A 56,425-nucleotide genomic window follows, 5' to 3' on the forward strand; every position below is an offset into this window, starting at 1 on the left:
TCCTGCCGATCACCTCAACCTGTCACCCATGTCGTCGGTTTGTTCTGTCACCTATGTAGCCGGTTTGGACCACCCCCGCCCCCTCCCCGCAAGGGGGAGGGGAGACGAGACCGCCGCGCCGTCCCCGCAGAACGCGGCGACCGAGCAAAGCGTAGGCGCCTAAAAACGTCGGTGCGTACACGTCGCAATCTGTCAGCGTGCTTTGCCGACTGAGTGGCGGGACACCCGACAACTGAGTTGGTCGAGTCGCACCTACCGCGACGACGCCACCCGGTACGCCATCCGTGTATGGCTCGGACAATACGGCAGGCCCTCGATCGGTTTCGATCCGCAGAAGCAGAAATCGTCCGCGCCCGGCGTCGAGATCGGCCAGCGGCAGCGTTCCTTGGAGAGTTCGAACAGCGAGCAGCCGTTCTCGACGGGGCCGGCGGGCGGCTCCTCGATCACGATCGGCGGCGGATCGCTGGGGACCGCGCGCAGGATGCGGCGGCGCAGTTTCGGCGCGGGGCGGCGGGTGCCGTCGCGGGCGTTGTCGCGGACCATGCGCCTGGTGTCGCCGCCATTGTCGCGCGTCAGGGCGAGGCGGGAGATCTTGCCGATCACGGCATTGCGGCTGACGCCGAGTTCGGCGGCGATCTCGCGGCAGGTCAGCCCGGCTTCAAAGTGCTGCTTCAGGGCCCGGAGGCGTTCCTCGGTCCAGGTGGGTTGGGTCTGTCGTTCGGCGGGCATTGTTGTCGCTTCCAAGTTTGATCCGTCCTGGATCGTCCTGGCCGACGGTCGTCCGAAACTGTGCCGCTGATGTCCCTGTTTAAGCCCGTCCGTTGTCGCGAATCGACAGCAGCCCGTCCTTGATGGCGAGCCGGATGCCTTCTTCGATCAACGTTCTGCAGACACCCGGAACGCTGGTGCCGTGGGTGCCCTGTTTCACGAGCTTTTCGAGATAGCCAATGGTGGCCAGGGCCAGGGTTACGGGGATGCGGTCAGTCTCGGCTTTTTCCGTCGCCATGCCTAAAAGCTAGTCCGTAACCGGTGTACAGAAAAGTAACTTTTTAGACTCTATTAGGAATCCAATAGGTTGTACAGCCACTTGGGGATAAGTGGTTAAGATATTGAATTTTATATAAATATGACGAATCGGCGAGGTCGCGCTGGTGACTCTCGGCGCTTTCAGCGAGTCCGGGCCCGGAATGGTACGGTGCACGAGCGGGTGGAGGGGATTCGCACTGCAACTGGCGGGACTCCTCCGATGGCTCGTCCAACGACAAGAGAACGTCGCTTGTGATGGTTCCCGTCGCGCCGCGTTCCCGGCCCGCGCTGCGGCGCGGGTGTCCCGAACAGAAATTTCTACAATTCAGAAAATAGCGCTTTCGCTTTTCCGAAAATCATGCTCTACTGTCGCCATCCCGTCTCACTCGGAAGGGGCGTTGCGCGCGATCGTCACGACACGCGGGGCGGGGAGCGATGGCCGCGAGCGAGCCGCAGCGTGTCCTTCAAGGGATGCGTGGACGAACGGTTCGGCGCGGACGTGAAGTCGCAGCGTGCTGGCACCCCGATGCTGGTGTCCCGCGCAATGCGCAAGCATTGTCGCGAATGGTGGCCAACAAGCCCGGCGCACCAGGCAGACTGCGTATAAGCGTGAAGACCATCGCGCAGGGAAGGCCGGGCGTTGTCCGGCTGCACCTGTGGTACCTGCCGCCTGCATTTTTTCTCGCAGGCGGGCCGCAGGCGTCAGCCGACGCCTGGCCTTCCCTGCGCCCTCCGAACTTCGTGAGGGTGAGATGAACGGCATGACTCGGCGCGAGCGGCGCGCGAGGATGAAAACGCGTGTCTGTTGGGATAAGCGAGGGCGCGTCACATTCGGTCGTCATCCCCGCGCAGGCGGGGATCCAGCACGCCGCGGCCTATCGAAGGACCCACAATAGCCGCGGAGTCCTGGGTCGCCCGGTCAAGCCGGGCGACACAATGGAGCGAGCCGCGCGAGCGCGGGCCACGACGACCTCACCCGTGCACGACCGACTTCGCGATCATGCAATGAATGCCCTTGGAGCCGTTGACCGTCTGCGTCACGCGCAGATCCGCCGCGAGGCTGCACAGCGTATACGCGTCCTCGCGCGACAGATTGCGCTTCTCGCCGAGCAGCACGATCATGTCGCGCAGCGCCTTCACCACGCACTGGTCGAGATCGGGGTCCATCGCCATCGTCATGTAGTGCGTCGGCGTCTCGGCGCGCGGATAGTCGAAGCTGAGGTCCTTGCGCACGGTCAGACGGAAGCGCCCCTGCAGCGCGGTTTCGATCGCGGTGACGCAGACCTCGCCGTCGCCCTGCGCGCCATGACCGTCGCCGCAGGAGAACAGCGCGCCCGGCACGAACACCGGCAGATACAGCTTGGCGCCGGCGCCGAGCTCCTTGTTGTCGAGATTGCCGCCCATCGCGCGCGGGATCAGCGTGGTGATGCGGCCCCAGGCCGGCGGCGGGGCCGTGCCCATCACGCCGAAGAACGGCGCAAGCGGCAGCTCGAGGCCCCAGGGCAGCTTGCCGACCATCCGCTCCTTGTCGAGCGGGATGTTCATCAGCCGGGTCTCGTGGAAATCGTCGGGCAGGGTGCCGGCCAGCGGGCGGATGAAATTATAGCCCCAGTTCTGGCGCAGCTGCACGTCGAGGATGTCGACCTCCAGCACGTCGCCGACCTCGGCGCCACGCACCGCGACGGGGCCTGTCAGGATGTGGCCCGGCACCATCCGCTCGGACCGGGCGTGGACGTCGAACAATTCCGGCGGCACGTGAAACTTGCTGGTGTCCGGCACCACGTCCGGTCCGCCGCTGATCGAATCGATCGTGACCTCGTCGCCGCTGTCGACCGTGAGCACCGGCTTCAGCCGGGATTCGAAGAAGCCCCAATGGCAGGTCTCGGGGCTGGCGTGCAGGTGATGATGGGCCATGATGCTCTCATTGTTGCCGGATCTCGCCCGAGCTTAGCGCATCCGATCGCGTTCGCGGAGAGATGGCGACGCATGGCGGCTGTCGTGTATGAGGGCGGCCATACGATCTCACCCCGCGCCGGAGCCCGGAATGTTCTTCGTCCTGTCCAAGACGCTCGGCCTGCTGGCGCTGCCGACCAATTTCATGATCGCGCTCGGCCTCATCGGCATCGTCCTGATGCCGACGCGGTTCGCCGTGCTCGGCCGCAGGCTCGTGGTCTCGGCGATGCTGCTGCTGGCCATCGTCGGCCTGACGCCGCTCGGCAGCCTGATGTTGTATCCGCTGGAGAGCCGGTTTCCGAAATGGGATCCGGCCAAGGGCGCCCCCGACGGCATCATCGTGCTCGGCGGTCCGGTCGATTCCGATCTCTCGGTCATCTACGGCATGCCGGTAACCGTGGCGGGCGCCGACCGGGTGATCCAGGCGGCCGTGCTGGCGCGGCGCTATCCGAATGCGCGCGTGCTGTTCACCGGCGGCAGCGCCAACCTGATCGCGACCGAGGCGAAGGAGGCCGATGTCGGCGCCGAGATCCTGGAGAGCCTCGGCGTGCCCAAGGAGCGGCTGCTGCTGGAGCGGCAGTCGCGCAACACCTACGAGAATGCGATCTTCTCCAAGGCGATGATCTCGCCCAAGCCGGGCGAGCGCTGGCTGCTGGTGACCTCGGCCTATCACATGCCGCGCTCGGTTGGGCTGTTCCGGAAAGCGGGCTTTCCGGTCGAGCCCTATCCGGTGGATTGGCGCGTCGGCCGCGTGCTCGATGTCGACGGCGTCTCGCTGCTCGGCCTGCGCCGTGCCGACATCGCCGTGCGCGAATGGGTCGGCCTCTTGGCCTACCGCCTGCGCGGCCGCACCGACGAGCTGTTTCCCGGACCGACCTAAGCGGTCGTCCTCTTCAGGCCGGCCGCCTTCGCCGCCAGCTCGCCGCGCACGCGCGCGACCACCGGCTCGAAGCGGCAGCTGGCGTCCTGGCGGAACAGCCGCGCGCTCGGATACCACGGGCTGTCGTCGCGATCCCTCAGCCAGCGCCAGTCGGCGACGTGCGGCAGCATGATCCAGGTCGGCCGTCCGAGCGTGGCGGCGAGATGCGCGGCGCTGGTGCAGACCGTCACGATGACATCGAGACAGGACATCAGGGCGGCCGTCTCGGCGAAGTCGGTGAGATCGGCGGTGACGTCACGGATGCGGTCCTGTTGTGCGAGCAGCGCCTTGTCCGCCGGCCGCAGCTCCTTCTGCAGGCTGATGAAGTCAGCCTCGATCTCCAGCAGCGGCAGCAGCGTCGACAGCGGCATCGAGCGGTTGGCATCGTTGGCCTGGTGCGGATTGCCCGACCAGACGAGGCCGACGCGCAGCCGGGCGTGCGACCCGAGCCGCTGCTCCCAGGCCGCCACGCGATCGGCCGGGGGAGGCGGCAGATAGCTGGGCGGCGGAATGGTCTCCAGCGTGGTGCCGAAGGCGAGCGGCAGGCTCATGACCGGGCAATGCATGTCGAAGGCCGGCCGCTGCAGGTCCGGCGCGAAGGCGAGGCACTGCGAGACACCCTCTATGCCGCTCATCAGCCGCCGCATCGGCTCGCGCACCACGAGGATCACCTTGGCGCCGCGGGCTGCGACCATCGGCAGATAGCGCGCGAACTGGATATTGTCGCCGAAGCCTTCATCCTCCTCGATCAGGAGAGTCTTGCCCGAAATATCCTCTTTCCCCAGCCATTTCGGCTGCGCGAAGCGCGGATAGTCCGGCGAGAAGTCCGGCATGGCCCAGCGCGCTTCGCGGCGGGCCCAGCCAGCTGCGTAGTCACCGCATTGCAGCTCGATATGGGCGAGATGCCAGGCCGCCTTCGCATTGTCGGGCTCGGCCGCCAGGATCTCGCGATACACGGCGGCGGCGTCCTCGAAGCGCAGCGCATGCGAGAGCGCGAAGCCCTTGTTGAGCAGCACGTCGGCGAAGCCGGGCCGCAGCTCCAGCGCCCGATCGAACCAGGCCAGCGCCTGGTCATGGCGGCGGAGGCAGACCAGCGCATCGCCGAGATTGTTGCTGGCGAGCGGATCGGCCGGTGCGAGCATTTGGGCGCGCTCGCAATCCGCCAGATAGTCATCGTAGCGCTTGAGTTCCCGAAGCGAGCGGGCGCGCATCTGCAGCGCCGGCAGGTCGCTCGGCTGCTTGTTCAGGCAGACGGTAAAGGCTTGCACCGCCTCGTCATGGCGCCCCTGCTGTTGCAGCAACAGTCCGCTCTGCCACGCCGCGTCACGATGGCTGGGATCGATCGTGAGCGCGTGCTGATAGCTCAGCAGCGCCTCGGCGCCGCGATTCTGCGCCAGCAGAACGCCGCCCATGTGCTTCCACAATTCGGCATCATCGGGCTTGAGCTGGATCGCCTTGTCGAACACCGCGAGCGCGTCGTCGAGCCGGCCCATCTGTTTCAACGTGAAGCCGAGGCTGGTGAGATAGTCGATCTTCGGCGTCTGCCGGATGGCGCGCGAGAACCACGCCACGGCGTGGTCGTGCTGCCCGCTTTGCAGCGCGATGATGCCCATCAGCGCGAGGCTGTCGGCATGGTTCGGGTCGGCCGTCAAAGCCTGCTCGCAGCACATCTGCGCGTCGAGCAGCCGCCCGCCGCCGAGATGGTGCAGTCCGGCCTCATAAAGCGCCGCCGGCGACAGGACGGGCGTTGCGCCCGGGCCGGCCGTCGCGCCCATGGCGCCTTCCTTCCGGTCGCTGCGGCTCATCGCATGGTCCTGTCTGAGGAGAGGAAATTCATAAGTGATTCCTGGGGGATCGAGAAGGATCATGGTACGCGGGACGAGCCGGGGAGGCGGAAGGGCTGGCATCGCGGCTGGCGAGCGTCTAACAAGCGCCCCGAAGCTGAACCACGCACGGCAGCGACAGTCCGCGCGTCGAGGAGGGAACACCCCATGCGACAGCCTGATGCGGCCGACAGGCTGGACCTCGCGGCCATGGTCGCCGACCTCAACGCCCTGCTGCGGCTGAAGACGACCGTGATCGGCATCAAGATGTTCGCCCGCGTCGAGGAGATGGAGGCGGTGGAGAAGATCCGCCGGCCCAACGCGGTGCATACCACCGATCAGATCGTCAGCATGGCCGCACGGCTTGGCTGGACTGTCGGCATCACGGGCGAGGATCTCGTCGGCGCGCAATGCCGCGCCGTGATCGGACTCGGGCCGCAGGACGAGACATGGCTGAAGGGCGAGGGCTATGTCGGCGTCTGGCACGGGACCGCGGAGGATGCGCGCAAGCGGCAGGAGGCGCTCGACGTGGTGCCGTTCGGCCGCTACCAGGCCATGGCGGTGAGCCCGCTGGCGAGCGGCCGGCTCGATCCGCCGGATATCTGTCTCGTCTACGCGACCCCCGGCCAGATGATCATCCTGATCAACGGCCTGCAATATGTCGGCTACAAGAAGTTCGAATGGGGCGTCGTCGGCGAGACCGCCTGCGCCGACTCCTGGGGGCGGGCGCTGAAGACCGGCGAGCCGAGCCTGTCGCTGCCCTGCTTCGCCGAGCGCCGCTATGGCGGCGTGCCGGACGAGGAGATGCTGATGGCGTTCAAGCCCGCCGATCTCGCCAAGGCGATTGCCGGGATGAAGCAGCTCGCCAGGAACGGCCTGCGCTATCCGATCGCGCCGTATGGAATCCAGAACGATGTGCGTGCGGGCATGAGCGTGTCGTATGGGAAGAAGTAGAACCACATGCTCCGTCATTGCGAGCGCAGCGAAGCAATCCAGGGGCCGCGTTGGGACTCTGGATTGCTTCGTCGCTTCTCTCCTCGCAATGACGGAGCGTTCAAATTGAAGCTGATGTCCAGGGAACAAGAATGACGTCATCCAAATTCGACCTCGTCGTCTACGGCGCCACCGGCTTCACGGGCAAGCTCGTGGCCGAGTATCTTGCCACGCAATATCGCGGCGATGGCTCGCTGCGCTGGGCGATGGCCGGTCGCAGCCTGGACAAGCTCGCCGCCGTCCGCGACGAGATCGGCGCGCCGGCCGACACGCCGTTGATCGCTGCCGATGCGTCCAATCTCGAGTCACTGAAGGCAATGGTCGCGCAGACCAGGCTGGTGCTGACCACGGTCGGTCCCTATCAGCTCTACGGCAACGAACTCGTCGCTCTCTGCGCCGAGACCGGCACGGACTACGTGGATCTCTGCGGCGAGCCGGTGTGGATGCGGCAGATGATCGACAAGCATCAGGCGACCGCGGAAAAGAGCGGCGCCCGCATCGTGTTCTCCTGCGGCTTCGATTCCGTGCCGTTCGAGCTCGGCGTCTACTTCGTGCAGCAGCAGGCGAAGAAGGTGCTCGGCGCGCCGGCCGCCCGCGTCAAGGGCCGCGTCCGCGGCATGAGCGGCACCCTGTCGGGCGGCACCGCCGCCAGCGCCAAGGCGACGTTCGATGCGGTGGCCCAGGATCTCAGCCTGGTGTCGATCCTGAAGGATTTCTTTGCACTGACGCCGGGTTTCAAGGGCCCGAAGCAGCCGCCCGGCAACAAGCCGCTCTATGAGGAGGATCTGCAATCCTGGGCGGCGCCGTTCATGATGGCGCTGATCAACACCCGCAACGTTCACCGTTCCAACATGCTGATGGGTTTCCCCTACGGCCAGGACTTCATCTATGACGAGATGGTGCTGACCGGGGCGGGCGAGAAGGGCGAGGCCAACGCCAAGAAGGTGATGGCGGCGAATTCCGAGAAGACAGGTCCGAACGCGCCGAAGCCGGGCGAGGGCCCCTCCAAGGAGGAGCGCGACAACGGCTACTACAACCTGATGTTCGTCGCGATCGCGCCCGACGGGCGGCAGGCGCGCGCCACGGTCAAGGGCAACCGCGACCCCGGCTACGGCTCGACCTCGAAGATGATCAGCGAATGCGCCATCGGGCTGCTGCGCGACGGTACCAGCGTCAAGGGCGGCTTCTGGACCCCGGGTGCGGCGCTGCAGGACAGCCTGATCAAACGGCTGGTCGACAATGCCGGCCTGACGTTCACGGCGGAGGATTGATCGACAGCAAAGGCGAGCCGGTCCCTGCGGATCGGCTCGCGGCCTGGTGGGCGCGGGTGGCGGCGATCATGCCCCACATCGTGCCGAGCATCAGGAAGAAGTGCCGCCAGTGGTCGGTGTCGATGATGAAGCTCTCGCCGACGGTGCCGAGGAAGGCGGAGAACACAGCGATGTAGGTACGCTGCCACGGCACGCGTACGAAAAGATAGCGGAAGCCGAGAATGACGGTGGTGAACACCAGCGCGGGATAGCAGATGCCGGACAGCCAGCCGCCCGACATGAAGGCGTTCAGATAGGAATTGTGGGTGTCCTCGGGGAAGTAGTTGTGAAACTGCAGCGGCCCGATCCCGAACGGCAGGTCGAGCGCCATGTCGGCACCCAGGATGTGACGGCCGAAGCGTCCGAAACGGCCTTCGTCGTAGCTCTGGTCGAAGCTCGCCCGCTGCTTGAACATGTCGGCGATGGAGTCGATGGAGAGGAGAACGCCGACCAGGACGACGCCTGCCGCCGCGGCGGCCAGGGTCATGAGAATGATGCGGGACCGCTCGCTCCGCGTCTGGCTGGTGAGCACCATCATCACCAGCATGAAGGCCGCGGTGAGCACCAGGCCGCCCCAGGCGGCCCGCGAAAAGGCGAGCAGGATGGCGAGCGAGATGGCGCCGAACGCGAAGCTGGCGCGCAAGGTGGCCGCGAGGCGGGCCGTGACGACGTTCTGCAGCGCGAGCAGCGCCGGCAGGATGAGGAACGCGCCGAGCACGTTCGGGTCCTTGAACGTGCCGCGCGCGCGTCCATACAGGGTAAGGAGATCATAGCCGCCGGGCACGAGATGGAAGTAGCCGGCGACGCCGGCGAGGCCCGCGATCGCCCCGCCCATCACGAGGCCCCGGCGCAGCATGTCGAGCCGCGCCGCGGTGTCTTCGGCGGTCACCATCGCCAGCAGCATCGCCGTGACCGCCATATACCAGGACGTCGCGATCCAGGTCGCGATCTTGGAATCGTCGAGCAGCGGTACCGCGCTGATCGTGTAGCCGAGATTGACCAGGAACAGGAGCAGGAGGAGGGGCAGAAACACGGCGCGCAGCCTGATACCGGTCGCGATGAATACCGCGGCGGAGGCGAGCGTCACGAGTTCGTAGGGGCTCGGTTCGATGAAGACGATCGCGCCGGAGGCTCCGATCAGCCAGACGAGCGCGCGCTGCAGGGCCAGCACGCCCGCAGGGGCGGTCGGCCTCAACGCGAACTCTCCGGCGGACGCCGTGTACGCCATCACCAACTCACACTCATACGCGGTACGCGGCGGGACCAGCCAACTCCATGTACGAAGCGGGCGCACGCCCGCTCCGGATCCCCAAACTCAATAGGCGTTCTCGCTCTTGGTCATCAGCGCCAGCGGCGTCTTCAAGAGGATGTAGAGGTCGAACAGCACGGACCAGTTCTCGATGTAATAGAGGTCGAACTCGACGCGCTTCTGGATCTTCTCCTCGTTGTCGATTTCGCCGCGCCAGCCGTTGATCTGCGCCCATCCGGTGATCCCCGGCTTGACGCGGTGGCGGGCGAAGTAGCCGTCGACGGCCTCGTCGAACATCCGGTTCTGCAGCTTGCCTTGCACGGCATGCGGCCTCGGACCGACGAGCGACAGGTTGCCCTTGAACACGACGTTGAACAGCTGCGGCAGCTCGTCGAGGCTGGTCTTGCGGATGAAGCGGCCCACGCGGGTGACGCGCGGATCGTTCTTGGTGACCACCTTGGAGGCTGTGGGATCGGCCTGGTGATGATAGAGCGAGCGGAACTTGAAGACGTCGATGCGCTCATTGTTGAAGCCGAACCGCTTCTGCCGGAACAGCACCGGCCCGGGACTGTCGAGCTTGATCGCGAGCGCGACCAGCGCCATCACCGGCAGTGCGAGCAGCAGGATCAGGCCGCCGACGAGACGGTCGAACAGCCATTTCATCACCAGGTCCCAGTCGGTGATGGGAGCTTCGAAGACGTCGAGCGTCGGGACCGCGCCGAGATAGGAATAGGAACGCGGCCGGAAGCGCAACTTGTTGGTATGAGCGGACAGGCGGATGTCGACCGGCAGCACCCACAGCTTCTTCAGCATGTCCAGGATGCGAGTCTCCGCCGAGATCGGCAGCGCAAACAACACGAGATCGACGCGGGTACGGCGGGCAAATTCGACGATGTCGTCGACCTTGCCGAGCTTCGGCGCGCCGGCACAGGTCTCGAGCGAGCGGGAATCGTTGCGGTCGTCGAACACACCGAGGATCTCGATCTCGGAGTCGTCCTGAGCCTTCAAGGCACGAACCAGGCCTTCGCCGCTCTGGTCGGCGCCGACGATGATGGTACGGCGATCCAGCCGCCCCTGTTTGGCCCAGCTGCGGATCAGGCTGCGCAGCACCACGCGGCTTGCGATCAGCGCGCCCAGGCCGACGAAGAAGAAGGCCGCAAGCCACAGGCGCGAGACCTCGCTGCCGATCTTGGCGAAGAACGAGAGGCCGATGAACAGCAGGAAGACGAAGCAGTAGGAGGAGATCATCCGGGTCATCTGCCGCACCTGGGCGCGGAAGATCTGAACTTGGTAGATGTCGGCGGCCTGAAAACAGACCACCGCGCTCACCGCCAGCCCGATGATCGCGGCGAGATACTCCCAATGGAAGCCGCTGAGCGGAACCACATACCCGAAATAGACGGCGCTGCCGACAAAGCTCAGCAACGCGAAATCGGTGATCCGGACGATGCCGGCCAGCACGATCGGAGAATAGGCGCGAAGCACCTTCTGGTTGGCGACGGACAGCGCCGCCGGCGAAAGGCGGCGGCGACGTTCAACGGTTGGCTGTCCCGTAGCCGTCGTCGAGGCGGCCGTGGCCGCGGCAGCATCCAACATCGAGCGAGCGTTGATCGGTTCCACAGTCGTACAAGCCCGGATTATGTTTGTTAGTATTTTTGGTCATGTAAGCGCCAATGGCGCCGGAGGAAATTCCCCACCGGCGGGATTAGAGGGCAAATCGGAAGAAATTGTTAGCGTTGGTAAATGACGTCAGGTCTTGGTAAATGCTTCGCGGTAACTGTCGAGAACGCCCTCGACCATGGCCTTCTGCGAGAAGTGCTGGAAGACGCGCTCTCGCAACGCCTTGGCGCGCAATTGCACCGTCGCCGGATCTTCGATCGCGGCCTCGATCGCGTCCGCAAGCGCCGTGGCGTTGCCCGGCATGAAAAGCGACTCGTTGTTCGGTCCGAAGATCTCCGGGATCCCGCCGACCCGGGCCGCAATCATCGGAACGCCGGCGGCTCCGGCTTCGATCACCACATAGGGCATCGAGTCGCCGCGCGACGGAACCACGAGCAGGCGTCCCTTGGAAAAGCCGTCGCGGGCTTTCACGTGCCCGATGAAACGCACCACGGATGTGAGACCGAGCCGCTCGACCTGGGCCTTCAACCGCGCAGTCTCTTCGCCGTCCCCGCCCAGAGTCAGCGTCAACGGCCGGCCACGCGCGTGCAGTTGCGCAAGGGCGTCGATCAGCAGATCCGTTCCCTTGATGTGTCTGAATTCCCCGACATAGGAGAGATCGGTCTGGTCGTCCGCGGGCGTGACCGGATCGAACTCGCCGGCGGTGACGCCATTGAAAACGCAATGCACCAGCCCCTGGGGATGGCCGATCATGCGCTCATAGGTGTCGCGGGCAAAGATGCTCTCGAACAGGAACAGGTCGGTCCGGTTCATCAGCGCTCGTTCGAGCCGACCGTAGAGCGCGCCCTTGAGCGTGTTGCGCGGATAGTGCAGGGAGCCGCCATGCGGGGTGTAGATGCGGATGGTCCCGGACCGGCGCGGCAACATGCGCACGAAGGCGCCGGCCTTGGCGCCATGGCCGTGGAGAACGTCGGGGCTGAGGCTGCGCGCCAACCGGTGAAAATGACGGAGCGCAACGACGTCGGTCGGCCACGGCTCGCGGTGAATGGCGATGCGATGGACGCCGAGAGCCAGACGGGGAGCGATCTGTGCGAGCGCGGCGTCAGCGCGTTCGCCGCCGGTGAGGCTGTCAGCGATGATCCCGACTTGGTGCCCGCGATCGACCTGGCCGTTGGCGAGGTCGAGAATGTGCCGGAAAATGCCGCCGACCGGCGCTCTGACCGCGTGAAGAATCCTCAGAGGCTTGTCCGGCGAAGGCGCCATATCGCACTCGGCCGCATCGGCTGTTTGACCAAGCTGGTGCCAGGCGCTGCTGCGCGAACTGATCTGACGACTGGCGGAGTGAGGAAGCACGGGCGCCTCTCGTCGCTGACTCTTGGTGGCTGCTTATTCGATAAGGGAGTGATGGTTAACAAAGTCTGATGTCGGGGCCGTGCGCTGCGACATTGTGACGATCTGGCGCAAAGCGTCTCCTGATAGGATGGGATGGAGGCGGGTGATGATCCTCAGACTGTAGGCGTTCGGGATTAACCCGTCAGCAACCTTAATGGAGTGTAATTCTACCACGTAGGGTGGCGGCGTGGCGTTGGTCTCGCGGGAGTGGATGATGCGGTTGGCGTTCTGGCGTGCCGGCAAGAAGCAGCAGGTTGACGAAGCGTCGGCCCGTCCGGTCGTGAGCGTGCCGGCTTCGGCCGAGCCTGATGCGTCGGGCGATCTGGATATCAGACTGATCGGTCGCGCATTGGCGCGGAAGCGTGTTTTCATTGTCCTGCCGACGCTGCTCGCCTTGGGCCTCGCGGTCACGGCCGTCAACATGATCACGCCGCGCTACAAGTCCGAAGCGCGCATCCTGATCGATGGCCGCGAGAACGTGTTCGTGCGCCCGAACGGCGAGCGCACCGAGGAGCGGACGGCGCTGGATCCCGAGGCGGTCACCAGCCAGGTGCAACTGGTGCTGTCGCGCGATCTGGCTCGGGACATCATCCGCAAGAACAAGCTCGGCGAGCTGCCGGAGTTCGATTCCGTGCTGCGCGGCGTGTCGCCGCTGAAGTCGGTCGCCGCGATGATGGGGCTGGTCCGGGATCCGCTCGCGATGACGCCGGAAGAGCGCGTGATGGATGCCTATTACGAGCGTTTGACGGTCTATGCGGTGGATAAATCTCGCGTGCTCGTCGTCGAATTCCAGTCGCAGGATCCTGCGCTCGCCGCGCAGGTGGCCAACGCGATCGCGGACGGATATCTCGTCCTGCAGCAGAATGCCCGCCAGGCGCAGGCGAAATCGGCGAGCCAGTGGCTTGCCGGAGAGATCCAGAGCCTGCGCAAGAAGGTGGAGGAGGCGGAGTCCCGCGTCGAGGACTTCCGGTCCAAGTCGAACTCGTTCATGGGCACCAACAACACCTCGTTGTCCAACCAGCAGATGGGCGAGGTCAACACCCAGCTGAACAATGCCCGGGCGCTGAAGTCCGATGCCGAGACCAAGGCGCGGCTGATCCGGGAGATGCTGCAGAGCGGTCAGCCGATCGAAGCCTCCGAGGTGCTCAATTCCGAGCTGATGCGGCGGCTGTCCGAGCAGCGCGTGAACCTGCGCGCGCAGCTTGCCGAGCAGTCGTCGACGCTGCTCGACAACCACCCGCGCATCAAGGAGCTCAAGGCCCAACTGGCGGATCTCGATCGCCAGATTCGCGACGAGGCGGGGAAAATTTCGCGCTCGCTGGACAGCGACGCCCGCATCGCCGAGGGGCGGGTGCAGATGCTGACCCAGAGCCTCGATCAGGCGAAGAAGCAGGCGTCCTCCACCAACAGCCAGGATGTCCAGCTGCGGGCGCTGGAGCGGGATGCGAAGGCGCAGCGCGACCTCCTCGAATCGTATCTCGCCAAGTATCGCGAGGCCGACACCCGCGTGTCGCTCGACACGCCGCCGGCGGAGGGGCGGATCATTTCGCGGGCGGTGGTGTCCAACACGCCGGCCTATCCGAAGAAGCTGCCGATCGTGCTGATCGCGACGCTGGCGACCTTGATGCTGACCTCGGGTGTGGTGATCACCGGTGAGCTGCTGCGCCTGACCGCGCCGCGCACGGCGGCCAGCACGCAGATGACGACCGTGGTCCTCACCGCCGCGCCGATGGCCCGCGTCGAGCCGGTGATGGCCGCGCCGGCCGTTTCGGCGAGGCCCGCGCCGACCGTGGTCGAGTCCGTCGCGGTGGCGTCGCCTGCCATCGCTCAAGCTCCTCCTCCTGCACCCGTGTCCGAGGCGACGGCAGCCGCCGCAGCGTCGCCGATTCCGGCGCCGGCCGCTCCGCCGCCGCCCCTGGGCGAGCTCGAGCAGCTCGCTGCTGATCTCGTCGCCGCGGGCGAGGCGGCCCGCAAGGTCACCGTGCTCGGCACGGCTGGCGCCACGGGTGTCACCACCACCGCGCTGTCGCTCGCCCGCGCCATGGCCCAACAGGCCCGCGTGGTGCTCGTCGATCTCGCCGGCAGCCCGCAGCTGCTCGCCGGCCTCTCGGTCGACCCGGCGGCGCCGGGGCTGATCGAGCTGATGCTGGGCGAAGCGTCGTTCTCGTCCATCATCACCAAGGACCAGGCCTCGCGGCTGCACCTGGTCAATGCCGGCCGTCCCGGCGCCGACCGCAACCAGCTGCAATCGCCGCGGCTGTCGCTCGCGATCGACGCGCTGCTACGCGTCTACGACCACGTGCTGCTCGACGCCGGCAACGCCTCCGACCTGCCGGCCGAGCTGCTGACGACAGGCGCGCGCGCCGTCGTCGTGCCCGATCCGGCCATGCCTGCCGAGGCGCGCAGCCAGATGAGCGAGCAGCTGCGCGAGGTCGGCTTTGCCGCCGTCACCATGCTGAACGCGCCGGTCGACGGCGCCAACCGCAATCAGCCGGGCCGCCACGGCGTCGCCGCCTAGTCCTCGGCCTTGGCTTCGCCCTGCGGCGCGCCGCCGCGTCCCTGCATCGCGCCGCGCAGGCGCTGCGCGAGGCGGAACAGAGCAGGGCTGTGCTTGACGGCATGCTTGGCCCGCCCGAGCGCGGCCATGCTGCTGGCGGCCAGACGCCCGCGCGCGGTGAGCGGGACATAGCTGTCGAAGATCGGCTCGTCGTCCTTGCAGAACATCCGCTTGTAGTCGTCAGAGCCGATGCCGAGATCGAGCGCGCGGAAATCCTGCTGCGCGTAGTGATCGATGATCGAGCGCATCAGGATCAGCCCGGGGCTCCAGCGCGCGTTCTCCGACAGCGTGTAGGTGTTGAACATCATCGAGAAGCGTGCGCCGTCGGCGACGCCCGCGAACATCGCGATGATCTCGGCGTCGCAGCGCAGTGCGTGGATCTCGATCGCGCGATGGCCGCAGCCGAGCTGTGCCATGCAGGCGTTGCGAATGAAGGCCTCAATGCCGGGCTCGGCGAACACGTTCGGCAGTTTCTGCTCGGCCATGCGGACCGGCTTGATGCGGAAGAACCAGTCGAGCAGGTCGCCGATTTCGGCGTCGCTGCGCGCGATCATGTAGCGATAGCCGGGCAGCGCCTGCAGCTTCTTTTCCTTGCTCTTGAGGCGCTTGCGAAACGAGTTCGACAACAAGGCCGTCGGCGCCGCTCCCGGCGGCATCAGCAGCACGGGACAGTCGTTCACCGACGACTGATGTGGCCAGCTCGCGAGGGGATTGGCGAGGTTGCGCCAGTGTTTCGGCTGTTGCGTGAAGGCGAGGACGTCGGCGCAGCCGTGCTCGCGCAGGCTCGCCAGCATCATGTCGAGGTCGGCAGCGCTCGCGCGCGCGGCGAAGTCGCGCTCCAGGAGCGGCATGTTGAAGGTGCTGTGCTTGCCGCCCATGAAGGAGGCGACGCGAACCCCGAAGACCTGGCGCAGGGCGAGCGGCAGCAGCATCAGGGGGCGCTTCTCGGCATCGCGGGCGATGACGATGAAGGGCGTTGCACGCTCGTGGACGCCGACCTCACGTTGCCAGGCGGCCAGCAGGTCGAAGCGTTGATAGGGCGTTGCGAGGTTGTCGGGGACTTCGAGCGCGCGCCAGACCGGCTCGGCCTGAGCGAGATCGGAGATGACCTCGATCCGCGCAATGTCCGACATCGGCCGATGCGCCTGCGCCGTCCGGCTCTCGATCACGGCGGCCATGGTCATCGCGCAGCTCGCGTTGTCTTGGATGATATTTTGGAGTTTTGTTGCTTGGCGTCGGCCGACCCTCGCAAAGAAGTCTCAACAAAAGGTAATGGCAATGGTCGCGTCCCAAATCGGGAAAGACGGGCAGTAAACAAAGACGGGCAGCTAAGATCTGTTCAAATCGGCTTTCGGCACCCGATCTTAAGAGGGAATGTTCTTAAAAATCCGGTGGTGGCGAACATGACGCGATCGCGCCATGGTCTGTCAGCATCAGGTGGGCACGGACGGCTTCGTTTCAAGTCGGTTTTCGGAAAGGGGCGCGGGAATTGTCGTCGGACAACAGCTGGCTGCGGAGCGCCCGGCTCGAACTGGCCTATTTCAGCGGCCGCGCGCTGATCGCCTCGCGTGCCACGGGTGGGGCCGGCGCCATCCTGCGGTTCGAGCGCGTGCGGCCGCGCCGCAAGGGCGCGTTTCAACCGCTCAAGCAGATCGAGATCACGCCGGCCTTCCTCGACCAGGTGATCCGCGCGCTGAAGCGATGGGGCTATGACATCGTCTCGCTCGACGAGGCCTGTCATCGCTCGGTCCGGCTGCCTGAAAGTCGGCGCTTTGCCTGCCTGACGTTCGACGGCGCGTCGAAAGATATGATCACGCACGCCTATCCGGTGCTGGCCCGCCACGGTGTGCCGTTCGCGGTGTATGTGCCCACGGCTTTTCCCGATGGCCTCGGCGAGGCGTGGTGGCTGGCGCTCGAGGCGGTGATCGCGCGCGAGGCGCGCATCAATCTGGTTATCGATCATCGCGAGCAGCGCTTCTCCGTGTTCAAGGCGGCCGAGAAATACGAGCTGTTCGCCTATCTCTTCGGCTGGCTGCGCAAGCTGCCGCCCGCGGAGCTGTCGGTCGCGATTCGCGATCTCTGCTCGCGCCATTCGGTGGACCTCGCCGCGCTGAGCCGTGAGGCGTCGATGGATTGGGCCGACATCGCCAGGCTGGCTGCCGATCCCAACGTCACGATCGGCAGCGCCACCGTGAATTTCCCCGTGCTGGCCCATCTCCGCGACGCCGACGCGCAGCGCGAGATCGCGATGGGCAAGGCGGTGCTGGAAACCGCGCTGCGCCGGCCGGTCCGGCACATGGCGTACCCGTTCGGTGACCCCCAGTCGTTCCGCCGCGGCGACGCCGTGCTGGCGGAGCAAGCGGGCTTCGTCAGCGCCGCCACGGCGGTCGGCGGCGTGGTGCAGAGCGAGGGGCGCACCCATCTGCATACGCTGCCGCGGATCGCCTGGGACGGCCGCTCGCGATCGCTGCGGGCGTTGAAGGTGCTGATGGCCGGGGTGACCCTGCCGCGACAAAAATTCGCGCCACCAGCTGAGCTCGACCTCGGCTGATCAGCCCGGTCGATCAGCTTTCCCGCGCCGGATCGGGACGCAGCATCCAGCTCACGATCGGCATCGCCGGCAGCACCCAGCCCATGCCGACGACGACGTAATACACCGCCTGCATCCAGCCGGAATTGGCAATCAGGGGGAATTGCGCCAGCACCATGCCCATCATCGACCAGGCAAAGGCGAGCAGCAGCAGCGCCAGGGCGCCGATCAGTTTGCGGGTGCGGATCGTCATGACGGGAATGTCAGCCTGCGTTGGGGGCGGCGCGGCTTGCGCGCGAATTCACTGGGATTATAAGGGCCTGACAGCTTAGGTTCAATCGAGCGTTCAACCTCCATGACCACGGTTCCCGTTACCCGAGACACCGCCGCGATCCGCATCTGGCTCACCGTCGTGGCCGGCCTGATCGCGTTGATGGTGCTGGTCGGCGGCGCGACGCGGCTGACCGAATCCGGGCTCTCGATCGTCGAATGGAAGCCGGTCACCGGCACCTTGCCGCCGCTCTCGGAGCAGGCCTGGACCGACGCCTTCGAGGCCTACAAGCGGATCCCGCAGTACCGGCAGATGAATGCCGGCATGACGCTGCGCGAGTTCAAGACCATCTTCTGGTGGGAGTGGGGCCATCGGCTGCTCGGCCGCGTCATCGGCATGGTCTATCTGCTGCCGTTCCTGTGGTTCCTGTGGCGCGGCGCCGTGTCCGGGCCGCTCGGCCGCCGTCTCTGGCTGATCTTCGGCCTCGGCGCGCTGCAGGGCGCGGTCGGCTGGTGGATGGTGGCCTCGGGCCTGACCGAGCGCACCGAGGTGGCGCCGGTCCGTCTCGCGACGCATCTGTCGCTGGCGCTTCTGATCTTCGCGTCGATCGTCTGGACGTTGCGGCGGCTCAAGCCGCGCGACGAGATCGAGGTGCCGGCACGGCTGCGGCTGACGGCGTGGGTGCTGGTCGGCGTCACCTTCGTGCAGCTCTATCTCGGTGCGCTGGTCGCGGGCTTGCGCGCAGGCCTTGTCTACAACACCTGGCCCGAGATCGACGGCGCCCTGATCCCCAAGGTGGCCAATCTGTGGGCCCATTCGCCGTGGTGGTTCAACCTGTTCGAGAACCACCTGACGGTGCAGTTCATGCATCGCATGACCGCCTACGCGCTGCTGGCGCTGGCGGCGTGGCACGCCTTCGACGTGATGCGCGCGGGCGCCGGCCGCGCCGTGGTGCGCGGCGCGCACCGGCTGCTCGCGGCGATCCTGGTGCAGGCGGTGCTGGGCATCGCGACCTTGCTGATGGTGGTGCCGATCTCGCTGGCGCTGCTGCATCAGGGCACGGCGCTCATCGTGCTGACGTTCGCGGTGCTGCAGGCCGAACGGATGTCGCCGCGGCGGGTGGCTGCGGTCGCAGTGCCGCAGGCGGCGGTAGCCGCGGGGCAGGCGGGGTAAAGTCTCTCCTCCGTCATTGCGAGCGAAGCGAAGCAATCCAGAGTCCCGCCCACGACTCTGGATTGCTTCGTCGCTGCGCTCCTCGCAATGACGCGGAGATGCCAGTGCACTTCACCTTCGCGCTCGTTCGCGCTCGTGCCACCATCTCCGCCGTCATCGCCCGGCTTGACCGGGCGATCCAGTATCCCAGAGACGGTCGTGAGTCCTCGATGGGCCGCGGCGTACTGGATCCCCGCTTTCGCGGGGATGACGACTGAGGATGGCGCGCGGTCATTCGCCCTCAACGAACATTTCAAAAAACAAACGTTCTCATCCTCGCGCGCCGATCACGCCGAGTCATGCCGATCGTTTCACCCTCGAAACACGCGAGGGCGCAGGGAAGGCCGGATGCCTGGCCGGCACCCATGGCCCGCGTGCAACAAAAAAAGCACGCGGCGGTCACCACAGGTACGGCCTGGAAACACCCGGCCTTCCCTGCGCGATGGTTTTAACGCTTATACGCGATCTCCCCGGGGATCGGCTGTCTTGCCCCCGTCACCTCGTGATGCGTGAGCACCGCCACGAGACTTGACGCCAGCGTCGAGGCGCCAGGACCACGCGATTTCGCCGTCCATGACAGGCCGCTCGTCCGCGCCAGCTTTCGCCCGCGCACGGCCCGCCACATCCACCGCATTCCATGCCCTACGCAACTGGACGATCCGGAAGCGCCCCTCGGCTGGGCAGGAATGACGTGACGATATTCTGATTTGCAGAAATAAGCAAGCGCAAAGTTGCAACGGGTTGCCCCAACGGCGATGGCAGAACCGCCTGACACTATTGCTCGTCGAAAAAGACACGCTGGTCAGGCTCGAGCGGGGGATCATCGGGAGTTCCCTCCGACAGAAAATCGCGAGCGCCGAGCGCGTCGAGTTCGGCCCAGAATTCCGCCAGATCGGATGGGTTATCGCTCATGGGTTGGACTCTCCTCCAAGGGCCCTCGCGACGCTGCGGAAGCGGTCCAGCGCAGTCTGCAGGCTCTCGACCACCTCCGCCGCGACCTCGTCGGGTGGCGGCAGCAGGTCGGGATCATCCAGAGTATTGTCCTTGAGCCAGAAGATGTCGAGGTTGACCTTGTCGCGGGCGAGCAGGGTGGCGAGCGGGTAGCGCCTGAACTTCTCGGTTTCGACGCGCTTGGCGCGCGCGCCGGCGTGATAGCAGGCGACGAAATCATCGAGATCGGCGCGCACCATCGGCCGCTCCTTCAAGGTGAAGCGCTGGTTGGTGCGGAGGTCGTAGATCCACAGATCCTTGGTGGCCGCCTGCTCGGAGGGTGGGCGCTTGTCGAAGAACAGTACGTTGGCCTTGACGCCCTGCTTGTAGAAGATGCCGGTCGGCAGCCGCAGCAGGGTGTGGAAGTCGAAGTTCTGGAGCAGCCGGCGGCGGATGGTTTCGCCGGCGCCGCCTTCGAACAGCACGTTGTCCGGCAGCACCACAGCGGCCTCGCCGTTGGCGCTCAGCACCGTCATGATGTGCTGCAGGAAGTTGAGCTGCTTGTTCGAGGTGGTGACGAAGAAGTCCTGCCGGTCGTAATCGTCGCGCTCGCTGTCGATCTCGCCGTCATCGCGGACGATGCGATAGCTCTGCTTCTTGCCGAATGGCGGATTGGTCAGGATCACGTCATAGGTCCTGCCGCCGGCGCCGAGCAGGGCGTCCTTGGCCTCGACGATCGACTCGACGCCGGTGATCCCATGCAGATAGAGGTTCATCGCGGCGAGGCGCACCACCTCGGGCACGATGTCGACGCCGGAGAACTTGTTCTTCAGCGCCGAATAGACGCCGCGGTCGCGCGCGCTGGCGTGACCCTTCATGTGCTCCCAGGCGGCGAGCAGGAAGCCGGCGGTGCCGCAGGCGGGATCATGAATGGTCTGCTGCGGCTTGGGATCGACCACCTCGACAATGGCCTCGATCAGCGGGCGCGGCGTGAAGTATTGTCCGGCGCCGGACTTGACGTCCTCGGCGTTGCGGGCGAGCAGCCCCTCATAAATGCTGCCCTTGACGTCGACGGACAGGCCGAGCCAAGTCTCGCCGTCGATCAGGCCGACCAGCCGCTTCAGCTTCGCCGGGTCCTGGATTTCGTTCTGCGCTTTCAGGAAGATCGCGCCGATGATGCCGCCCTGGCGCGACAGCGTCTCCAGCAGCTTGGCGTATGTGGCGCTCAGCTCCTCGCCGGCAAGGTCCTTGATGTCGCTCCAATGCGCGCCCTTCGGCAGCATCGAGGCTTCGCCCACCAGCTCGACCCGCTCCTCGTCCATCTTGAGGAACAGCAGATAGGAAATCTGGCTGATATAGGCCTGATAGGAGACGCCCTGGTCGCGCAGCACATGCGCGAAATTCCAGACCTTGGCGACGAGGGTTTGCGGGTTCATTTCGTTGGGTTTGGTCCGAGAGGAGAGTCTGGAGAGTGCGATGACCGCGCGTTGGCTTCTTCGCGGCCGAATTTGTAGTCGGGCGGGAGCGTCCAATTTCGCGATGCAAGGCTATCGATGGCAAGCCGCCGCCGTGCTTCCTTGCTATCGATCTCGATGACACCCTTCTCAGCCCTGACGACGGTCACATCGTCGCTTTCCCGGAGACCTAGTTCGGCGATGACGGACTGAGGCAGACAGACGGCCAAACCATCGCCATGCTTGAAAACTCGCATCGTCCTCTCCAAAGCGATGTCGCTAGTTAGCGCATCATTCGCGACTTAGGGTGGGGATTCAAGCGGTTTTGCCGGCAGAGCGTTTACCTCGGCCGCGTTTGACCGGCTGCGCCGGCCGTTCGGCCGCGGTCCGCGCCAGCAGCGCGCTGGCCGGCTCGTCGGCGGGGTCTTGTGGCACCAGCCTGCCTTCGAACGCGGACTTGAGGATGGCCTGTTTCAGGCGCGCTGCATCGGCGGCCTCGGCGTCAAGGGAAGACAGGGTGTCGGCTGCGGCAGAAAGGGCGTTGGAGACGCGACCCAGTATCTCCGTCGCCTCTTCAGGAGGTGGAACGGGAAACTCGATCTTTGAGAAACGTCCAGCCGAAAGATGGGCGATGTTGGTCGTGATTTGAGATTCCCGCTTGAAGCGCTTCATATGGAGGTAGGCTCGAAACACCATGAGAGCCCATTCCGGTGCGATACCTTCCTTGGCGCGAAAACGGATCAAGGTGTTTTGGAAGCAACAACCGTCGATCTGCTCCCTCCAAATCGCGGCCCGTCCCAGCAGATCAGGCGTCTGCCCTTCGTTGAGTAAGATGTCCCCATCGTGCAGCCGAAAGGTTTCGAACTCATCAGGTGTGAAATTCATCTCCTTGACGTCAGTAACATCGATGCGATCCTCAAACACGTTTGCGACTCGCATGTATGGTCTCATGTAGTCGCCCGTGTGGTGCTGTGGTGCACGCTGTCGACCAAGTTGAACCAGTCCAACGTTTTCCACTGTTGTCCACGCCCAACTCGCCGGAAGTTGGAAGGGCATCAGATTTGCTCGGATATCGTTCGGGCTCGTTCCACGCGACTTGGCTGATTCTGCTTTTTTCAGTTGCTGAATGATCTCGTGGCCAGTGACCCTCGGTGAATAGGTCGTTCGCCAATCCCTGGTCAATTCACCCGTGACCGCCGCCTTCAACAGCGCGCGGCGGAAGGTTTCGAGGCCCTTGCGCGCGTCGGCAAGTGCGGCTTCGCCTGCGGCGATCTCGGCGAACAGCTCGTCAATGCGTGCGACGATGCGGCGTTGTTCGGCGAGGGGAGCGAGAGGAATAGGAATTTGCTCAAGATCGGCCTTGGTTAGTTTTAGTCGGGTCGTCCCACCGACATGCGGCTCATAATCTACGAAGTTGAGTGAATGAAGAAGCCATCGAGCAAGCACGGAGCCTCTTGGTGTCAAGATGTGGGCGTGATTATTCACCCAGTATTTGCCCTCGACGGCGTACGCTTTCGCTCGCTGGCGATCCAGAAATGGTGCACCATCCTCGCCCAGAAGAATTGCAGGAAAGTTGAACAGAAATCCGTCGATCAGACCGACTTGGCCTGTTGCGCCGTAATAGGGAAATAGCTCAGCCGAGGATCTTCCTTGAATCCGCGTCTGTCTGTCCTGTGCCCTGATTGGGCGACGGCGGTGATCATGAATATCGACAATTTCTCCGAGCGGGATCCAAGACCAACTCTCCGGCAATTCCCATTGGCTTTCCCGATTATTAGCGTCGACTGTGGTCACGGAACTCGCTGCATCCATCACGCCACCAACGCATCCGTGATCTCATCCAGCAGCGCCGGCAGCCGCGCGCCGAACAGCGCGCGGGCCTGGATGATGCCGCCGCGGGCGGTGAACTCGGGGGCTTCCATCAAATCCTCGGGCCTGACCTCGATGTTGACGGCGAGATGGTCGCGGATCGCCATCAGCCAGTTGCGTTGCGCGTCGCTGTAGCTGCGCCCCGCCTTCTCCTCGCGGCCGAGCCAGAGGTTGAAGCGGCCGGCAATGACTGAGGGCAGCGGTTCCAGCGACTCGGCCTCGCCGATGGCATAGCGCACCAGCATGACGATGTCAGCCAGCGTGCCGGCGGGATTGCCGCGGACCTTGTCGGCGGCGAGCCGCTTGTAGGCGCGCCAGATGTCCGGCGGCTCCAGTAGCCAGGGCGGGCGTTTCAGCGCCTCGCGCAGCTCGTCGACCGCCTCGTAGGTCAGGCGGCGCTGGGCGTAGGGCAGATGATACAGGATCTGCAGCGCGGTCAGCTCGTCGCGCCGCTCGGTCAGGAAGCGCTGGAAGCGGGCGATGGTGTCGGTGGCCTTCTTTTCGTCCCAGCCGGAGGAGACGACGGCGTCGACCGAGATGGTGTCGATGCGGATGTCGGCGGCGGCCTTGACCTCCTTCAACAGGCGCCGCAGCGCCGGATCGTCGAACACGGACGCCGCCTCGTCCTTGGCGGCGTCGCGGACCTTCTGTTGCTCCGGTTCGGGCGCCTCGGGCGAGACGCGCGTGGCCAGCACGTCGGGATCGATGGCATCGAGCAGGCGGCTGGCGAGACCGTGCAGGTCGAGCCCGCCAGCGGCCTTGGCGATCGCCGCGCGGTCCTTGTCGCCGATGCGGCGGTCGAGCGCGGCGAGCCGGCCGGCCAGGGTGGCGAAGGCATCGTCGTCGCGGCGGCCGGCGGCTATGTCGTCGATCAGCCGGTCGAACGAGACCGCGCGCTGCCGCTCCAGCGGCTGCGACACGCTCTTCAGGCTTTCCGTGACCCCGACGGCATCGATCAGCACGAAGCGCGTCTTGGCGTCGGCGTCGGGCGTGACCTCGCGCAGCTTGTCGGGCGAGATGATGCGGGCGCCGCGGCCCTTCATCTGCTCGAAATAGAGTTCGGACTTGACGTCGCGCAGGAAGATCACGACCTCCAGCGGCCTGATGTCGGTGCCGGTCGCGATCATGTCGACGGTGACGGCAATGCGCGGATTGTAGTCGTTGCGGAAGGCGCGGATCAGGCCTTCGGGATCGGCGCCGTCGGTCTTGTAGGTGATCTTCTTGGCGAAGTCGTTGCCCTTGCCGAAGACGTCGCGGACGATGGTCGTGATCTCCTCGGCGTGGTGATCGTCCTTGGCGAAGATCAGGGTCTTGGGCACCTCGGTGCGGCCGGGAAACAGCTCGGTGAACAGCGCGTTGCGATAGGCGTCCAGCACGGTGCGGATCTGATTGGTGGCGAGCACCGTGCGGTCGAGCTGGGCGGCGGTGTAGGTGAAGTCGGCATCCAGCGTCTCGTAGCGCTGGGCGCGGGTGCGCTTGTCGCGCACCGGGATCTCATAGCCGGATTTCACCGTGCTGCCGCGCTCGCCGATCTCGGTTCTGATGCGGAAGACGTCGAAGCCGACATTGACGCCGTCGACCACCGAGCGCTCGAACGGATATTGTGCCACCAGGTTGCGGCCGAAGAAGCCGAGGGTGTGCAGGGCCGGCGTCGCGGTGAGGCCGACGATGAAGGCGTCGAAATAGTCCAGCACCTGGCGCCAGGTGCCGTAGATCGAGCGGTGGCATTCATCTGTGATGACGAGGTCGAAGCTCTCGATCGGGATGGTCGGATTGTAGGCGACGAGGCGCTCGGTGTCCGCGCGGGCGGCTTCGAAGGAGGAGGCCTCTTCCTCCTCTTCGGCCAGCTCCTTGCCGGTCAGGACCGAATAGACCCGCTGGATCGTGGCGATGACGATCTGGGCGTCCTTGTCGAGGCCGGCGGCGCCGAGCTTCTGCACGTTATAGATTTCGGAGAAGGAGCGGCCGGTGCCGGGCGGGCGAAAAGCGAGATATTCGTCGCGGGTCTGGCGCACGAGATTGGCGCGGTCGGCGAGGAACAGGATGCGGCGGAAGCCGGCATGGGCGAGCAGGCGGTAGGACAGCGTGCAGGCGGTGAAGGTCTTGCCGGCGCCGGTCGCCATCTGCACCAGTGCGCGGGCGCGGTTCTGCCGCATCGAGGCTTCCAGCGCCGAGATCGCGTCGCTCTGGCAGGCGCGCAAGCCGTCAGTGATGACCGGCGGCATCGCCTGGAGGCGCGCGCGCAAGGTGGCGGGCTCCTTGAGCCAGCGCTCCAGCGTCTCCGGACGGTGGAAGGCGAACACCCGGCGGGAGGCCGGGTCGGGGTCGGCATGGTCCCGGAACAGGGTCTCGGTGCCGGAGGCGACATATTCGAAACGGACCTGGCCTTCGGCCCGGACCAGATGCTTGGGGACGCTGGCGATGTAGCGCGAGGCCTGTTCGGCAAAGCCGGACAGCGTGGTGCCTGCCGGCTTGGCCTCGATCACGCCGCAGAGTTTGCGCCCAACGAACAGGCCGTAGTCGACGGGGCCGGAATCGGTCTGAAATTCGCGGACGGCGACGCCGAGGCCGGCGCCGAGATTGAGCTCGTCCTTGGACTGGATCAGCCAGCCGCATGCCTCAAGCTGCCGGTCAATCAGCGACCGGGCCTTGTCCTCCGGATGGAAGGCAGATGGCTCCATGAGCAACTTCTAGGCGAAGCGGGGCTGCGCCGGAAGGGGCTTTGGTGCTGGCAGGAGCGGATTCCGCAGGGCGCGCGCTCAGCAATACCCCGTCACGCCGCACGCATAGGGCAATCGGAACATGTAGTTCGTATAGCCTTCGCCGCCGTAATACGGGCCCTGATAGTCATACGAGAAGGCGCGGCCGTAATAGCCGGGGAGCTCCTGGCGGCCGAGCAGCAGGGGCGTCGAGGGCAGCATCGGGGAGATCAGCGAGTCCTGGTCCTTGACCACGACCACCGGCGGCGGGGCCTTGGCGGCGCGGCGGGCCTTGTAGTGGACGACCTTGTCGTGGATGCCAGGCAGGTCGGCAGCGAGCACGACGCCATTCGCGGCGGTGGCTGCCAGCAGCATCATGATGACCAACATACGCATTCTGCTCTCCAGCCTTCTGACACATCAAGTCTCGCGCTGCCGCCGTGGCCGGCGCCCGCGACGTCGGGTGCCGCGCGATTCCATGGACGGTAGGATGGGGCTTTTATGGTTAACGAAAACTTTCCCGGCTCGAATCCGGGCTGCAATCGCCCGTAGAAGGACGGGCTTTTTCAGCTTCTGTTAACATCTGCTGGTGCAAGTTTACGGCCGCCGGCGATTTTGAAGGCTGGCGGAACGAAGGGCCGGAGGTCCGCGTTCGGGACAGAATCTCTGCTGCATTTCATCAGAGTCTCAGACCAGAAGGTTTCGAGCATGTCGGTGATCCCGTTTTGCGCGTCGGCGCGCCAACATTCGCAATCACGGACAGGCTCATTCCATACCGACCATGCTGCCATCGATGAGGACGGAGCCTGCCTGCGGGCGCTGGCGGTCAGCCGGCAGATCGCGGCGACGGCGCTGCCGCTCGCGGGGCAGATGCATGCGCGGATGCTGCACCAGATGTCATGAGGCGATGAGTTAACGAGGGCGCGGTTCGAGAAGCCGGCAACGGCCCGACCGTGGGACGAAGGAGAGCGCGGAAGCCCAGGGGGGCTGCCCGCGCTCTCCTTGTTTTTGGACGAAGCTCTCGCGCGTTAGCGCCAGTGTGGCCCGATGGTGGACGTTGCGGGAGCGGTGGCCTCATGGTTCGAGACGCGCCAAGAGGCGCTCCTCACCATGAGGGTCGAAAGCCGGGGCGGCACTGCACCCCCGACCATGAACACGCCGAGAGGCGTGTTCATTGAGAGGCCCCCGGTCGGAGGGCTGAGATTTGCAACGTCGCCGCAAACTCGGACCTCGTCCTGAGGAGCCCGCCGGAGGCGGGCGTCTCGAAGGACGGCCGCAAGCGCTGGTGACAGACGCTTGCGGCGCATACGTCAGTTCAACGCGTGGTTCGCTGCTTACGCGCTCAGCGCCTGCTCGAGGTCGGCGATGAGGTCTTCCTTGTCCTCGATGCCGACGGAGATGCGGACGATGTCGGGGCCGGCGCCGGCCTTGATCTTCGAGGCGTCGTCGAGCTGGCTGTGCGTCGTCGAGGCGGGGTGAATCACCAGCGAGCGGGTGTCGCCGACATTGGCGAGATGCGAGAACAGCTTCAAATTCGACACCAGCTTGACGCCGGCGTCATAGCCGCCCTTGAGCGAGAAAGTGAACACGGCGCCGGCGCCCTTCGGCGAATATTTGCGGGCGAGTGCGTGGTACTTGTCCTCGGGCAGGCCGGCATAGCTGACGAAGGCGACCGCCGGATGCTTGCTGAGATATTCGGCGACCGCCTTCGCATTGTCGCTGTGCTTCTGCACGCGCAGCGGCAAGGTCTCGATGCCGGTGAGGATCAGGAACGCGTTGAACGGCGACAGCGCCGGGCCCAAATCGCGCAGGCCGAGCACGCGGCAGGCGATCGCGAAGGCGAAATTGCCGAAGGTCTCGTGGATGCGGATGCCGTGATATTCGGGACGCGGCTGCGTCAGCATCGGATATTTGTCGCCGCTGCCGGCCCAGTCGAAAGTGCCGGCGTCGACGATGATGCCGCCGATCGAGTTGCCGTGGCCGCCGAGGAACTTGGTCAGCGAGTGCAGCACGATGTCGGCGCCGTGATCGATCGGGCGGATCAGATAGGGCGAGGCCAAGGTATTGTCGACGATCAGCGGCACGCCCGCCTCGCGCGCGACCTGCGCGATCGCCTCGATGTCGGTGATGGTGCCGCCGGGATTGGCGATCGACTCGATGAAGATCGCCTTGGTGCGCGGGCTCACCGCGGCTTCGAAGCTCGCGACGTCATCAGTGTCGGCCCACACCACGTTCCAGCCGAAGCTCTTGAACGAATGCGTGAACTGGTTGATCGAGCCGCCATAGAGCTTGCGCGCGGCGATGAACTCGTCGCCGGGCGACAGCAGCTGCTGCAGCGCCACGACCTGCGCGGCATGGCCCGAGGCGACGGCAAGCGCGGCGGTGCCGCCCTCGAGTGCGGCGACGCGCTCCTCGAGTACGGCATTGGTCGGGTTGCCGATGCGGGTGTAGATGTTGCCGAACGCCTGCAGGCCGAACAGCGAGGCGGCGTGGTCGGCGTCGTTGAAGACGAACGACGTGGTCTGATAGATCGGCGTCGCCCGCGCGCCGGTGGTCGGGTCGGGCTGGGCGCCGGCATGAATGGCGAGGGTGGCGAATCCGGGGGCACGTTCGGTCATGGTGTTTCCTCGTGGGCTTGGATCCCGCGCGCGGCGGCGCCGGCCGGCACGGGGATCAATGATGGGAGACGGTGTCGATAGCGCGTCGTCGTGCGCCTCCGCGTCATCCCGACGGAGGACATTTGCCAGCGGCCGGGATGCCGTCAAGGCGGCAGGCGAGGTCATTTCCGATTTGGAATGCGTTGCTGTGTCGCGCGGCGGTCGCGACACGTTCCTTTCGCAGATGCGTCAGGTCGGATCGCTTCTATCCTTCGCGGCACGGTCGGCCGCCGTCGTGGCGCCGCCGCCGACACTGGTGCGGTTCAGCGACAGCCGCATGCCTTGTGTGGGGATCGGCGCGCGCTTGGCGCTGATGGTGCGGGAGTTGACGCCCATCCAGGAGATCTCCGAGGACAGCCGGCCATATTCGATCTTGGGGCAGCGGTTCATGACCACCTTCATGCCGGCCGCCTCGGCCTTCTCGGCCGCGGCATCGTCGCGTGCGCCGAGCTGCATCCAGATCACCTTCGGCAGCGGTGACAGCTTCAGCGCCTCGTCGACGACGGGCATGATGTGCTGGGAGCTTCGGAAGATGTCGACCATGTCGAGCGGGCGGCCGATGTCGGCCAGCGAGGCGACGAACGGGCGGCCCATCAGGCTCTTGCCGACATGGCCTGGGTTCACCGGGATCATGTCGTAGCCGCGCTGCACCAGATATTTGAAGGCGAAGAAGCTCGGCCGGATCTCGGACGGCGAGGCGCCGACCATCGCGATCACCTTCACGCCGTTGAGGATGCCGCGAATGTAGTCGTCGGGGTAGGTGTCGTGATTCATGGGCGTGCGCTTCTGTGAGTTATCGTCATTGCGAGCGCAGCGAAGCAATCCAGGGGCTCGGGTGGGACTCTGGATTGCTTCGCTGCGCTCGCAATGACGGAGGAGAGAGCGGAGAGCGATCACTCATCCCGCCAGGTCGGTGTCCGCTTTTCGATGAAGGCGCCGATGCCTTCTTCCGCGTCGCGGGCGAGCATGTTTTCGGTCATCACCTCTGCCGCATAACGATAGGCGTCGGCAAGGTTCATTTCGGCCTGGCGGTAGAACGCCTCTTTGCCGAGCTTGATCGTATGCGCGGATTTGCGCGCGACTTGTTGTGCCAGCGCAATCGCGGTGTCGCGTTCCGTGCCGGGCGTCACCACGCGATTGATCAGCCCGATCTCGCGGGCGCGCGGAGCCGGAACCGGCTCGCCGGTCAGCAGCATCTCCATGGCCTGCTTGGCGCTGACGTTGCGCGACAGCGCCACCATCGGCGTCGAGCAGAACAGGCCGATATCGACGCCGGGCGTCGCGAAGGAGGCGCGCTCGGAGGCAACGGCGAGATCGCAGCTTGCGACCAGTTGGCAGCCGGCGGCGGTGGCGATGCCCTGCACAGAGGCAATGACGGGCTTCGGCAGCTGCACGATCGCCTGCATCATCGCGCTGCAGGCATTCATCAGCCCGGCGAAGAAGGCGCGGCCGCGATCGGCATCGGCCCTGCGGGCGGTGAGCTCCTTCAGGTCGTGGCCGGCACAGAAGGCCGGACCATTGGCGGCGATGACCACGGCGCGCACCGCCTTGTCGGCGGCGATCTCGGCGAGCGCCCGATGCAACTCGGCGATCAGCGCCTCCGACAGGCTGTTGCGCTGCGCCGGCCGGTTCAAGGTCAGCACGGCGACGGAGCCGGCCATCTCGCGCAACAGGGTCGGCGCGTCGGCAGCATGGGCGAGGGCAGGGGCGGACATTCCGATTTCCCTTATGGGTTTCCCTTTGGCGTTTTCCGTATGGGCGCGTGTTGGCGGCTAATGTAACAGAAGGCAACGACACAAAGCAGGGGGAGACATGACGGCCAAGATGACCATTCCGGAGCTGGAGGCGTTCCTGCACGCGGAATTTCCCCAGGCTTTCCGGACCGGCGGAGACATCGCGATCGAAAGTGCCGACGGCAAGAGCTGCGTCCTGCGGCAGCGCTTCAACGAGCGCATGCTGCGTCCCGGCGGAACCGTGTCCGGGCCGACGCTGATGGCGCTGGCCGATTTCGCGATGTACGTCGTGCTGCTGTCGGCGATCGGCCCGGTCGGGCTCGCCGTGACCACGAATCTCAACATCAACTTCCTGCGCAAGGGCGCCGCCGGGGCCGACGTGCTGGCCGAGGCGCGGCTGCTCAAGCTCGGCAAGCGGCTGGCCGTGGGCGAAGTCACTCTGCTGTCAGGGGAATCCCCCGATCCCATCGCTCATGTCACGGCCACCTATTCCATTCCGAATGCGTGACGTTTTCGAGGGTATTATTGCACCATATTTGCAAGTGGCTGTTTTTCTTATAGGAATTTTGCTTCTGCGGCGTTGACGAATACGGAGCGCTTCTCTAGAAGCTGCGACCAGTTCGGCGCGTCATCCGCGCCGCATTCTCCCTGTCACGGATATCTCTCATGAAAACCTTTTCGGCAAAGCCGGCCGAGGTCCAGAAGAAGTGGGTCGTGATCGACGCCAAGGGTCTGGTCGTCGGTCGTCTCGCCACGCTGGTCGCCATGCGGCTGCGCGGCAAGCACCTCCCGATCTACACCCCGCACGTCGATTGCGGCGACAACGTCATCATCGTCAACGCCAAGCACGCCGTGTTCACCGGCCGCAAGCGTGAGCAGAAGACGTATTACAAGCACACCGGCTTCGTCGGTCACGTCAAGGAGCGCACCGCGCGCCAGATCCTCGAGGGCCGCTTCCCGGAGCGCGTGCTCGAGAAGGCCGTCGAGCGCATGATCCCGCGCGGCCCGCTCGGCCGCGTGCAGATGGGCAATCTGCGTGTCTATGGCGGACCTGATCATCCGCACGAGGCGCAGAACCCCGAGAAGATCGACATCGCGAAGTTGAACCGCAAGAACACGAGGGCCGCATAAGATGGCCGAAAGCATCCAGTCTCTCGATCAGCTGTCGCAGCTCAAGGGCGCCGTCACCGCTCCCGACGCTCCGAAGTATGAGAAGAAGGTCGACAAGTTCGGCCGCGCCTATGCCACCGGCAAGCGCAAGGACGCGGTCGCCCGCGTCTGGATCAAGCCGGGCTCCGGCAAGGTCACCGTCAACACCCGCGACATCGAAGTGTACTTCGCCCGTCCGGTGCTGCGCATGATGATCGAGCAGCCGATGGTCGTCGCCGCCCGCAAGGGCCAGTACGACGTGATCTGCACGGTCGCCGGCGGCGGCCTGTCCGGCCAGGCCGGTGCGGTCCGTCACGGCCTGTCCAAGGCGCTGACCAATTTCGAGCCGGAGCTGCGCAGCGTCCTCAAGAAGGGCGGCTTCCTGACCCGCGACTCGCGCGTCGTCGAGCGCAAGAAGTACGGCAAGGCCAAGGCCCGCCGCTCCTTCCAGTTCTCGAAGCGCTGATCTCCCAGGCGATCCGGCTTGTGCCGGATCAGCTGGTCTCCAATACGAACGGGCGCCCTCGCGGGCGCCCGTTTTGCTTTGTGCGACGCTTTTGAGATCAGGCGCTGGCGCGGCGCGCGGTCAGCCACTGGTTCGGCGCCAACGGCTTCGAGACGACACGCACCTCGCCGATGCTGCCGATGAAGCCGTCCGACGGCGCGCGATCCCACCAGCCGCAGCCGAGCGCCCAGGGCTGGGACGCCGCGACGCTGGCAAGGCCATTGCCGCCGATCACGCTGCGCACGACCGGCGCGCCCTCGATGTAGAGCACGGTCGAATTGTCTTTGGGATCGTTGACGATCGCGAGGTGATACCAGGTGTTGAGCATGATCTCGCCGGACCAGTCGGTCTGCGGCTGGCTGGTCGCGCTCGACGGCACGATCTCCCACTGCACCTCGCGCAGGTTCGATATCGCGAACAGGATCGGCGGCGATTCCGGATCGCCGCCGGCATAGTTCGGCAGCCAGCCGCGGTTGCCGAAGCGGGTCAGGATGTTGCACCAGGCGTGATCCGCGGCCTTCCAGTTCGGATCGATCTTGATGAAGGCCTCGACGGTGTAGCCCTTGGCAAAGGTCGCCGCGTTGATCGGCGCATTGGCCGCTGTCGTGAACCAGCTGAAGCGGCCGCCGCCCTGCTTGGTGGTGTTGAGGAACTGCACGCTGCCCGGCGCCGACGACAGGCGGTGCTTGTCGGCGGTGAAGACGACGTCGGCCGCTTGAGCGGCACCGGCGAGCGCGGCGCGTTGCATCGGATTGCCCGAGGTCAGGTCTGGCAGCGCGGTGCCGGCGGCGACGGCCTTGCCGATCGCTGACGACGCGATGCGCCAATGCGCCACGGTTTCGGCGATCAGCGGGTAGTCCTGCTCGTTCGCGGGCGGCACCACCGCTGGCTCGGGCTGTTCGGTGTAGTTGGCGTAGAGGTCCTGCTTGACGCGCGGCAGGATCGGCGTGCCGGCGAACGCCGGGAGATGGCAGAAGCGGGTGAAGCGCGAGAAGCGGCGCTGGAAGTCGATCTCGATGGTGAATTCGTGGTTGTCGTCGGACAGCCAGGCGCGATCGAACTGCTTGAGGCTGTTCTTCGGCTTTTGTACGACCCAGGGCGAGAACGAGGCGACGTCGATTCTGTTCTTCGTGAAGTCGAACTCGTACAGCCGCATCAGGCCGTTGCCGCCCTGATAGGCCATCTGATAGTCGACGACCATCTCATGCACGGGATTGTGGAAGTCGTTGAACTTCGTCAGATGCGCGCCGCCATGATAGTGGCCGTTGAGCGTCATGAAGATCTGGTCGTTGCGGCGGATCAGCCTGTCCCAGAGATACTGGCCGTACGGCACCTCGAGCGGGCTGACACCGTCATTGGCGATGTTGAGCAGCTGGTGATTGGCGAGGATCACCGGCAGCATCGGATAGCGCGCGATCATGCTGTTCGCCCAGGCGATGGCGTCATCGGAGGCGCGCCAGGATAGCGACAGCACCATGAAGCTGACGCCGCAGGCGTGGAAGACATGCGCCTCGTGCCAGCCGCTCGGATGCCGCTCCAGGAAGGTGCGCTGCTTGGCGGCGCGGCTGGCCGGGAACCAGGACAAATACGGCTCGGACGGGGCGCGCTGCGCGTCGGTCCCCGAGCCCTGGCTCGCCGCGGTCTCGAACTCAAGCGCCTGCAGCACGTCGTGATTGCCGGCGAGCACCGAGTAGGGGCGGCCGGCGTTCTCCAGCAGCTTCATCGCGGCGTCGGCGACCGCCCATTGCTGCGGATGCTTGACCTGGTCAACGACGTCGCCGAGATGGATCGTGAACGGGATGTGGTACTTCGCGGCATTGTCGACGATGAACTGCGTCTGCGCCGGGTAGGGCGTGCTGCCATATTGGCGCTGATAGGCCTGGCCTTCCTCCGACGTCGCATAGCGCGAATAGAACTGCGTATCCGGAAGCACGGCGAGCGCGAAGCTGGTGGTGACGTGATGATGGTGGTGATGCATGCGCCATTGCCAGTGCGCCTGCGCCTGGCCCGGCAGCATGCTGGCGCCGAGGCCGAGCGCCGACACGCCCATGGCGTTGCGCAGCAGCGTGCGGCGATCGACGCCACCAGCCGGATGATCTGCCGCGGATTTCTTGTCGTTTGTATCGTCGTCGAAAGACATTCTCGTCCCCTCGTGTGGCCGCTTTGCCCCTGTCGGGCCGTGTTAGGGAGAGATGATCTCAAATTTGAGAAAGTTTCTTATCGTTTCGATGAGCGTCCGCAATCGGGTGTGAAATGGTTCATATGTCTCGCTTTCATACTCAACTAACAATGACCGGCGGCTGATGGTGCGCAATCCCAGCGAGTGTCGTTTACGGGGGCCATCATCGGTTTTGAATCCTGTTTGCAGCATTTTTGCGCAGCAATTTGCCGGCGAGTTGCGTCGAGCTTTTCGAGAAAACTTGGCATCCCAGGCAAACCTCTTTCCAACAGACCACCCGGTAGCTTGATCGCACTAAGGCCGCGCTAACCCTGAGTTCCCCGCACGGCCGCAGCAACCGAGGTGACGCATGGCGCTCGACAGCATGACGCTCGACATCGTAGCGACAATGGTCGCGGCGCTGCTTGGCGCCATGTTGCTGTATTTCGGACGGCAGGAGAACACGCCGGCACTGCGCTGGTGGGGGGCGGCCTACATCCTCGGCGCGGTCGCGATCGCGCTGTGGACCCTGGTCGCCGACAGCTATGGCGAGGTGATCTCGCTGCTCCTGAGCTCGATCGGCCTGATCGCCACCGCGATGGTGTGGAATGCGGCGCGCGTATTCCATGGCAAGTCGCCGAGCGTCGCAGGCCTCGCGCTCGGCGCCACCGTCTGGATCGCCAGCGGCATGCTGCTCGATCCCGCCGCGCAGGCGCTGCGGCTGACCATCGGTGCGGCGATCGTCGTGATCTATGCGATGCTCACCGCGGCCGAACTCTGGCAGGAGCGGCGGCGCACGCTGCACAGGCGCTGGCCGGCGCTGATCGTGCCGGCGATGCACGGCTTCGTGCTGATGCTGCCGATCCTGCTAGGCAACATGCTGCGCGATGCGGATGGCGCCTTCGCCGCCGCCTGGGTCACGATCTTCTCCATCGAACTCGTACTCTATGCGGTCGGCACCGTGTTCGTGATCTTCATGCTGGTGTCCGAGCGCATCGTGTCTGCGCACAAGCGCGCGGCGACGACGGATCCGCTCACCGGCCTGCTCAACCGCCGCGGCTTTGCGGATGCCTGCGCGCAACTGATCGAGCGCGAGGCGCGCGCCGAGCGGCCGGTCAGCGTGCTGATCTTCGACATCGATCATTTCAAGTCGATCAACGACCGCTTCGGCCATGCCGAGGGCGACGAGGTTCTCAAGGTGTTCGCCGACGTCGTCGTCGACAAGCTGCGGCTGACGGATATCTCGGGACGGATCGGCGGCGAGGAATTCGCCGCGCTGCTGCCGTGCTCGATCGAGGAGGCAATGGTCGCGGCCGAGCGCGTGCGCCAGGCGTTCGCGGCCTCGGGCGTGGTGTGCGAGGAAAAGCCGGTCGACACCACCGTCAGCATCGGCGTCGCCGGCGGCCCAGCCGGCACCGAGCTCGACGTGCTGCTCGCCGCCGCCGATACCGCGCTCTACAAGGCGAAGCGCTCCGGGCGCAATCGTGTCGAAGCCTCCGCCGAGCTGCCGCTGTCCTTGGAGCGCTACCGTCGCCAGCGCGCGGCCGCCGCGACGGCCACGCCTGCGCCGCAAGCCGGGCAGGCGGCCATCTCCAGCTGACGCACGGCTTTCTCTCTCCCCTGGTCTGGGCTAGACAAACGGTCCAACAACCAGGGGAGGCCGCCGGATCATGATCACCGAAATCGCCCAGATCGACATCAAGCCCGGATCGGAAAAGGATTTCGAGGCCGCCGTCGCCAAGGCGCGCGCCGCCTTCGGCCGTTCCAAGGGCTTTCACGGTTTCGAGCTGCACAAGTCGATCGAGAAGCCGCAGCGCTACCGGCTGATGGTGAAGTGGGAGACGCTCGAGAACCACACCGTTGATTTCCGCGGCTCGGAGAACTTCACCGAATGGCGGGGCCTGGTCGGGCAGTATTTCGCGAGCCCCCCGGATGTCGAGCACACCGAGACGGTGCTGAATTCGGCGGGCTGAGCAGCGCGAGCCGCGATCATGACGCATGACGAGCTGGTTGCGGCCTACACCGCCCCGGGACGGCACTACCACGATCTCGGTCATATCGAGGACTGCCTTGCCCGGCTCGATCGCGTCGCCGATCTCAGTGTCGGCGACCGCGAGATCCTGACCCAGGCGATCTGGTGGCACGACGTCGTCTATGATCCCACGCGGTCCGACAATGAGGAACAGAGCGCCGTTCTCGCCGAGCAGCATGTCGCGCCTGACATGCGAGACGAGGTCGGCCGCCTGATCCGCCTGACACGAACCCATGATGTTCCCGCAGGCGACCGCCGCGGTGCGCTGCTGGTCTCGATCGACCTCGCGGTTCTCGGCGCCGACGAGGCGACCTACGACGCTTATGCGCGCGCGATCCGGCGCGAATATGCCCATGTGCCGGACGACGCCTATCGCGCCGGCCGCGCGGCCGTGCTGGAGCGGTTCGCGAGCCGGCCCGTGATCTATCCCGATCCCGCCTTCGCCGCGGCGCTGGACGGAAAGGCGCGGGCCAACCTCGCGCGCGAGCTGAGGCAATTGCTGACTTAGCCGGGATGCAGCCCGCGCAGTGATTGCATGTGCTGATAGCGCTTGCGTTTTGCTGCCGTGCGACATGCAATGAGACGACATACGCGCCGTCCTGGCGCGCGCCTCATTTTCCGGAACTCACTCATGCCGATCATCAATCGCGCCGCCGAGCTGGCGCAGGACGCCACGGTCTGGCGCCGTGATTTTCACCAGCATCCCGAGTTGCAGTACGAGGTGCATCGCACGGCCGCGCGCGTCGCCGAGCTGCTGACCTCGTTCGGCGTCGACGAGGTCGTGACCGGCATCGGTCGCACCGGCGTCGTCGGCGTCATCCGCGGGCGGGAGCCGTCGTCGCGTGTGATCGGCCTGCGCGCCGACATGGACGCGCTGCCGCTGCAGGAAACCCGGGACGTCCCGCACAAATCCACCATCCCCGGCCGGATGCACGCCTGCGGCCATGACGGCCACACCGCGATGCTGCTCGGCGCCGCGCGCTACCTCGCCGAGACCCGCAACTTCGCGGGCACGGCCGTCGTCATCTTCCAGCCGGCCGAGGAGGGCGGGGCCGGCGGCCGCGCCATGGTCGAGGACGGGCTGATGGAGCGCTTCGGCATCGAGGAGGTCTACGGCCTGCACAACGCGCCGGGAATGCCGCTCGGGCACGTCTCGACGCGCGTGGGCGCCGTGATGGCGGCGGCCGACACCTTCGAGGTGCGCCTGAAGGGACTCGGCGGGCACGCCGCGCGGCCGAACAAATGCGTCGATCCGATCATCGCCGGCGCGCAGATCGTCACGGCCTTGCAGTCGATCGTGGCGCGCAATGTCGATCCGGTCGAGAGCGCGGTGCTGTCGATCACGCGCTTCCATGCGGGCACCTCGGCCGACAACATCATCCCGCAGACCGCTGTCATCGGCGGCACCGTGCGCACGCTCGACGAGGAGGTGCGCCGCCTGATGGACGAGCGCTTCAAGAGCGTCGTGACGGGGCTCGCCAACGGAATGGGCGTCGAGGTCGAGATCGACTACGAATGGGGTTATCCGGTCGTGATCAACCATGCCGAGCAGACCGCGTTCGCCGCCGACGTCGCGCGCAGCGTCGTCGGGCCGGACCAGGTCAAGACCGACATGCCGCCTCGGCTCGGCGGTGAGGATTTCGCCTATATGCTGCAGGCGCGGCCCGGCGCATTCGTCTTCATGGGCATCGGCGATGGCGCCGGCGTGCATCACCCGGAATACGACTTCAACGACGACGTGATCCCGCATGGGATCAGCTATTGGGCCAAGCTCGTCGAAACGGCGATGCCGGCCGGCTGACCGGCGCGTTCCTCAGATCGCGGCCGCGGCGTCCTCGGTACGGCGGTCGCTCTTGAAATAGTCGATCATGACCTTGGCGATCGCCATGAGCGGCAGCGCCAGGGTGAGGCCCCAGACGCCGAACACGATGCCGAGCAGGATCTGGAATGCGAACAGCGTGGCCGGCGGAATGTCCAGCGCCTGGCGCTGGATCAGCGGCGTCAACACATAGCTCTCCATGGCGTGCACGCCGAGGAACAGCACGAAGGCGGAGACCGCCGCGACCCATCCGGAGGCGAGGCTCGCCAGCACCACGATGACGCCGGCGATGATCGCGCCGACCGTCGGGATGAAGGCCAGGAGCCCGGCCTGGATGCCGAGGATGAACGAGCTCTGCACGCCGATGATCGCGAGTCCGATCCAGGTGACCACGAACACCGCGAACATCGTGGTGATCTGCGCGATCAGCCAGCGCTCGAGCGTATAGCTGATGCGGTCGATGATCACCGTGGCCTGGTCGCGATACTTGGCCGGCGCCAGGAACAGCAGGCCGCTGCGGTAGACCGACGGCTGTGCCGCAAAGGCCAGCCCCAGGAACAGCACGATGAAGAAGTTGCCGACGGCGCTGACGGTGCCGAGCAGCAGTTTGAAGGTCTGGCTGACGATGGCGCCGCCGGAGGAGGCCAGCGCGCTCGGCGAGGGCAGGCCCCCCGGCAGGCCGTGCGACGTCGATTGCGTCGGGGTCGTCGTCCCGCCATCCGGCGCCGCCGTGGCCGTGTTGGTGCCGTTGAACTCGAAGAAGCTGGTGTCGATGCCGTTACGGTCGAGGAAGCCCTTGATGTTGCCAAGCTGCGACTTGATCGTGTCGCTGAGCACCTTGGCCTGGTCCGCGATGGTGGTGCCGCCGAGGAAGACGATGCCGACGAGCAGGGCCGCCAGCGCCACGCAGACGATCGCGAGCCGCAACGGGTGCGGCCAGGGCAGCACGCGGCCGAGCAGGGTGGTCATGGCATTGAGGGCGACGCCCAGCAGCATGCCGGAAAACAGCAGGAACAGCGCCGCAGCGTAGTACCAGCTGAAGGCCAGCGTCGCGGTGAACAGAATCACCCCGATGCCGCCCACGGCAATGGCCCAGGCCAGGTCGGTTCGGTCCTGGAGGCGCGGGTCGGCGGGGGCGGTCATGCGGCGTCCTCTGTGCTGATCGGCCCCCACACATTGGCGAAAACGGCTGGCGGATCAAGCAAAGGCTTGCGTGACCGTTCATCGGCTGGAAGCCATGCGGGGTTGCCCGGAATTGGCATTGGGGACCCGCGCGGTCATATGTTGATCCGGCTTTGCGACGCGGGCATGATTTGAAGAGGCACGATTTGTGCCTCCAGGCCGGGACCATATCGGGCTGAGACCATCTCGGGCTGAGACAAAGGCCTGGGCGCACAGGGAGAGAAACGAGGGCAATGAAACGTCCCGTGGTCGGCGTGATCGGCAACAGTCATCGCGTCGAGAACAGGTTCAACGTGCAGATGGTGGGCGAGCGCAATCTGAGCGCCGTGGCCGAGGTCGCGGGCGCGCTGCCGCTGATGTTTGCCGGTGTCCCGGAGATCACCGACATCGCGGCGCTGCTCGACGTGGTCGACGGCGTGGTGCTGACCGGCGCCCGCGCCAATGTGCATCCGACCCGCTTCAACACCGAACCGAGCCTCAAGCACGAGCCCTACGACGTCCATCGCGACGAGGTCGCGCTGCAACTGACCGAGGCGTGCGTCGCCCGGGGCATTCCGCTGTTCGGCATCTGCCGCGGCCTCCAGGAGATGAACGTCGCCTTCGGTGGCTCGCTGCATCCGGAGATCCGCGAGATCCCCGGCCGCATGAACCACCGCATGCCCCGGCTTGAGAATGGTGAGATCCATCCCGATCCGACCGTCATCTTCGCCGATCGCCACGAGGTGCGGCTGACGCCTGGGGGCGCCTTCGCCGGCATTCTCGGCTGCGACAGCATCAAGGTGAACTCGCTGCACGGCCAGGGCATCCTCGAGCCCGGCGACCGCGTCGTCATCGAGGGCATCGCCGAGGACGGCACCATCGAGGCCATCCGCATCGCCGATGCCCCGAGCTTTGCGCTCGGCGTGCAGTGGCACGCTGAATATGATCCGCAGAAGAACCCGATCAACCGCAAGCTGTTCGAGGCGTTCGGGGAGGCGGTGCGGAAGCGGCGTCTCGCGGCCTGAGGTCGGGCATGAACCCGCGTTGGGTTGGGGCAGACCAAGGTTTGATTGGCTCCATGATGTCTCCTGACAAGGTTCCTGGATGCGCCACGTTCTGATCACAGCCGCTTTGGTGAGTGCTTCTCCCGTCCTTGCCCAGACCGCCCCGCCAAGCGAAGGGCCGATCACCTGCACGCAGCCCGTGGCTTCGACCGACACGGCGAAGAGCATTCAGCAGCGTTATGGCAGCGACGCGGTGGTGCAGGATCTGCCCGGCGCCGAGGGCGAGACCTATAAGGGCCTGGTCCTGTTTCCGCGCGCGGCGGACCGGCGCATCGAGATCTCGTTCATCGAGGACAAGAAGGCGACGGTCTCAGGCCTGACGCTGCGCGACACCGCCAAGACCAGCCGCTGGAGCGTGGCCGGCATCAGCATCGGTGCGAGCCTCGCGGCGGTGCAGAGCGCCAATGGCAAGCCGTTTGCCGTGGCGGGCTTCGGCTGGGACTATGGCGGTTACGTCACCGACTTCAAGAACGGCGCGCTCGGGCGCACGCTGCCTGGCGGCTGCTCGATCACGATCCGCTTCGGGACCAGCAAGGACACGCCGCGCGCGCTTTCAGGGGATGGCGTGAAAGTAGCGTCCGACAATCCAGCGCTGCTGAAGCTCGCGCCGGTGGTGACGGAGATCGGCGTGAATTTCGCTGCGAGGTGATCGCCGACGTCGCCGCCAGCGCGAGACCGGCGCGATCGTTGCCACGGCTCATCGATCACTCACGGCCTGCGCCCGGCGGAAAGCCGTAAAGGCGGTGGGCATTATCAGCGAGGACTCGGTTGCGGGCGGCGGAATCGGGTACCCAATCCGCCAGCAGGTCGAGCAGGTCGCCGACGTTCATCATGTGGCCGCGATGCGCCACGTGCGGCCAGTCGGAGCCCCAGACGCAGCGGTCGGGCGCCGCCTCGTGCAGGCGGCGGACGAAGGGCACCGTATCGGCATAGGGCGGTCCTTCGACCGTGTTGCGGTAGGCGCCGGACAGCTTCACCCAGGCGCCATCCCGCACCAAGGAGACCAGCGTCTGAAAGCCGGGGTCCGCGAGTCCCCGCGACACCGGGAAGTGGCCCCAGTGATCGATGACGATCGGCACGGAAAGGCCGTCCAGCCGCGGCGCCAACGCCGGCAGATCGGCGGCGTCGATCAGGAATTGGAGATGCCAGCCGAGCTCACGGGCAAGTGCGGCGTAGGCGTGCAACTGATCGAAGCCGATGCCGCCGCCGTACAGCACGTTGAGGCGCAGCCCGACGACGCCGGCCTGCTGCAGCGCCGCCAGCTCTCGGTCCGGAAGGCCGAGCGGGATCACCGCGATGCCACGCAGCCGCTTGCTGTTGGCGCGTAACGTCTCGACCATCAGGCTGTTGTCGGTGCCGTGGACGCTGACCTGGACCAGTACGCCATAAGTCATGCCGGTGGCATCCAGCATCGCCAGATAGGATGCTGCGGTGGCCTCGGGCGGCGTGTAGCTGCGCTCGGCCACGAAAGGATGCCGCGGCGGCAGCCCGATGACATGGGCGTGGGTATCGACCGCGCCCGGCGGCACCACGAACCGGGTGGCCGTGCGCGGCTTCGGATCTGGTCCCGCGCAGGCGGGAGCCTTTTCTGGTTCAGACGCAGGCTCACGCATCGGCGTGCAGCACCTTGCCGCGCGTCTCCGGCAGCGCATAGGCGGCGACGAAGAACAGCGCATAGGCGAAGAGGGCGAACAGGCAGATGGCGGTGGCGAGCGAGGTCATCTGCGACAGATAGCCGACCAGGAACGGAAACAGCGCGCCGATGCCGCGGCCGAAATTGTAGCAGAAGCCCTGGCCGGAGCCGCGCAAGCGGGTGGGGTAGAGCTCGGTCAGGAAGGCGCCCATGCCGGAGAAATAGCCCGACGCGAAGAAGCCGAGCGGAAATCCGAGCACCCACAGCAGCTCGTTCGACAACGGCAACTGGGTGTAGGCGGCGACGACGACCATGGCGCCGAGCGAGAACACCAGGAACAAATTGCGTCGGCCGAAGCGGTCCGCATACCAGGCGCCGACGAGATAGCCGACGAACGAGCCGATGATGAGGGCTGCGAGATAGCCGGTCGAGCTCACGATCGAGAGCTTGCGCTCGGTGGTGAGAAAGCGCGGCACCCAGAAGGTGATCGCGTAGTAGCCGCCCTGGCAGCCGGTCGCCACCAGCGAGGCGAGGATGGTGGTCTTCAAGATCGGCCCCTGGAAGATCTCCAGGATCGACGGGCGGTCGCCCGCGGCGGCGACCTTGGCGCGGGCGGCGGCGGCGACCTCCGGCTCCTTGACGTAGGCGCGCAGATACAGCACCAGCAGCGCCGGCAAGGCTCCGATCGCGAACATCCAGCGCCAGGCCTGATCGGCCGGCAGCAGCGAGAACAAGGCGGCTTGCGCCAGCACCGCGGCGCCCCAGCCGACCGCCCAGCCGGACTGGACGCTGCCGACGGCGCGGCCGCGATATTCGGCGCGGATGGTCTCGCCCATCAGCACCGCGCCGGCCGCCCATTCACCGCCGAAGCCGAGCCCGAGCAGGGCGCGGAGCACCAGCAATTGTTCGAAGTTCTGCGCAAAAGCGCACAACAGCGAGAACAGCGAAAACCAGATGATGGTGAGCTGCAGCGTGCGAACGCGGCCGATGCGGTCGGCGAGATAGCCCGCCGCCCAGCCGCCGAAGGCCGAGGCGAGCAGCGTCACCGTTCCGGCGAGGCCCGCGGTGCCGGCGTCGACCTTCCACAGTGCGATGATCGTGCCGATCACCAGCGGGTAGATCATGAAGTCCATGCCGTCGAGCGCCCAGCCGGTGGCGCAGGCCCAGAAGGTGCGCCGCTCGGCCGTGGTCATGCCATTGTAGAAGCCGGTGAGGCTCGTATCCTCGATCGGCACCACCCGGTCTGTAGCTGTCGACATCCTCGCCTCCCATGCGCCGCTCTTGTTGAACGGTTGATCGGCGACAGAGTTCGCTGAAAGATCCAACGGCGTCTGTCAGAAAATCGCCGGGATCGGCGCTGCCGCGCCTTGCTTTGTCAGGAAATCACCGGCCGCCGCGCTGCAGGCGGCGATAGCGCGCGGGACTCTCGCCGGTCACCGTCCGAAAGGCGGTGCCGAAATGCGATTGTGAGGAGAAGCCGAGCGACAATGCGATGTCCACGATCGGCAGGTCGGAGGTGGCGAGCAGCCGGCGCGCGGCGAGCACGCGCTGCTCGACGACGAAGCGATGCGGCGTCGTTCCGGTCGCCTGCTTGAAGCTGCGGATGAAGGAGGATGGGCTCATTCCGGCGACCTCGGCCATCGCAGCCAGCGTGACCGGCGCGCCGGGATCGGCGCACACGAATTCGGTGATGCGCGCCCGCATCCGCTCGTCCAGGGTCGGCGTTCGCTCCGATCCGGACGGACGCTGCATTGCGTAGCGGTCCGAGACGTGCAGCGCGAGCGTGTAGGCGAACTGCTCGGCGAGCAGCCGGCTTGGCCGTTCGCCGTCACCGCAGCTCTCGACCAGCCGCTTCGCCGCGGCTTCGAGCATTGGATCTTCGGTGTCCCAGGCCTGGTGCATCAGGGTGACGGGCGCTGCAGAGCCGCGAGACGCCGCGACCTCCTTCAGGAGGGCATCGCCGAGATACAGCAACAGCAGCCGGCCCGAGCGAACCTCGGGCACGGCATCGACCACCACGCTGCACCCGGGCTGGCCGATCCGGAAGCGCCCCGCGCTGACCGGCGCATCGCGCCGGACCGTGCCATCCTCGATCAGGACGTGGCGGCGGACGTCGTACAGCGTGATCGCAACCGTCGGCACCGGCAGCTCGCCATACTCGTAGAGATGCGGCCCGGTGACCTCGCTGACCGCCGCGGCAAAGCCCGCCGTCGACCAGAGGTCGATCAGCGCCGACTGCCGTCGTCCGGTGACGCGCTCGGCATGGCGAAGCGGATTGAGCTGCATGGGGGCAGGTTGCGTCTGACTGAATTGAGTGACGCATTTTTTAGCACCGTTCCGCAGGGCTGGCCACCGCAGGACCAGCGTTCGCTACCGCAGCAATCGGTCTGGCGCTACGATGAGAGGATCGCCGCTGCATTTGGGCCTCATGGTTCGAGACGGCGCGCGGTTCTTTGTTTGTCGTTCCCAGGTGCTGACGGGCGCGCGCCTCCTCACCATGAGGATGAAGCGTTGACGTGGCGCTGCATCGCTGACCATGAACATGACGAGATCCATCCCCTCATCCTGAGGAGCTTGGCGCAGCCAAGCGTCTCGAAGGACGAGGCCCGTGGCCGTTCCCACCAAACAACGCTCACTACCAAACAAAAGGGCGCCCCGTGAGGGACGCCCTGGTGTCGTCTCCGCCGATCGTTCGGGCTGTTAGCCCGAGTAGTACATGTCGAACTCGACCGGGTGCGGGGTCATTTCGAAGCGCTCGACTTCGGTCATCTTCAGCGCGATGTAGCTGTCGATGAAGTCGTCGTCGAACACGCCGCCGGCTTTCAGGAAGGCGCGGTCCTTGTCGAGGTTCTCGAGCGCCTCGCGGAGCGAACCGCAGACGGTCGGGATCTGCTTCAGTTCTTCCTTCGGCAGGTCGTAGAGGTCCTTGTCCATCGCCGGGCCCGGATCCAGCTTGTTCTTCACGCCGTCGAGGCCGGCCATCAGCATCGCGGCGAAGCCGAGATACGGATTGGCGAGCGGATCGGGGAAGCGGACCTCGACGCGCTTGGCCTTCGGCGAGGAGGTGTAGGGGATGCGGCACGAGGCCGAGCGGTTGCGCGCGGAGTAGGCGAGCAGCACCGGCGCCTCATAGCCCGGGACCAGACGCTTGTAGGAGTTGGTCGACGGGTTGGTGAAGGCGTTGATGGCCTTGGCGTGCTTGATGATGCCGGCGATGTAGGACAGGCAGGTCTCCGACAGGTCGGAGTACTTGTTGCCCGCGAACACCGGCTTGCCGTCCTTCCAGATCGACTGGTGGACGTGCATGCCCGAGCCGTTGTCGCCATAGACCGGCTTCGGCATGAAGGTGGCGGTCTTGCCGTAGATGTGCGCGACCTGGTGGATGCAGTACTTGTAGATCTGCATCTGGTCGGCCATCAGCGTCAGCGTGTCGAACTTCATGCCGAGCTCGTGCTGGGCGGAAGCGACCTCGTGGTGGTGCTTCTCGACCTTGACGCCCATGCGGGCCATCGCGCCGAGCATCTCCGAGCGCATGTCCTGCACCGAATCCTGCGGCGGCACCGGGAAGTAGCCGGCCTTGGTGCGGATGCGGTGGCCGAGATTGCCGCCCTCATACTCGGTGTCGGAGTTGGTCGGCAGCTCCGAGGAGTCCAGGCGGAAGCCGGTGTTGTAGGGCGAGGAGCTGTAGCGCACGTCGTCGAACACGAAGAACTCGGCTTCGGGGCCGACGAACACGGTGTCGCCCACGCCCATCGACTTCACCATGGCCTCGGCCTTCTTGGCGATGCCGCGGGGGTCGCGGTTGTACGGCTCGCCGGTGGTCGGCTCGAGCACGTCGCAGGTGATGATCATGGTGGTTTCGGCGAAGAACGGATCGATCGTCGCGGTCACCGGGTCGGGCATCAGGCACATGTCGGACTCGTTGATCGCCTTCCAGCCGGCGATCGAGGAGCCGTCGAACATGGTGCCTTCGGCGAAAATGTCTTCGTCGATCATGCTGACGTCGAAGGTGACGTGCTGCCACTTGCCCCGCGGATCGGTGAAGCGGAGGTCGACGTATTTGACGTCATTGTCTTTGATTGCCTTCAAGACGTCCTTGGCGGTCTTCATGAATACCCCTCTTGGCTGAAACGTCACGGCCCGGCGCGGGACGGCGTCCGCGGGTCATGCTCCATTAGCCTCGCCGGGGGGCCAAGACAATATCGGAAAACGCCAAAAAGGCCGCATGCAGATGCCTCTTAGAGGACATCTGAGCTGCCGTGGCCGCTGCTGCGCAGCGTCTATTCCTCAACGGGCGCCTGGAGCGAAACCGTCGTTCCAGGCCGCCCGCGCCGGGCTAGATCGCGTCCAGCCCCGATTCTCCGGTCCTGATGCGGATGGCTTCCTCGATGTTGGACACGAAAATCTTGCCGTCGCCGATGCGACCGGTCTGCGCCGCGCGGCGGATCGCCTCGATCGCGCGCTCGACCAGGTCGTCGCCGATCACGATCTCGATCTTCACCTTGGGCAGAAAGTCGACAATGTATTCGGCACCGCGATACAGCTCGGCATGGCCCTTCTGGCGGCCGAAGCCCTTGGCCTCGGTGACGGTAATGCCCTGAAGCCCGACTTCCTGAAGCGCCTCCTTCACCTCGTCCAGCTTGAACGGCTTGATGATGGCTTCGATTTTCTTCACTGAGCGCCTCCCGGGCATTCCGCTATAAAACACAGTTGGGTCATCGTCAGGCTGCGCGCCCCGCGCAGGTCGTTCGATCATTCCTCGACCGGCCCTGACGCTCTCCAGCGGAGGCCAGTGATTGACAGCCCGTCTTGCCCCGTGCCGAAGTGGCTCCACAAAAGCAGGGTCTATGCCAAGTCGTTCACGCGCCTGAATCGCGCTGATATTCCGGACTTTCGTGCGAGCCCGACGATTCCCCTTCAGAAAGTGTAGAATATCGAAGCCTGCGAATTAGGCAAACAGGGCATAACTTGTGCAATTGAGGACCTCCCGGCGATGCGATGGCTGAAATGCCCAGGGAACAGGCGGTGTTGCCCGTTTTGCGTGACCTGTCGGCTCCATCGCGCCCTTGGAAGTTGCCGACAGGCGCGGCAATAGAGGAACGGGATTCGACGGCGGCCAAGGCCGAGGGGCGGATGCGCCAAGCGGCGTGCGAGGCAGCCTTGGGAGCAGCCTTGGACGCGGACCTGGGACGTGACACAGCCGCGCGATGCCGCGGCTGGGGACAGATGCCGCGGCTGGGGACATGAGTAACGATGGACATTCTGACCACGAGTGAAATGGAGCGGGCCGACCGGCTGACGATCGCGGCGGGCACGCCGGGATTTTCGCTGATGCTGAGTGCCGGCCAGGCGGTCGCCGCGGCGGCGATGGACCTGGTCGAGGCCGGTCCGATCGTCGTCGTGTGCGGGCCGGGCAACAATGGCGGCGACGGTTTCGTGGCCGCGGCCGAGCTCGCGGCGCAGGGGCGCGAGGTCTCGGTGATCCTGATGTGCGAGCGCGATGCGCTGCATGGGGACGCGGCCTCCGCGGCCAAGGGCTGGAAATTCCCGGTGCTGCCGTTCACGCCGCAGGCGATCGGCAAGCCGGCGCTGATCATCGATGCGCTGTTCGGCGCCGGGCTGAGCCGGCCGATCACGGGCGAGCCACATGACGTGATCGCGGCGATCAACGCCAATGGCGCGCCGGTGCTCGCGGTCGATCTGCCGAGCGGCATCAACGGCACCACCGGCGCGGTGATGGGCATCGCGGTCCGCGCGACGGAGACCGTGACCTTCTTCCGCAAGAAGCCGGCGCATCTGCTGCTGCCTGGCCGGCAGCATTGCGGACGGGTTCGGCTCGCCGATATCGGCATCGATGCCCAGGTGCTCGACGAGATCCGGCCGCAGGCGTTCGAGAACGATCCGGAGCTGTGGCACGGCCGCTTTCCCGTGCCTCGCATCGACGGCCACAAATATGCGCGCGGCCATGTGCTCGCGGTGTCCGGCGACGTCACCGCGACCGGCGCCTCGCGCATGGCGGCGCGCGCCGCGCTGCGCGCCGGCGCGGGACTGGTGACGCTGGCCTCGCCCCGGGACGCGCTCGCGGTGAATGCCGCGGCGTTGACCGCGGTGATGGTGCGGGCTGCCGACACCGCCATCGAATTCGGCGAACTGCTCGGCGACAAGCGCTACAACACCTGCGTCATCGGTCCCGGCACCGGCGTCAGCGAGCGGACGCGCGACCTGGTGTTCACGGCGCTCGCGGCGCAGCGCCATCTGGTGCTGGATGCGGACGCGCTGACGAGCTTTGCCGATGCGCCGTCGCGGCTGTTCGAGCAGATCAAGACCGCGCCGGAAGCGCAGATCGTGCTGACGCCGCATGAGGGCGAATTCCCGCGGTTGTTCTCCGACCTCAGCAACAAATATCCCGGCAGGTCCAAGCTCGAGCGCGTGCGCGACGCGGCCGCGCGCTGCGGCGCCGTGGTGCTGCTCAAGGGGGCCGACACCACCGTCGCCGCACCGGACGGGCGCGCCGCGATCGCCGCCAATGCGCCGCCCTGGCTGGCCACCGCCGGCGCCGGCGACGTGCTCGCCGGCATCATCGCGGGCCTGCTGGCTCAGGGCGTGCCGGCGTTCGAGGCGGCCAGCATCGGCGTGTGGATGCATGGCGAGGCCGGCAGCGAAGCGGGGCCGGGGCTGATCGCGGAGGACCTGACGGAGACGCTGCCGGCGGTGTTTCGAAGGCTCTATGATCGATTCGGGATTGAGTACTGAGGACAGCGAGCCGTCACGCCAGCAACAACTGTCATGCCCGCGCAGGCGGGCATCCAGTGCGCCGCGGCCTGTCGATTAAATCAAAGACGTCTCGGCCTACTGGCTCGCCCGGTCAAGCCGGGCGATGACGGTTGTGGGTGTAGTCACGTCCGCGCGTCTCGCGCGCATTCTAGTGCTTGCTCACGTTACCTGATACTTCGCCACCGCGTTCTCGTTCCAGGCGAGGCCGAGGCCCGGACCCTTTGCTGTCACCTTGCCATCGACCACGCGCAACGGCTCGGCGAGAATGGCGCCGGCGAGATCAAGCACCTCGAGGAAGTGCGCGGTCGGTGTCACCGCCAGCACATGCGCGCTCGCCTCGGGCAGGATATGGCTCGACATCGGGATCGAGGCGGCGTCGGCTTGTCCTGCGACATTGAGCCAGCCGGTGATGCCGCCGACCTTCATCAGATCGGGCATGATGAAGTCGCTCGCGCCGGCCGCGATCGCTTCGGCGAAGCCGCGCGGAAACCACCAGTTCTCGCCGGCCTGGATCGGGATCTCCGAGCGCTCGCGCACCGCGGCGTGGCCCGAGAGATTCTCCTGCGGCACCGGCTCCTCGATCCAGGTCAGGTCGTAATCCGCAAGCCGCGCGATTCTGCGCGTGGCTTCCGCGGGATCGAGCGACTGGTTGAAGTCGAGCATCAGCGCGATGTCCGGGCCGAGCAGGGCGCGCAGGCCCTTGATCATGGCCTCGTCGGTGGCGAGGTCGCCATGGCCGCCCTTGGTCTTGATGGCACGGAAGCCGTGCTCGTCGCGCGCGGTGCGCAGGGTGCGCTCGTCGTCTTTGGCGTCGAGCACGCCGTAGCTGTCATAGGCCGGGATCGGACGCGGCGCGCCGCCGAGCAGGGCGGCGACAGGCTTGTTCGCGATCTGGCCGAGTGCGTCCCAGAACGCCATGTCGAGACCCGAAACGGCCATGCCGATCAGGCCCTGCCAGCCGAGCAGGCGGAATTTGGCGTCCATCGCCTTCATGAGGTCGAACGGCACCAGCGGCTTGCCGGCGAGCTCCCGGCCGATCTCCTCGACCATCAGCACCAGCGGCTTCAGCGCGAGTCTGGTGTAGGCGAACAGGTAAGAGTGCCCCGTAACCCCCTGATCGGTCGTGACGTCGATCAGCACCAGCGGACCGGTGTCGATGACGCCAAAGGCGTTGCGCAGCGGGCGCTTCATCGGGGTCACGACGGGGCGCGCGGTCACGCCGGTGATGGCGGCTGTGGTCATGGGAGTTCTCCCTGGTTCGTTTCCTCAAGCGATCTCATACCACCGCAACAGCCGCGGCGCTGCCCAGTTCGCGGCCATGCTCTCCAGCAGGAACCGTCCGGACTGTTGGGCGAGAAACGCGATGCGCTGGGTCTGGCCGGCCTCGAGCGCCAAGGTGTCGAGCCAATAGGGCTTCCAGCCGTCGTCGAGCCGGTCGAGCAACCGGAATGGCTGGCCGTGCAGATGGACCACATTGGTGCCGCTGGTCTTGTTGGCCAACGCGAGCACGACGACGCGGCCGGCCTTGGCCTGGAAGGCAGGCGCACTCGTCGCGCTGAACTGCACCGCCGGGCGCCAGTCGGGGCCGTCGAGCGCGAGGTCCACGCGCACAGCCTTTCCCAGATCGAGCTTGTCCGGCAGACCGTTCGCGGGGAGCGGCGGCGCCGGCGGTAGCGGCGCACCCCGAAGCGGTGGCTCGCCCGACGGCGCGAGCCGGGCGAGGGGGCGCGCGGCCGTTCCGTCATGGAGCAGGACCTGCAGCGGCGCCTTGGCGGCGGGCATGTCGATGAACACGTCGGTGCGGCCGCCGGGCGGCAGCACCACGGCGCCGTTGCGGGCGAGGAACGGTTCGGCCGGCTGGCTGTCGATCGCCATGACGCGAATCGCGTCGAGGTCAGCGATTTTGATCGCGATCACAGCGCGATGGCAGCCATTGATGATGCGGAGCCTGACCCGCGCATGGGTGCGCAGCGCGATCTCCGGCTGGATCTGGCCGTTGATGGCGTAGACCAGCTCGGCGTCCTTTGCCTCGGTGCCCGGCGCCAGCGCGCTGCCGTCCGGCCTCAGCCGGAAGTCCTCCACCAGGAAAATCTCGTCGCGGTCGACAGTTACGGGCTGGGCCTCATCGACGATGACAGGTAGCGGCCGGATCGGGAGAGCCGCATGATCGGCCAACAGCCGCACGTCGAGCAGGCCGGTGCCGGCCCGTGCCGCGGTCGCGGCGATGCTGGTCCGGCCGCCGGGCCCGACCGCCGGCTGCCCCAACAGCGGGGCGGGCAGAGCGAGGCCGCGGCCGGCAAGGGCCGCTGCGACGGACAGCCCGTTCGAAAAGCCGAGGTCGAGTGCCGCGTCACGGGCAAGCCGGACCAGCGGGGCGGGGGCCGTCAGCCGCCAGAGCTGGCTGGGCGCGCGGCCCGGGCCGAGCGCAAGAGATTCGGCGCGGGCCTCCAGCGCCAGCCCGATCCGGCTCGTGGCCACCGCGGGCCTGCCGAGCGATGCGGTCAGCCCTGCCACGAGGCCTCCAAGCAGCGTCCTGCGGCTGATCCTCTCCACAGGCTGCCTCATACGGCAAAACATCGTGCGATGAGGGGGATGCGGATCATGTCGTTTTCCCTTATGTGTGCGTCCGACACGGTCGATCGGCCGGCCGATGGTGCTGTCGCCAGCCCATTTTTTTGCTGCGGACGGTTTCGCGCGTGGTATAAGCCGCGCCGCCCGCGGCACCGCGGCCGGGTTATCGATGCAGTTCACGCGGGCGTGGCGGAACTGGTAGACGCGCTGGATTTAGGTTCCAGTGACGAAAGTTGTGGGGGTTCGAGTCCCTCCGCCCGCACCAAGCGCTGCTCTGGCGTTTGCCCCAAGTTTTACCGGCGACCCCGCTGTCTCGCAAAGAGAAAGCGGGCCGCCGACCCACCCGGCGCAAGGCGTTTTGCCGCGCGTCGTCCACAATTGAGTCAGGTGTGTCCGGATCGCAAGGGTTCGGACCGTAGCGGAAGAAGATTGGCGCCATGCAGGTCACAGAAACCTTGTCGGAAGGCTTGAAGCACGAGTTCCAGATCAGCGTTCCGGCGGCGGATCTTGACGCCAAGGCGGACGCCAAGCTGGTCGATCTGAAGGACAAGGTCCGCATCAACGGCTTCCGCCCCGGCAAGGTGCCGGTGGCGCATCTGAAGAAGATCTACGGCAAGTCGGTCATGGCCGAGACCATCGACCAGACCATCCGCGACACCAACACCCAGATCTTCACCGAGCGCGGCTTCCGCCTAGCCACCGAGCCGAAGGTGACGATGCCGACCGAGGAGGCCGAGGTTGAGAAGATCCTCGCCGGCCAGACCGACCTGACCTACACCGTCGCGATCGAGGTCGTTCCCGCCATCGCGCTCGCCGACTTCAAGACCTTCACCGTCGAGAAGCCGGTCGCCGACATCACAGACGCCGACGTCGACGAGGCGATCAAGCGTCTGGCCGACGCCAACCGCAGCTACACTGCCAAGGCCGAGGGCGCGAAGGCCGAGAGCGGTGACCGCGTGAAGGTGAACTTCAAGGGCACGATCGACGGCGTGGCCTTCGACGGCGGCACCGGCGAGGGCATCGACGTCGTGATCGGCTCGAACACCTTCATCCCGGGATTCGAGGACCAGCTGACCGGCATCGCGGTTGGCGAGACCCGCACGCTGAAGGTCACGTTCCCGACCAACTATCTGAACAACGAACTGGCCGGAAAGGCCGCGGAGTTCGAGACCACGGCGACCGCGATCGAGGCGCCGGAGGACAAGGTCGTCGACGACGAGTTCGCCAAGACGCTCGGCCTCGAATCGCTCGACAAGCTGAAGGAGCTGATGCGCGACCGGCTGGCCGGCGAGTTCAGCCAGGCGACCCGCCAGCGCGTCAAGCGCGCGCTGCTCGACCGCCTCGACGAGACCCACAAGTTCGATGCGCCGCCGTCGCTGATCGACGAGGAGTTCAACCTGATGTGGAACTCGGTCCAGGCCGAGATGAAGTCGAGCGGCAAGACCTTCGCCGACGAGAACACCACCGAGGACAAGGCGAAGGAAGAATACCGCACCATCGCCGACCGTCGCGTGCGCCTCGGCCTCGTGCTGTCGGAGATCGGCGAGAAGAACAAGATCACCGTGACCGACGACGAGGTCAGCCGCGCCGTGATCGAGCGTGCGCGCTCGATGCCGGGCCGCGAGAAGGAGGTCTGGGACTTCTATCGCAGCAACCCGCAGGCGCTCGCGCAGCTGCGCGCGCCGATCTACGAGGACAAGGTCGTCGACTTCATCCTCGAGCTCGCGAACGTCACCGAGAAGAAGGTCTCCAAGGACGAGCTGTTCAAGGACGACGAGAACGACAAGGCGGCCTGATCGGGCCACCGTTCGTCGGGTTTGCGACATCAGCGCATGATTAAGGTTGACCGGCGAAAGCGCCGGTCAACCCGGTTCCGGCGCTGGTCGCCGCGGCGGGAATCAGCTTCAACAGGGCAACGACCTCGCTTGCGGTTGGCCCGGGGCCCGGTCTTGTCACCGGGAAATTGGTCCATATCTGTGGGCTCGGTCTTGAAGTTCTGCATCACGGGACATTCGTCCGTCGCTGCTCGTTGAATGAGCCTCACCTGCGGCGGCCGGTCGTCTCAACTGCTGGTCCAACCTCTGGGTGATTCATGCGCGATCCCGTCGAAACCTATATGAACCTTGTGCCCATGGTGGTCGAACAGACCAACCGCGGTGAGCGCGCCTACGACATCTTCTCGCGCCTCCTGAAGGAGCGCATCATCTTCGTGACCGGCCCGGTCGAGGACGGCATGGCGACCCTGATCGTCGCCCAGCTCCTGTTCCTCGAGGCCGAGAACCCGAAGAAGGAGATCGCGATGTACATCAACTCGCCGGGTGGCGTGGTGACGTCGGGTCTCGCGATCTACGACACGATGCAGTTCATCCGTCCGGCGGTGTCGACGCTGTGCACGGGTCAGGCGGCCTCGATGGGCTCGCTGCTGCTCTGCGCCGGCCACAAGGACATGCGCTTCTCGCTGCCGAACTCGCGCATCATGGTGCATCAGCCGTCCGGCGGCTTCCAGGGCCAGGCGACCGACATCATGCTGCATGCCCAGGAGATCCTGAGCCTCAAGAAGCGGCTCAACGAGATCTACGTCAAGCACACCGGTCAGCCCTACAAGGCGATCGAGGATGCGCTGGAACGCGACAAATTCCTCACGGCGGAAGCCGCCCAGGAATTCGGGCTCATCGACAAGGTGCTCGACAAGCGGCCGGAAGATCCGGCGGCGATGGGCAAGTGAGCCAGGAATGAGCGAGCCGGGGCCCCTGGATAGGGCCCCGGAAACTGACGGCATCACTGCTGCCGGCCTCGGCTGGCGGCGGTATCGAGGTGGGTCCTAAAAGGGCCGCAACCCTGCCGTGCGACGGGCAAACAGGCGTGGCAAACACGCAACGTTCGGCCGATTTCGCGTGTTCTTACCGTGTCAAGCCTCAAAATCACGGTAATGTCACGGTCTAGGGTCTGTGCTCCGATTAGCGAATTCTTGATAGTCGGATGACAGCATGATTGGCTAGAGTGTCCAGTTATGGATCGTGGGGGATTCGCAGAAGTCGTGGATCGCACGGCAGGTGAAGAACAAGGTCTTAATTTTGGTACGAAATTTGCTCTTTCACCACACTGGTCCGGCCCGCGCCGGATCGGAAAGAACGAGCGGACAAGAGCGAACCGCGGACGGAGACAGGAATGACTAAGGTCGGTACGGGCGACGCCAAGAACACGCTATACTGCTCGTTCTGCGGCAAGAGCCAGCACGAAGTCCGCAAGCTGATCGCAGGTCCAACCGTCTTCATCTGCGACGAGTGCGTCGAACTCTGCATGGATATCATCCGCGAGGAGAACAAGTCCTCGCTGGTCAAGTCGCGTGACGGCATTCCGACGCCGAAGGAAATCTGCAAGGTTCTCGACGACTACGTGATCGGTCAGAACCATGCGAAGAAGGTGCTCTCGGTCGCCGTTCACAACCACTACAAGCGCCTCAACCACCAGACCAAGCACTCGGACGTCGAGCTCGCGAAGTCGAACATCCTGCTGATCGGTCCGACCGGTTCGGGCAAGACGCTGCTCGCGCAGACGCTCGCCCGCATCCTCGACGTGCCGTTCACGATGGCCGACGCGACGACGCTGACCGAGGCCGGCTATGTGGGTGAGGACGTCGAGAACATCATCCTGAAGCTGTTGCAAGCCGCCGACTACAATGTCGAGCGGGCGCAGCGTGGCATTGTCTACATCGACGAAATCGACAAGATCAGTCGCAAGTCGGACAATCCCTCGATCACCCGCGACGTGTCGGGCGAGGGCGTCCAGCAGGCGCTGCTCAAGATCATGGAAGGCACGGTCGCGTCGGTTCCGCCGCAGGGCGGCCGCAAGCATCCGCAGCAGGAGTTCCTGCAGGTCGACACCACCAACATCCTGTTCATCTGCGGTGGTGCGTTCTCCGGCCTCGAGAAGATCATCTCCTCGCGCGGCCGGTCGACCTCGATCGGCTTCGCGGCCCAGGTGCTGGCGCCGGAAGATCGCCGCACCGGCGAGATCTTCCGTCACGTCGAGCCTGAGGATCTCTTGAAGTACGGCCTGATCCCCGAGTTCGTCGGCCGTCTGCCGGTTGTGGCGACGCTCGAGGATCTCGACGAGAATTCGCTGAAGAAGATCCTGACCGAGCCGAAGAACGCGCTGGTGAAGCAGTATCAGCGGCTGTTCGAGATGGAGAATATCGAGCTGACCTTCGCCGACGAGGCGCTGGGTGCGGTGTCGCGCAAGGCGATCGAGCGCAAGACCGGCGCACGTGGTCTGCGGTCGATCCTCGAGAGTATCCTGCTCGAGACCATGTTCGATCTGCCGGGCCTCGAAGGCGTCGAGGAAGTGGTCATCTCGCGCGAGGTGGTCGAAGGCACGGCCCGTCCGCTCTACATCTACGCCGATCGCTCCGATCGTGCGGTGGAAAGCAGCGCCAGCGCGTGATCCGCGCTGGTACGAGAGACAGAAGACCTCGATTGATCGGATCAGCGACTGCCGCGGACACTGTGTCCGCGGCATCGCAGCGTTTGCGTAACCCGCCGCGTAAAGCCATTTTTGGCGGGCGTTTACCGATACTTGACACCCCCCGGGTCGATAGCCACCTAATGTCGCGTGGCGATACAAATCTCAATCCCGGGATTCGCCTCACCAAACGATCCGAAATAAGCGGGCGATATCGACGCGTCAGTGAAGTCCGGATCAGATCGCACCTTGTGGCGGTTGCGCACGATGGCGGGCTGCGTGCAAGGGGGCAAAACAAAAGGAACAGGCCATGACGACCCCTAAACCCCGGCCGACCATCGTTTACGGCGAGAGCCACGCCTATCCGGTGCTTCCGCTGCGCGACATCGTCGTCTTCCCGCACAACATCGTTCCGCTGTTCGTCGGCCGCGAGAAATCCATCCGCGCCCTCGAAGAGGTGATGAAGAACGACGCGCTGGTGATGCTGGCGACGCAGAAGAACGCGTCCGACGATGATCCAGCTCCGGATGCGATCTACGAGACCGGGACGCTCGCCAGCGTGCTGCAACTCCTGAAGCTGCCCGACGGCACCGTGAAGGTGCTGGTCGAGGGCCTGGAGCGCGCGCGCGTCGAGAAGTACACCGATCGCGCCGACTACTACGAAGCCACTGCCGTGGCGCTCGAGGACACCGATGCCAAGTCGGTCGAAGCCGAAGCGCTGGGCCGCTCGGTCGTGTCGGACTTCGAGAGCTATGTGAAGCTGAACAAGAAGATCTCGGCTGAGGTCGTCGGCGTCGTTCAGTCGATCACCGATTTCGGCAAGCTGGCCGACACCGTCGCTTCGCATCTCGCCGTCAAGATCGCCGATCGCCAGGGCATCCTGGAGACGCTGTCCGTCACC

48 protein-coding genes and 1 tRNA gene (1 of these 49 cut by a window edge) are annotated in these 56,425 nt (G+C 65.7%); 22 read left to right on the top strand and 27 right to left on the bottom strand.

Going from position 1 to position 56,425, the window contains the following annotated elements; all coding sequences use genetic code 11:
• Positions 1-252: 252 nt before the first annotated feature.
• From ACQR1Y_RS33240 to ACQR1Y_RS33250, 3 genes are all read right to left on the bottom strand, one after another.
• The gene (locus tag ACQR1Y_RS33240; protein WP_434878097.1) at positions 253-729 is read right to left on the bottom strand and encodes a GcrA family cell cycle regulator; all 477 of its coding nucleotides are present in this window, start codon (positions 727-729) and stop codon (positions 253-255) included.
• A gap of 79 nt (positions 730-808) precedes the next feature.
• Positions 809-1,006, bottom strand: coding sequence for a hypothetical protein (locus ACQR1Y_RS33245; RefSeq protein WP_006614936.1), 198 nt, complete (start codon positions 1,004-1,006; stop codon positions 809-811).
• Positions 1,007-1,998: 992 nt separating this feature from the next.
• Positions 1,999-2,940, bottom strand: coding sequence for an acetamidase/formamidase family protein (locus ACQR1Y_RS33250; protein ID WP_434879831.1), 942 nt, complete (start codon positions 2,938-2,940; stop codon positions 1,999-2,001).
• 130 nt (positions 2,941-3,070) lie between these two features.
• On the opposite strand from ACQR1Y_RS33250, the gene ACQR1Y_RS33255 reads away from it, so the two are divergent.
• Positions 3,071-3,859, top strand: a complete 789-nt coding sequence (locus ACQR1Y_RS33255) for a YdcF family protein (RefSeq protein ID WP_434879832.1) — start codon at positions 3,071-3,073, stop codon at positions 3,857-3,859.
• Here the strand turns inward: ACQR1Y_RS33255 and ACQR1Y_RS33260 are convergent.
• Entirely contained in the window at positions 3,856-5,703 is a 1,848-nt protein-coding gene (locus ACQR1Y_RS33260) for a tetratricopeptide repeat protein (protein ID WP_434879833.1), read from the bottom strand. The two genes, ACQR1Y_RS33255 and ACQR1Y_RS33260, sit on opposite strands and share 4 nt — an antisense overlap.
• A gap of 186 nt (positions 5,704-5,889) precedes the next feature.
• Between ACQR1Y_RS33260 and ACQR1Y_RS33265 the strand changes: the two genes are divergently transcribed.
• Together ACQR1Y_RS33265 and ACQR1Y_RS33270 are read left to right on the top strand one after the other, a co-directional pair.
• A complete protein-coding gene (locus tag ACQR1Y_RS33265) occupies positions 5,890-6,675 on the top strand; it encodes a DUF169 domain-containing protein (protein ID WP_434879834.1) in 786 nt (261 codons plus the stop codon).
• Positions 6,676-6,806: 131 nt separating this feature from the next.
• Complete coding sequence (locus ACQR1Y_RS33270; protein WP_434879835.1) at positions 6,807-7,985, top strand: saccharopine dehydrogenase family protein; 1,179 nt, start codon at positions 6,807-6,809, stop codon at positions 7,983-7,985.
• On the opposite strand, the gene ACQR1Y_RS33275 is transcribed toward ACQR1Y_RS33270, so the two are convergent.
• The 3 genes from ACQR1Y_RS33275 to ACQR1Y_RS33285 form a co-directional block, all read right to left on the bottom strand.
• The gene (locus ACQR1Y_RS33275; protein ID WP_434879836.1) at positions 7,969-9,252 is read right to left on the bottom strand and encodes an O-antigen ligase family protein; all 1,284 of its coding nucleotides are present in this window, start codon (positions 9,250-9,252) and stop codon (positions 7,969-7,971) included. The two genes, ACQR1Y_RS33270 and ACQR1Y_RS33275, sit on opposite strands and share 17 nt — an antisense overlap.
• 87 nt (positions 9,253-9,339) lie before the next feature.
• A complete protein-coding gene (locus ACQR1Y_RS33280) occupies positions 9,340-10,869 on the bottom strand; it encodes an undecaprenyl-phosphate glucose phosphotransferase (protein ID WP_434879837.1) in 1,530 nt (509 codons plus the stop codon).
• Between the two features lie 153 nt (positions 10,870-11,022).
• Positions 11,023-12,156 carry a glycosyltransferase family 4 protein gene (locus tag ACQR1Y_RS33285; protein WP_434879838.1) on the bottom strand — a complete coding sequence of 378 codons (1,134 nt, stop codon included), beginning with the start codon at positions 12,154-12,156 and terminating at the stop codon, positions 11,023-11,025.
• 343 nt (positions 12,157-12,499) lie between these two features.
• Between ACQR1Y_RS33285 and ACQR1Y_RS33290 the strand changes: the two genes are divergently transcribed.
• A complete protein-coding gene (locus tag ACQR1Y_RS33290) occupies positions 12,500-14,803 on the top strand; it encodes a GumC family protein (RefSeq protein WP_434879872.1) in 2,304 nt (767 codons plus the stop codon).
• Here the strand turns inward: ACQR1Y_RS33290 and ACQR1Y_RS33295 are convergent.
• Positions 14,800-16,026 carry a GNAT family N-acetyltransferase gene (locus ACQR1Y_RS33295; protein WP_434879839.1) on the bottom strand — a complete coding sequence of 409 codons (1,227 nt, stop codon included), beginning with the start codon at positions 16,024-16,026 and terminating at the stop codon, positions 14,800-14,802. The two genes, ACQR1Y_RS33290 and ACQR1Y_RS33295, sit on opposite strands and share 4 nt — an antisense overlap.
• 305 nt (positions 16,027-16,331) lie before the next feature.
• Here ACQR1Y_RS33295 and ACQR1Y_RS33300 point away from each other — a divergent pair, with 305 nt between their 5' ends.
• Positions 16,332-17,393 carry a polysaccharide deacetylase family protein gene (locus tag ACQR1Y_RS33300; RefSeq protein ID WP_434879840.1) on the top strand — a complete coding sequence of 354 codons (1,062 nt, stop codon included), beginning with the start codon at positions 16,332-16,334 and terminating at the stop codon, positions 17,391-17,393.
• A gap of 13 nt (positions 17,394-17,406) precedes the next feature.
• Here ACQR1Y_RS33300 and ACQR1Y_RS33305 read toward each other — a convergent pair whose 3' ends face one another.
• Positions 17,407-17,625: a DUF2842 domain-containing protein gene (locus tag ACQR1Y_RS33305; RefSeq protein ID WP_434859201.1), complete on the bottom strand. Its 219-nt coding sequence runs from the start codon at positions 17,623-17,625 to the stop codon at positions 17,407-17,409.
• Positions 17,626-17,727: 102 nt separating this feature from the next.
• On the opposite strand from ACQR1Y_RS33305, the gene ACQR1Y_RS33310 reads away from it, so the two are divergent.
• Positions 17,728-18,816, top strand: a complete 1,089-nt coding sequence (locus tag ACQR1Y_RS33310) for a COX15/CtaA family protein (protein ID WP_434879841.1) — start codon at positions 17,728-17,730, stop codon at positions 18,814-18,816.
• Positions 18,817-19,629: 813 nt separating this feature from the next.
• Here the strand turns inward: ACQR1Y_RS33310 and ACQR1Y_RS33315 are convergent.
• From ACQR1Y_RS33315 to ACQR1Y_RS33340, 6 genes are all read right to left on the bottom strand, one after another.
• Positions 19,630-19,767 (bottom strand): hypothetical protein, encoded by a 138-nt coding sequence (locus ACQR1Y_RS33315; RefSeq protein WP_434879842.1) that lies wholly within the window; start codon positions 19,765-19,767, stop codon positions 19,630-19,632.
• The gene (locus ACQR1Y_RS33320; RefSeq protein WP_434879843.1) at positions 19,764-21,221 is read right to left on the bottom strand and encodes an N-6 DNA methylase; all 1,458 of its coding nucleotides are present in this window, start codon (positions 21,219-21,221) and stop codon (positions 19,764-19,766) included. Before ACQR1Y_RS33320 ends, ACQR1Y_RS33315 begins: the two co-directional genes overlap by 4 nt.
• Complete coding sequence (locus ACQR1Y_RS33325) at positions 21,218-21,496, bottom strand: AbrB/MazE/SpoVT family DNA-binding domain-containing protein (RefSeq protein ID WP_434879844.1); 279 nt, start codon at positions 21,494-21,496, stop codon at positions 21,218-21,220. The genes ACQR1Y_RS33320 and ACQR1Y_RS33325 overlap by 4 nt, the downstream gene beginning before the upstream one ends.
• 58 nt (positions 21,497-21,554) lie before the next feature.
• Positions 21,555-23,033, bottom strand: coding sequence for a restriction endonuclease subunit S (locus tag ACQR1Y_RS33330; RefSeq protein WP_434879845.1), 1,479 nt, complete (start codon positions 23,031-23,033; stop codon positions 21,555-21,557).
• Positions 23,034-23,050: 17 nt separating this feature from the next.
• On the bottom strand, positions 23,051-25,789 hold the full coding sequence (locus ACQR1Y_RS33335) for a DEAD/DEAH box helicase family protein (RefSeq protein ID WP_434879846.1): 2,739 nt from the start codon (positions 25,787-25,789) through the stop codon (positions 23,051-23,053).
• A 78-nt stretch (positions 25,790-25,867) separates the two neighbouring features.
• Positions 25,868-26,203 (bottom strand): hypothetical protein, encoded by a 336-nt coding sequence (locus tag ACQR1Y_RS33340; RefSeq protein WP_434859197.1) that lies wholly within the window; start codon positions 26,201-26,203, stop codon positions 25,868-25,870.
• A 312-nt stretch (positions 26,204-26,515) separates the two neighbouring features.
• Between ACQR1Y_RS33340 and ACQR1Y_RS33345 the strand changes: the two genes are divergently transcribed.
• Positions 26,516-26,710, top strand: a complete 195-nt coding sequence (locus ACQR1Y_RS33345) for a hypothetical protein (protein ID WP_434879847.1) — start codon at positions 26,516-26,518, stop codon at positions 26,708-26,710.
• Positions 26,711-27,141: 431 nt separating this feature from the next.
• Here the strand turns inward: ACQR1Y_RS33345 and ACQR1Y_RS33350 are convergent, their stop codons facing one another.
• The 3 genes from ACQR1Y_RS33350 to ACQR1Y_RS33360 all read right to left on the bottom strand — a co-directional run bounded on the left by ACQR1Y_RS33350 (position 27,142) and on the right by ACQR1Y_RS33360 (position 30,179).
• Positions 27,142-28,425: an O-acetylhomoserine aminocarboxypropyltransferase gene (locus ACQR1Y_RS33350; RefSeq protein WP_434879848.1), complete on the bottom strand. Its 1,284-nt coding sequence runs from the start codon at positions 28,423-28,425 to the stop codon at positions 27,142-27,144.
• A 228-nt stretch (positions 28,426-28,653) separates the two neighbouring features.
• On the bottom strand, positions 28,654-29,238 hold the full coding sequence (locus ACQR1Y_RS33355; protein ID WP_009027888.1) for a CoA-binding protein: 585 nt from the start codon (positions 29,236-29,238) through the stop codon (positions 28,654-28,656).
• 119 nt (positions 29,239-29,357) lie between these two features.
• Complete coding sequence (locus ACQR1Y_RS33360; protein WP_434879849.1) at positions 29,358-30,179, bottom strand: enoyl-CoA hydratase; 822 nt, start codon at positions 30,177-30,179, stop codon at positions 29,358-29,360.
• A 97-nt stretch (positions 30,180-30,276) separates the two neighbouring features.
• On the opposite strand from ACQR1Y_RS33360, the gene ACQR1Y_RS33365 reads away from it, so the two are divergent.
• The 3 genes from ACQR1Y_RS33365 (at position 30,277) to rpsI (ending at position 31,812) form a co-directional block, all read left to right on the top strand.
• Positions 30,277-30,705 carry a PaaI family thioesterase gene (locus ACQR1Y_RS33365; protein WP_006611045.1) on the top strand — a complete coding sequence of 143 codons (429 nt, stop codon included), beginning with the start codon at positions 30,277-30,279 and terminating at the stop codon, positions 30,703-30,705.
• 158 nt (positions 30,706-30,863) lie between these two features.
• Entirely contained in the window at positions 30,864-31,328 is a 465-nt protein-coding gene (rplM, locus tag ACQR1Y_RS33370) for a 50S ribosomal protein L13 (protein WP_008966110.1), read from the top strand.
• 1 nt (position 31,329) lies between these two features.
• Positions 31,330-31,812 (top strand): 30S ribosomal protein S9, encoded by a 483-nt coding sequence (gene rpsI / locus ACQR1Y_RS33375; protein WP_006611043.1) that lies wholly within the window; start codon positions 31,330-31,332, stop codon positions 31,810-31,812.
• 97 nt (positions 31,813-31,909) lie between these two features.
• Here the strand turns inward: rpsI and ACQR1Y_RS33380 are convergent, their stop codons facing one another.
• Positions 31,910-33,991, bottom strand: coding sequence for a LamG-like jellyroll fold domain-containing protein (locus tag ACQR1Y_RS33380; RefSeq protein ID WP_434879850.1), 2,082 nt, complete (start codon positions 33,989-33,991; stop codon positions 31,910-31,912).
• A 388-nt stretch (positions 33,992-34,379) separates the two neighbouring features.
• On the opposite strand from ACQR1Y_RS33380, the gene ACQR1Y_RS33385 reads away from it, so the two are divergent.
• The 4 genes from ACQR1Y_RS33385 (at position 34,380) to ACQR1Y_RS33400 (ending at position 37,842) form a co-directional block, all read left to right on the top strand.
• Positions 34,380-35,609 (top strand): diguanylate cyclase, encoded by a 1,230-nt coding sequence (locus tag ACQR1Y_RS33385; RefSeq protein ID WP_434859190.1) that lies wholly within the window; start codon positions 34,380-34,382, stop codon positions 35,607-35,609.
• Positions 35,610-35,679: 70 nt separating this feature from the next.
• A complete protein-coding gene (locus ACQR1Y_RS33390) occupies positions 35,680-35,982 on the top strand; it encodes an antibiotic biosynthesis monooxygenase family protein (RefSeq protein ID WP_434879851.1) in 303 nt (100 codons plus the stop codon).
• An 18-nt stretch (positions 35,983-36,000) separates the two neighbouring features.
• The gene (locus ACQR1Y_RS33395; RefSeq protein WP_434859189.1) at positions 36,001-36,549 is read left to right on the top strand and encodes an HD domain-containing protein; all 549 of its coding nucleotides are present in this window, start codon (positions 36,001-36,003) and stop codon (positions 36,547-36,549) included.
• Between the two features lie 123 nt (positions 36,550-36,672).
• Positions 36,673-37,842, top strand: a complete 1,170-nt coding sequence (locus tag ACQR1Y_RS33400; protein ID WP_434879852.1) for a M20 aminoacylase family protein — start codon at positions 36,673-36,675, stop codon at positions 37,840-37,842.
• 12 nt (positions 37,843-37,854) lie between these two features.
• Here the strand turns inward: ACQR1Y_RS33400 and ACQR1Y_RS33405 are convergent, their stop codons facing one another.
• On the bottom strand, positions 37,855-39,003 hold the full coding sequence (locus ACQR1Y_RS33405; protein WP_434879853.1) for an AI-2E family transporter: 1,149 nt from the start codon (positions 39,001-39,003) through the stop codon (positions 37,855-37,857).
• Positions 39,004-39,275: 272 nt separating this feature from the next.
• Between ACQR1Y_RS33405 and ACQR1Y_RS33410 the strand changes: the two genes are divergently transcribed.
• On the top strand, positions 39,276-40,046 hold the full coding sequence (locus ACQR1Y_RS33410) for a gamma-glutamyl-gamma-aminobutyrate hydrolase family protein (protein ID WP_434859186.1): 771 nt from the start codon (positions 39,276-39,278) through the stop codon (positions 40,044-40,046).
• A gap of 79 nt (positions 40,047-40,125) precedes the next feature.
• The gene (locus ACQR1Y_RS33415; protein WP_434879854.1) at positions 40,126-40,734 is read left to right on the top strand and encodes a hypothetical protein; all 609 of its coding nucleotides are present in this window, start codon (positions 40,126-40,128) and stop codon (positions 40,732-40,734) included.
• Positions 40,735-40,789: 55 nt separating this feature from the next.
• Here the strand turns inward: ACQR1Y_RS33415 and ACQR1Y_RS33420 are convergent, their stop codons facing one another.
• The 5 genes from ACQR1Y_RS33420 to ACQR1Y_RS33440 form a co-directional block, all read right to left on the bottom strand.
• Positions 40,790-41,698: an amidohydrolase family protein gene (locus ACQR1Y_RS33420; protein WP_434879855.1), complete on the bottom strand. Its 909-nt coding sequence runs from the start codon at positions 41,696-41,698 to the stop codon at positions 40,790-40,792.
• Entirely contained in the window at positions 41,691-42,977 is a 1,287-nt protein-coding gene (locus tag ACQR1Y_RS33425; protein WP_434859183.1) for an MFS transporter, read from the bottom strand. The genes ACQR1Y_RS33420 and ACQR1Y_RS33425 overlap by 8 nt, the downstream gene beginning before the upstream one ends.
• 124 nt (positions 42,978-43,101) lie before the next feature.
• The gene (locus ACQR1Y_RS33430) at positions 43,102-44,004 is read right to left on the bottom strand and encodes a helix-turn-helix domain-containing protein (RefSeq protein ID WP_434879856.1); all 903 of its coding nucleotides are present in this window, start codon (positions 44,002-44,004) and stop codon (positions 43,102-43,104) included.
• Positions 44,005-44,418: 414 nt separating this feature from the next.
• A complete protein-coding gene (gene glnA, locus ACQR1Y_RS33435) occupies positions 44,419-45,828 on the bottom strand; it encodes a type I glutamate--ammonia ligase (protein ID WP_006611030.1) in 1,410 nt (469 codons plus the stop codon).
• 226 nt (positions 45,829-46,054) lie between these two features.
• Complete coding sequence (locus tag ACQR1Y_RS33440; protein ID WP_009027873.1) at positions 46,055-46,393, bottom strand: P-II family nitrogen regulator; 339 nt, start codon at positions 46,391-46,393, stop codon at positions 46,055-46,057.
• A 578-nt stretch (positions 46,394-46,971) separates the two neighbouring features.
• Between ACQR1Y_RS33440 and ACQR1Y_RS33445 the strand changes: the two genes are divergently transcribed.
• Entirely contained in the window at positions 46,972-48,471 is a 1,500-nt protein-coding gene (locus ACQR1Y_RS33445) for an NAD(P)H-hydrate dehydratase (RefSeq protein WP_434879857.1), read from the top strand.
• A 180-nt stretch (positions 48,472-48,651) separates the two neighbouring features.
• Here the strand turns inward: ACQR1Y_RS33445 and ACQR1Y_RS33450 are convergent, their stop codons facing one another.
• Together ACQR1Y_RS33450 and ACQR1Y_RS33455 are read right to left on the bottom strand one after the other, a co-directional pair.
• On the bottom strand, positions 48,652-49,734 hold the full coding sequence (locus ACQR1Y_RS33450; RefSeq protein ID WP_434879858.1) for an enolase C-terminal domain-like protein: 1,083 nt from the start codon (positions 49,732-49,734) through the stop codon (positions 48,652-48,654).
• A 24-nt stretch (positions 49,735-49,758) separates the two neighbouring features.
• On the bottom strand, positions 49,759-51,069 hold the full coding sequence (locus tag ACQR1Y_RS33455; RefSeq protein WP_434879873.1) for a multicopper oxidase domain-containing protein: 1,311 nt from the start codon (positions 51,067-51,069) through the stop codon (positions 49,759-49,761).
• A 174-nt stretch (positions 51,070-51,243) separates the two neighbouring features.
• Between ACQR1Y_RS33455 and ACQR1Y_RS33460 the strand changes: the two genes are divergently transcribed.
• The 5 genes from ACQR1Y_RS33460 to lon form a co-directional block, all read left to right on the top strand.
• Positions 51,244-51,328, top strand: a tRNA-Leu gene (locus ACQR1Y_RS33460).
• Between the two features lie 172 nt (positions 51,329-51,500).
• Positions 51,501-52,859: a trigger factor gene (tig, locus tag ACQR1Y_RS33465; RefSeq protein WP_434879859.1), complete on the top strand. Its 1,359-nt coding sequence runs from the start codon at positions 51,501-51,503 to the stop codon at positions 52,857-52,859.
• Positions 52,860-53,155: 296 nt separating this feature from the next.
• Positions 53,156-53,788, top strand: a complete 633-nt coding sequence (locus ACQR1Y_RS33470; protein ID WP_006611023.1) for an ATP-dependent Clp protease proteolytic subunit — start codon at positions 53,156-53,158, stop codon at positions 53,786-53,788.
• 443 nt (positions 53,789-54,231) lie between these two features.
• Positions 54,232-55,506, top strand: a complete 1,275-nt coding sequence (gene clpX, locus ACQR1Y_RS33475) for an ATP-dependent Clp protease ATP-binding subunit ClpX (protein ID WP_434859177.1) — start codon at positions 54,232-54,234, stop codon at positions 55,504-55,506.
• Positions 55,507-55,834: 328 nt separating this feature from the next.
• Positions 55,835-56,425, top strand: the 5' end (the start) of a protein-coding gene (gene lon / locus ACQR1Y_RS33480; RefSeq protein WP_434859176.1) for an endopeptidase La. Its footprint extends 1,833 nt past the window's final position; only the first 591 of its 2,424 coding nucleotides appear in the window; its start codon is at positions 55,835-55,837; its stop codon lies off the right edge, out of view.

Source organism: Bradyrhizobium sp. HKCCYLRH3099 (assembly GCF_051167855.1).
In the GTDB taxonomy this organism is placed as follows: domain Bacteria; phylum Pseudomonadota; class Alphaproteobacteria; order Rhizobiales; family Xanthobacteraceae; genus Bradyrhizobium.

Bases quoted from the DNA above. Each gene is read 5' to 3' on its own strand.
- ACQR1Y_RS33240 (WP_434878097.1), bottom strand. From the start codon at position 729: ATGCCCGCCGAACGACAGACCCAACCCACCTGGACCGAGGAACGCCTC.
- ACQR1Y_RS33245 (WP_006614936.1), bottom strand. From the start codon at position 1,006: ATGGCGACGGAAAAAGCCGAGACTGACCGCATCCCCGTAACCCTGGCC.
- ACQR1Y_RS33250 (WP_434879831.1), bottom strand. From the start codon at position 2,940: ATGGCCCATCATCACCTGCACGCCAGCCCCGAGACCTGCCATTGGGGC.
- ACQR1Y_RS33255 (WP_434879832.1), top strand. From the start codon at position 3,071: ATGTTCTTCGTCCTGTCCAAGACGCTCGGCCTGCTGGCGCTGCCGACC.
- ACQR1Y_RS33260 (WP_434879833.1), bottom strand. From the start codon at position 5,703: ATGAGCCGCAGCGACCGGAAGGAAGGCGCCATGGGCGCGACGGCCGGC.
- ACQR1Y_RS33265 (WP_434879834.1), top strand. From the start codon at position 5,890: ATGCGACAGCCTGATGCGGCCGACAGGCTGGACCTCGCGGCCATGGTC.
- ACQR1Y_RS33270 (WP_434879835.1), top strand. From the start codon at position 6,807: ATGACGTCATCCAAATTCGACCTCGTCGTCTACGGCGCCACCGGCTTC.
- ACQR1Y_RS33275 (WP_434879836.1), bottom strand. From the start codon at position 9,252: ATGGCGTACACGGCGTCCGCCGGAGAGTTCGCGTTGAGGCCGACCGCC.
- ACQR1Y_RS33280 (WP_434879837.1), bottom strand. From the start codon at position 10,869: ATGTTGGATGCTGCCGCGGCCACGGCCGCCTCGACGACGGCTACGGGA.
- ACQR1Y_RS33285 (WP_434879838.1), bottom strand. From the start codon at position 12,156: ATGGCGCCTTCGCCGGACAAGCCTCTGAGGATTCTTCACGCGGTCAGA.
- ACQR1Y_RS33290 (WP_434879872.1), top strand. From the start codon at position 12,500: ATGCGGTTGGCGTTCTGGCGTGCCGGCAAGAAGCAGCAGGTTGACGAA.
- ACQR1Y_RS33295 (WP_434879839.1), bottom strand. From the start codon at position 16,026: ATGACCATGGCCGCCGTGATCGAGAGCCGGACGGCGCAGGCGCATCGG.
- ACQR1Y_RS33305 (WP_434859201.1), bottom strand. From the start codon at position 17,625: ATGACGATCCGCACCCGCAAACTGATCGGCGCCCTGGCGCTGCTGCTG.
- ACQR1Y_RS33310 (WP_434879841.1), top strand. From the start codon at position 17,728: ATGACCACGGTTCCCGTTACCCGAGACACCGCCGCGATCCGCATCTGG.
- ACQR1Y_RS33315 (WP_434879842.1), bottom strand. From the start codon at position 19,767: ATGAGCGATAACCCATCCGATCTGGCGGAATTCTGGGCCGAACTCGAC.
- ACQR1Y_RS33320 (WP_434879843.1), bottom strand. From the start codon at position 21,221: ATGAACCCGCAAACCCTCGTCGCCAAGGTCTGGAATTTCGCGCATGTG.
- ACQR1Y_RS33325 (WP_434879844.1), bottom strand. From the start codon at position 21,496: ATGCGAGTTTTCAAGCATGGCGATGGTTTGGCCGTCTGTCTGCCTCAG.
- ACQR1Y_RS33335 (WP_434879846.1), bottom strand. From the start codon at position 25,789: ATGGAGCCATCTGCCTTCCATCCGGAGGACAAGGCCCGGTCGCTGATT.
- ACQR1Y_RS33340 (WP_434859197.1), bottom strand. From the start codon at position 26,203: ATGCGTATGTTGGTCATCATGATGCTGCTGGCAGCCACCGCCGCGAAT.
- ACQR1Y_RS33345 (WP_434879847.1), top strand. From the start codon at position 26,516: ATGTCGGTGATCCCGTTTTGCGCGTCGGCGCGCCAACATTCGCAATCA.
- ACQR1Y_RS33350 (WP_434879848.1), bottom strand. From the start codon at position 28,425: ATGACCGAACGTGCCCCCGGATTCGCCACCCTCGCCATTCATGCCGGC.
- ACQR1Y_RS33355 (WP_009027888.1), bottom strand. From the start codon at position 29,238: ATGAATCACGACACCTACCCCGACGACTACATTCGCGGCATCCTCAAC.
- ACQR1Y_RS33360 (WP_434879849.1), bottom strand. From the start codon at position 30,179: ATGTCCGCCCCTGCCCTCGCCCATGCTGCCGACGCGCCGACCCTGTTG.
- ACQR1Y_RS33365 (WP_006611045.1), top strand. From the start codon at position 30,277: ATGACGGCCAAGATGACCATTCCGGAGCTGGAGGCGTTCCTGCACGCG.
- rplM (WP_008966110.1), top strand. From the start codon at position 30,864: ATGAAAACCTTTTCGGCAAAGCCGGCCGAGGTCCAGAAGAAGTGGGTC.
- rpsI (WP_006611043.1), top strand. From the start codon at position 31,330: ATGGCCGAAAGCATCCAGTCTCTCGATCAGCTGTCGCAGCTCAAGGGC.
- ACQR1Y_RS33380 (WP_434879850.1), bottom strand. From the start codon at position 33,991: ATGTCTTTCGACGACGATACAAACGACAAGAAATCCGCGGCAGATCAT.
- ACQR1Y_RS33385 (WP_434859190.1), top strand. From the start codon at position 34,380: ATGGCGCTCGACAGCATGACGCTCGACATCGTAGCGACAATGGTCGCG.
- ACQR1Y_RS33390 (WP_434879851.1), top strand. From the start codon at position 35,680: ATGATCACCGAAATCGCCCAGATCGACATCAAGCCCGGATCGGAAAAG.
- ACQR1Y_RS33395 (WP_434859189.1), top strand. From the start codon at position 36,001: ATGACGCATGACGAGCTGGTTGCGGCCTACACCGCCCCGGGACGGCAC.
- ACQR1Y_RS33400 (WP_434879852.1), top strand. From the start codon at position 36,673: ATGCCGATCATCAATCGCGCCGCCGAGCTGGCGCAGGACGCCACGGTC.
- ACQR1Y_RS33405 (WP_434879853.1), bottom strand. From the start codon at position 39,003: ATGACCGCCCCCGCCGACCCGCGCCTCCAGGACCGAACCGACCTGGCC.
- ACQR1Y_RS33410 (WP_434859186.1), top strand. From the start codon at position 39,276: ATGAAACGTCCCGTGGTCGGCGTGATCGGCAACAGTCATCGCGTCGAG.
- ACQR1Y_RS33415 (WP_434879854.1), top strand. From the start codon at position 40,126: ATGCGCCACGTTCTGATCACAGCCGCTTTGGTGAGTGCTTCTCCCGTC.
- ACQR1Y_RS33420 (WP_434879855.1), bottom strand. From the start codon at position 41,698: ATGCGTGAGCCTGCGTCTGAACCAGAAAAGGCTCCCGCCTGCGCGGGA.
- ACQR1Y_RS33425 (WP_434859183.1), bottom strand. From the start codon at position 42,977: ATGTCGACAGCTACAGACCGGGTGGTGCCGATCGAGGATACGAGCCTC.
- ACQR1Y_RS33430 (WP_434879856.1), bottom strand. From the start codon at position 44,004: ATGCAGCTCAATCCGCTTCGCCATGCCGAGCGCGTCACCGGACGACGG.
- glnA (WP_006611030.1), bottom strand. From the start codon at position 45,828: ATGAAGACCGCCAAGGACGTCTTGAAGGCAATCAAAGACAATGACGTC.
- ACQR1Y_RS33445 (WP_434879857.1), top strand. From the start codon at position 46,972: ATGGACATTCTGACCACGAGTGAAATGGAGCGGGCCGACCGGCTGACG.
- ACQR1Y_RS33450 (WP_434879858.1), bottom strand. From the start codon at position 49,734: ATGACCACAGCCGCCATCACCGGCGTGACCGCGCGCCCCGTCGTGACC.
- ACQR1Y_RS33455 (WP_434879873.1), bottom strand. From the start codon at position 51,069: ATGTTTTGCCGTATGAGGCAGCCTGTGGAGAGGATCAGCCGCAGGACG.
- tig (WP_434879859.1), top strand. From the start codon at position 51,501: ATGCAGGTCACAGAAACCTTGTCGGAAGGCTTGAAGCACGAGTTCCAG.
- ACQR1Y_RS33470 (WP_006611023.1), top strand. From the start codon at position 53,156: ATGCGCGATCCCGTCGAAACCTATATGAACCTTGTGCCCATGGTGGTC.
- clpX (WP_434859177.1), top strand. From the start codon at position 54,232: ATGACTAAGGTCGGTACGGGCGACGCCAAGAACACGCTATACTGCTCG.